The 54,651-nt window shown below is 39.8% G+C and carries 53 protein-coding genes and 1 pseudogene; 27 read left to right on the forward strand and 27 right to left on the reverse strand.

Annotated elements, in window-relative coordinates; translation table 11 throughout:
- Positions 1-297 precede the first annotated feature (297 nt).
- The 4 genes from ACWQ4X_RS13895 to ftsY all read right to left on the reverse strand — a co-directional run bounded on the left by ACWQ4X_RS13895 (position 298) and on the right by ftsY (position 3,907).
- Positions 298-954, reverse strand: coding sequence for a DUF2057 family protein (locus ACWQ4X_RS13895; RefSeq protein WP_457904055.1), 657 nt, complete (start codon positions 952-954; stop codon positions 298-300).
- Positions 955-1,179: 225 nt separating this feature from the next.
- A complete protein-coding gene (locus ACWQ4X_RS13900; RefSeq protein ID WP_457904056.1) occupies positions 1,180-1,773 on the reverse strand; it encodes a nitroreductase family protein in 594 nt (197 codons plus the stop codon).
- A 169-nt stretch (positions 1,774-1,942) separates the two neighbouring features.
- A complete protein-coding gene (locus tag ACWQ4X_RS13905) occupies positions 1,943-2,629 on the reverse strand; it encodes a nitroreductase family protein (RefSeq protein ID WP_457904057.1) in 687 nt (228 codons plus the stop codon).
- Positions 2,630-2,803: 174 nt separating this feature from the next.
- On the reverse strand, positions 2,804-3,907 hold the full coding sequence (ftsY, locus tag ACWQ4X_RS13910; RefSeq protein WP_100241647.1) for a signal recognition particle-docking protein FtsY: 1,104 nt from the start codon (positions 3,905-3,907) through the stop codon (positions 2,804-2,806).
- A 252-nt stretch (positions 3,908-4,159) separates the two neighbouring features.
- On the opposite strand from ftsY, the gene ACWQ4X_RS13915 reads away from it, so the two are divergent.
- Complete coding sequence (locus ACWQ4X_RS13915) at positions 4,160-5,467, forward strand: M16 family metallopeptidase (RefSeq protein WP_457904058.1); 1,308 nt, start codon at positions 4,160-4,162, stop codon at positions 5,465-5,467.
- Positions 5,468-5,479: 12 nt separating this feature from the next.
- A complete protein-coding gene (locus ACWQ4X_RS13920; RefSeq protein ID WP_457904059.1) occupies positions 5,480-7,072 on the forward strand; it encodes a M16 family metallopeptidase in 1,593 nt (530 codons plus the stop codon).
- Positions 7,073-7,405: 333 nt separating this feature from the next.
- Here ACWQ4X_RS13920 and ACWQ4X_RS13925 read toward each other — a convergent pair whose 3' ends face one another.
- Positions 7,406-7,768 (reverse strand): hypothetical protein, encoded by a 363-nt coding sequence (locus ACWQ4X_RS13925; protein WP_100241649.1) that lies wholly within the window; start codon positions 7,766-7,768, stop codon positions 7,406-7,408.
- Between the two features lie 219 nt (positions 7,769-7,987).
- Here ACWQ4X_RS13925 and ACWQ4X_RS13930 point away from each other — a divergent pair, with 219 nt between their 5' ends.
- The 3 genes from ACWQ4X_RS13930 to ACWQ4X_RS13940 all read left to right on the forward strand — a co-directional run bounded on the left by ACWQ4X_RS13930 (position 7,988) and on the right by ACWQ4X_RS13940 (position 9,303).
- Positions 7,988-8,221 carry an SEL1-like repeat protein gene (locus ACWQ4X_RS13930; RefSeq protein ID WP_100241650.1) on the forward strand — a complete coding sequence of 78 codons (234 nt, stop codon included), beginning with the start codon at positions 7,988-7,990 and terminating at the stop codon, positions 8,219-8,221.
- 136 nt (positions 8,222-8,357) lie between these two features.
- Complete coding sequence (locus ACWQ4X_RS13935) at positions 8,358-8,732, forward strand: DUF2750 domain-containing protein (RefSeq protein WP_100241808.1); 375 nt, start codon at positions 8,358-8,360, stop codon at positions 8,730-8,732.
- Between the two features lie 139 nt (positions 8,733-8,871).
- A complete protein-coding gene (locus ACWQ4X_RS13940; RefSeq protein WP_100241651.1) occupies positions 8,872-9,303 on the forward strand; it encodes a CBS domain-containing protein in 432 nt (143 codons plus the stop codon).
- A gap of 58 nt (positions 9,304-9,361) precedes the next feature.
- Here ACWQ4X_RS13940 and trpB read toward each other — a convergent pair whose 3' ends face one another.
- The 9 genes from trpB to ACWQ4X_RS13985 all read right to left on the reverse strand — a co-directional run bounded on the left by trpB (position 9,362) and on the right by ACWQ4X_RS13985 (position 17,138).
- The gene (trpB, locus tag ACWQ4X_RS13945) at positions 9,362-10,570 is read right to left on the reverse strand and encodes a tryptophan synthase subunit beta (protein ID WP_100241652.1); all 1,209 of its coding nucleotides are present in this window, start codon (positions 10,568-10,570) and stop codon (positions 9,362-9,364) included.
- A 75-nt stretch (positions 10,571-10,645) separates the two neighbouring features.
- Positions 10,646-11,833 carry a vWA domain-containing protein gene (locus tag ACWQ4X_RS13950; protein WP_457904060.1) on the reverse strand — a complete coding sequence of 396 codons (1,188 nt, stop codon included), beginning with the start codon at positions 11,831-11,833 and terminating at the stop codon, positions 10,646-10,648.
- 13 nt (positions 11,834-11,846) lie between these two features.
- Positions 11,847-12,698, reverse strand: coding sequence for an AAA family ATPase (locus ACWQ4X_RS13955; RefSeq protein ID WP_142768664.1), 852 nt, complete (start codon positions 12,696-12,698; stop codon positions 11,847-11,849).
- A 20-nt stretch (positions 12,699-12,718) separates the two neighbouring features.
- Positions 12,719-13,102, reverse strand: a complete 384-nt coding sequence (locus tag ACWQ4X_RS13960; protein ID WP_100241655.1) for a hypothetical protein — start codon at positions 13,100-13,102, stop codon at positions 12,719-12,721.
- Positions 13,103-13,122: 20 nt separating this feature from the next.
- Positions 13,123-13,425, reverse strand: a complete 303-nt coding sequence (locus tag ACWQ4X_RS13965; RefSeq protein WP_100241656.1) for a YcgL domain-containing protein — start codon at positions 13,423-13,425, stop codon at positions 13,123-13,125.
- A gap of 132 nt (positions 13,426-13,557) precedes the next feature.
- Positions 13,558-14,700, reverse strand: a complete 1,143-nt coding sequence (locus ACWQ4X_RS13970; protein ID WP_457904061.1) for a ribonuclease D — start codon at positions 14,698-14,700, stop codon at positions 13,558-13,560.
- A gap of 240 nt (positions 14,701-14,940) precedes the next feature.
- Positions 14,941-15,537 (reverse strand): recombination mediator RecR, encoded by a 597-nt coding sequence (gene recR / locus ACWQ4X_RS13975; protein WP_142768662.1) that lies wholly within the window; start codon positions 15,535-15,537, stop codon positions 14,941-14,943.
- Positions 15,538-15,593: 56 nt separating this feature from the next.
- Complete coding sequence (locus ACWQ4X_RS13980) at positions 15,594-15,923, reverse strand: YbaB/EbfC family nucleoid-associated protein (protein ID WP_457904062.1); 330 nt, start codon at positions 15,921-15,923, stop codon at positions 15,594-15,596.
- A gap of 27 nt (positions 15,924-15,950) precedes the next feature.
- Positions 15,951-17,138: an O-succinylhomoserine sulfhydrylase gene (locus ACWQ4X_RS13985; RefSeq protein ID WP_457904063.1), complete on the reverse strand. Its 1,188-nt coding sequence runs from the start codon at positions 17,136-17,138 to the stop codon at positions 15,951-15,953.
- A gap of 133 nt (positions 17,139-17,271) precedes the next feature.
- On the opposite strand from ACWQ4X_RS13985, the pseudogene ACWQ4X_RS13990 reads away from it, so the two are divergent.
- From ACWQ4X_RS13990 to ACWQ4X_RS14010, 5 genes and pseudogenes are all read left to right on the forward strand, one after another.
- Positions 17,272-18,373, forward strand: a pseudogene (locus ACWQ4X_RS13990) (alpha/beta fold hydrolase).
- A 10-nt stretch (positions 18,374-18,383) separates the two neighbouring features.
- Positions 18,384-19,256: an NAD(P)-dependent oxidoreductase gene (locus ACWQ4X_RS13995; RefSeq protein ID WP_457904064.1), complete on the forward strand. Its 873-nt coding sequence runs from the start codon at positions 18,384-18,386 to the stop codon at positions 19,254-19,256.
- An 86-nt stretch (positions 19,257-19,342) separates the two neighbouring features.
- The gene (locus tag ACWQ4X_RS14000; RefSeq protein WP_100241663.1) at positions 19,343-19,612 is read left to right on the forward strand and encodes a YARHG domain-containing protein; all 270 of its coding nucleotides are present in this window, start codon (positions 19,343-19,345) and stop codon (positions 19,610-19,612) included.
- Positions 19,613-19,657: 45 nt separating this feature from the next.
- Positions 19,658-20,077 (forward strand): HIT family protein, encoded by a 420-nt coding sequence (locus ACWQ4X_RS14005; RefSeq protein ID WP_457904065.1) that lies wholly within the window; start codon positions 19,658-19,660, stop codon positions 20,075-20,077.
- A 254-nt stretch (positions 20,078-20,331) separates the two neighbouring features.
- Positions 20,332-21,405 (forward strand): porin, encoded by a 1,074-nt coding sequence (locus ACWQ4X_RS14010; protein ID WP_457904066.1) that lies wholly within the window; start codon positions 20,332-20,334, stop codon positions 21,403-21,405.
- A 38-nt stretch (positions 21,406-21,443) separates the two neighbouring features.
- Here the strand turns inward: ACWQ4X_RS14010 and ACWQ4X_RS14015 are convergent, their stop codons facing one another.
- Together ACWQ4X_RS14015 and ACWQ4X_RS14020 are read right to left on the reverse strand one after the other, a co-directional pair.
- Positions 21,444-22,841 (reverse strand): methylenetetrahydrofolate reductase C-terminal domain-containing protein, encoded by a 1,398-nt coding sequence (locus ACWQ4X_RS14015; protein ID WP_457904082.1) that lies wholly within the window; start codon positions 22,839-22,841, stop codon positions 21,444-21,446.
- A 143-nt stretch (positions 22,842-22,984) separates the two neighbouring features.
- Positions 22,985-23,455, reverse strand: a complete 471-nt coding sequence (locus ACWQ4X_RS14020) for a DUF6231 family protein (RefSeq protein WP_100241666.1) — start codon at positions 23,453-23,455, stop codon at positions 22,985-22,987.
- Between the two features lie 32 nt (positions 23,456-23,487).
- On the opposite strand from ACWQ4X_RS14020, the gene ACWQ4X_RS14025 reads away from it, so the two are divergent.
- Positions 23,488-24,360 carry a DUF2797 domain-containing protein gene (locus tag ACWQ4X_RS14025; RefSeq protein ID WP_161933931.1) on the forward strand — a complete coding sequence of 291 codons (873 nt, stop codon included), beginning with the start codon at positions 23,488-23,490 and terminating at the stop codon, positions 24,358-24,360.
- A gap of 59 nt (positions 24,361-24,419) precedes the next feature.
- Here ACWQ4X_RS14025 and ACWQ4X_RS14030 read toward each other — a convergent pair whose 3' ends face one another.
- The 3 genes from ACWQ4X_RS14030 to ACWQ4X_RS14040 all read right to left on the reverse strand — a co-directional run bounded on the left by ACWQ4X_RS14030 (position 24,420) and on the right by ACWQ4X_RS14040 (position 27,289).
- Positions 24,420-26,288: a SurA N-terminal domain-containing protein gene (locus ACWQ4X_RS14030; RefSeq protein ID WP_457904067.1), complete on the reverse strand. Its 1,869-nt coding sequence runs from the start codon at positions 26,286-26,288 to the stop codon at positions 24,420-24,422.
- Positions 26,289-26,419: 131 nt separating this feature from the next.
- Positions 26,420-26,692, reverse strand: coding sequence for an HU family DNA-binding protein (locus tag ACWQ4X_RS14035; protein WP_004697018.1), 273 nt, complete (start codon positions 26,690-26,692; stop codon positions 26,420-26,422).
- Between the two features lie 168 nt (positions 26,693-26,860).
- Positions 26,861-27,289, reverse strand: a complete 429-nt coding sequence (locus ACWQ4X_RS14040; RefSeq protein ID WP_228715351.1) for a phasin family protein — start codon at positions 27,287-27,289, stop codon at positions 26,861-26,863.
- A 228-nt stretch (positions 27,290-27,517) separates the two neighbouring features.
- On the opposite strand from ACWQ4X_RS14040, the gene ACWQ4X_RS14045 reads away from it, so the two are divergent.
- From ACWQ4X_RS14045 to fdx, 8 genes are all read left to right on the forward strand, one after another.
- Positions 27,518-28,168, forward strand: a complete 651-nt coding sequence (locus tag ACWQ4X_RS14045; RefSeq protein ID WP_457904068.1) for a hypothetical protein — start codon at positions 27,518-27,520, stop codon at positions 28,166-28,168.
- Positions 28,169-28,280: 112 nt separating this feature from the next.
- Positions 28,281-28,757: an Rrf2 family transcriptional regulator gene (locus tag ACWQ4X_RS14050; protein WP_100241671.1), complete on the forward strand. Its 477-nt coding sequence runs from the start codon at positions 28,281-28,283 to the stop codon at positions 28,755-28,757.
- Position 28,758: 1 nt separating this feature from the next.
- Entirely contained in the window at positions 28,759-29,976 is a 1,218-nt protein-coding gene (locus ACWQ4X_RS14055; RefSeq protein ID WP_161933935.1) for an IscS subfamily cysteine desulfurase, read from the forward strand.
- A 101-nt stretch (positions 29,977-30,077) separates the two neighbouring features.
- Entirely contained in the window at positions 30,078-30,464 is a 387-nt protein-coding gene (gene iscU / locus ACWQ4X_RS14060) for a Fe-S cluster assembly scaffold IscU (RefSeq protein WP_016166297.1), read from the forward strand.
- A 36-nt stretch (positions 30,465-30,500) separates the two neighbouring features.
- A complete protein-coding gene (gene iscA / locus ACWQ4X_RS14065) occupies positions 30,501-30,821 on the forward strand; it encodes an iron-sulfur cluster assembly protein IscA (RefSeq protein WP_100241673.1) in 321 nt (106 codons plus the stop codon).
- Positions 30,822-30,911: 90 nt separating this feature from the next.
- Complete coding sequence (gene hscB, locus ACWQ4X_RS14070) at positions 30,912-31,427, forward strand: Fe-S protein assembly co-chaperone HscB (protein WP_457904069.1); 516 nt, start codon at positions 30,912-30,914, stop codon at positions 31,425-31,427.
- Between the two features lie 34 nt (positions 31,428-31,461).
- Positions 31,462-33,321 (forward strand): Fe-S protein assembly chaperone HscA, encoded by a 1,860-nt coding sequence (hscA, locus tag ACWQ4X_RS14075; protein WP_457904070.1) that lies wholly within the window; start codon positions 31,462-31,464, stop codon positions 33,319-33,321.
- 14 nt (positions 33,322-33,335) lie between these two features.
- Positions 33,336-33,674: an ISC system 2Fe-2S type ferredoxin gene (fdx, locus tag ACWQ4X_RS14080; RefSeq protein ID WP_100241676.1), complete on the forward strand. Its 339-nt coding sequence runs from the start codon at positions 33,336-33,338 to the stop codon at positions 33,672-33,674.
- A gap of 91 nt (positions 33,675-33,765) precedes the next feature.
- Here the strand turns inward: fdx and ACWQ4X_RS14085 are convergent, their stop codons facing one another.
- The 4 genes from ACWQ4X_RS14085 to ACWQ4X_RS14100 form a co-directional block, all read right to left on the reverse strand.
- The gene (locus ACWQ4X_RS14085) at positions 33,766-35,172 is read right to left on the reverse strand and encodes an adenylate/guanylate cyclase domain-containing protein (RefSeq protein ID WP_457904083.1); all 1,407 of its coding nucleotides are present in this window, start codon (positions 35,170-35,172) and stop codon (positions 33,766-33,768) included.
- A 120-nt stretch (positions 35,173-35,292) separates the two neighbouring features.
- Positions 35,293-35,727: an HIT domain-containing protein gene (locus ACWQ4X_RS14090; protein WP_142768650.1), complete on the reverse strand. Its 435-nt coding sequence runs from the start codon at positions 35,725-35,727 to the stop codon at positions 35,293-35,295.
- A gap of 223 nt (positions 35,728-35,950) precedes the next feature.
- Positions 35,951-39,409: a transcription-repair coupling factor gene (gene mfd / locus ACWQ4X_RS14095; protein WP_457904071.1), complete on the reverse strand. Its 3,459-nt coding sequence runs from the start codon at positions 39,407-39,409 to the stop codon at positions 35,951-35,953.
- Positions 39,410-39,576: 167 nt separating this feature from the next.
- Complete coding sequence (locus tag ACWQ4X_RS14100; protein WP_457904072.1) at positions 39,577-39,933, reverse strand: hypothetical protein; 357 nt, start codon at positions 39,931-39,933, stop codon at positions 39,577-39,579.
- Positions 39,934-40,694: 761 nt separating this feature from the next.
- On the opposite strand from ACWQ4X_RS14100, the gene putP reads away from it, so the two are divergent.
- Positions 40,695-42,206 carry a sodium/proline symporter PutP gene (putP, locus tag ACWQ4X_RS14105; protein ID WP_457904073.1) on the forward strand — a complete coding sequence of 504 codons (1,512 nt, stop codon included), beginning with the start codon at positions 40,695-40,697 and terminating at the stop codon, positions 42,204-42,206.
- 46 nt (positions 42,207-42,252) lie between these two features.
- Here putP and ACWQ4X_RS14110 read toward each other — a convergent pair whose 3' ends face one another.
- Positions 42,253-42,744, reverse strand: coding sequence for an Lrp/AsnC ligand binding domain-containing protein (locus ACWQ4X_RS14110; RefSeq protein ID WP_457904074.1), 492 nt, complete (start codon positions 42,742-42,744; stop codon positions 42,253-42,255).
- 118 nt (positions 42,745-42,862) lie between these two features.
- On the opposite strand from ACWQ4X_RS14110, the gene putA reads away from it, so the two are divergent.
- From putA to ACWQ4X_RS14125, 3 genes are all read left to right on the forward strand, one after another.
- Complete coding sequence (gene putA / locus ACWQ4X_RS14115; protein ID WP_457904075.1) at positions 42,863-46,612, forward strand: trifunctional transcriptional regulator/proline dehydrogenase/L-glutamate gamma-semialdehyde dehydrogenase; 3,750 nt, start codon at positions 42,863-42,865, stop codon at positions 46,610-46,612.
- A gap of 223 nt (positions 46,613-46,835) precedes the next feature.
- Positions 46,836-47,918 (forward strand): tRNA (uridine(54)-C5)-methyltransferase TrmA, encoded by a 1,083-nt coding sequence (trmA, locus tag ACWQ4X_RS14120; protein WP_457904076.1) that lies wholly within the window; start codon positions 46,836-46,838, stop codon positions 47,916-47,918.
- A 239-nt stretch (positions 47,919-48,157) separates the two neighbouring features.
- Positions 48,158-48,385, forward strand: coding sequence for a hypothetical protein (locus tag ACWQ4X_RS14125; RefSeq protein ID WP_026441170.1), 228 nt, complete (start codon positions 48,158-48,160; stop codon positions 48,383-48,385).
- A 66-nt stretch (positions 48,386-48,451) separates the two neighbouring features.
- Here ACWQ4X_RS14125 and ACWQ4X_RS14130 read toward each other — a convergent pair whose 3' ends face one another.
- Positions 48,452-49,168, reverse strand: a complete 717-nt coding sequence (locus ACWQ4X_RS14130) for a phosphodiester glycosidase family protein (protein ID WP_457904077.1) — start codon at positions 49,166-49,168, stop codon at positions 48,452-48,454.
- Positions 49,169-49,346: 178 nt separating this feature from the next.
- Between ACWQ4X_RS14130 and ACWQ4X_RS14135 the strand changes: the two genes are divergently transcribed.
- Positions 49,347-49,883 carry a lecithin retinol acyltransferase family protein gene (locus tag ACWQ4X_RS14135; RefSeq protein WP_100241685.1) on the forward strand — a complete coding sequence of 179 codons (537 nt, stop codon included), beginning with the start codon at positions 49,347-49,349 and terminating at the stop codon, positions 49,881-49,883.
- Positions 49,884-50,038: 155 nt separating this feature from the next.
- Here ACWQ4X_RS14135 and ACWQ4X_RS14140 read toward each other — a convergent pair whose 3' ends face one another.
- Entirely contained in the window at positions 50,039-51,763 is a 1,725-nt protein-coding gene (locus tag ACWQ4X_RS14140; protein ID WP_457904078.1) for a glutamine--tRNA ligase/YqeY domain fusion protein, read from the reverse strand.
- Between the two features lie 167 nt (positions 51,764-51,930).
- Between ACWQ4X_RS14140 and ACWQ4X_RS14145 the strand changes: the two genes are divergently transcribed.
- On the forward strand, positions 51,931-52,440 hold the full coding sequence (locus tag ACWQ4X_RS14145; RefSeq protein WP_100241687.1) for a peptidylprolyl isomerase: 510 nt from the start codon (positions 51,931-51,933) through the stop codon (positions 52,438-52,440).
- 85 nt (positions 52,441-52,525) lie between these two features.
- On the forward strand, positions 52,526-53,245 hold the full coding sequence (locus ACWQ4X_RS14150) for a UDP-2,3-diacylglucosamine diphosphatase (RefSeq protein ID WP_457904079.1): 720 nt from the start codon (positions 52,526-52,528) through the stop codon (positions 53,243-53,245).
- A gap of 62 nt (positions 53,246-53,307) precedes the next feature.
- Here the strand turns inward: ACWQ4X_RS14150 and hpaI are convergent, their stop codons facing one another.
- Entirely contained in the window at positions 53,308-54,105 is a 798-nt protein-coding gene (hpaI, locus tag ACWQ4X_RS14155; protein ID WP_457904080.1) for a 4-hydroxy-2-oxoheptanedioate aldolase, read from the reverse strand.
- 241 nt (positions 54,106-54,346) lie between these two features.
- Between hpaI and ACWQ4X_RS14160 the strand changes: the two genes are divergently transcribed.
- Positions 54,347-54,651: nitroreductase family protein (locus ACWQ4X_RS14160; RefSeq protein WP_457904081.1), on the forward strand; the 305-nt coding region annotated here is incomplete at its 3' end.

Genomic DNA, 54,651 nt, shown 5'->3' on the forward strand with positions numbered 1-54,651 from the left:
ATCTAATACCTCGTCAATATTAGATGCTGGACTCGATATTTAAAACAACTCAGCACTTCGTGCTTCGTTCGTTTCCGTCTATCTCGTCGGTATGCTGCGTATTCTATACAGTTTTAATTCAAGCGCAAGCGTATTTTATAATTAATTATAAAATACACCTTCAAGCGATCAATATTTAATCTAATCGAATATTTATAGCACTATTTTTTTATTTCACAGACTTTTTTTACACATTGCTACATAGTAAAAAAGCTCGGTAAATTTTCATTTACCGAGCTTTTTACTATTAAAGACAACTTAATTTGCTTGTTCTGCGACCCAGCTCATAAATTTTTGACGCTCCGTTTTATCTGCTTTTTTCCATAACTCAATTAATTGCTTATCAACTGCACTTGCTTGAGTGCTTAATTGAGCCGTTTGGGCGGTTGCTTGTGGCGCTGCATAGACTGCTGGTGGTTGATTTACAGGTGCCTTAACATTTTTTTGAGTTAAGTCGACTGCACCACCAAACATGCTACGACTCAACCACGGTTTCTGCTCTGTATTTGCACCCGTCTGTTGTACAAGTACTTGTTGTTTCTGATCATAAAGCGCAACAGTTGGCTGTTCAGCGTATTTTTTTGCATCTTCAAAAGTTTTTGGAGCATTAACCAATGCTAGCTGGTAAGTTTGATTATCTTGTAAATTTGGTGTTTTCAATGTCACTACACCTGATTTAACAATGTCATGTTCGCCAGACATATGTTCAAAATATTGAATGTAACGAAGGCTTATGCTTGAACTACCTGCATCCAATGTATAGGCATTGTTTTCAGAACGGAATAAACCTGTATTTACTTCTTGATCATTCACAGCAAGAATTTTGATTTCTTCTGGCGCTGTAACTGTTACTGCCGAAAATACCGAACCACTTACCATCAATGCCGCTGCAGCAAAGGTTAAACGTAAAGCCATTTTGCTTTCTCTTCATTCATTGTTAAATTTTAGTTGCACTATGCAAGTTATAAATGACAATTTTATGACAAAGTCATTTTTGAAAGACAACCCTTTTCGGATTTTATTTTTATAAGCTTTTTATAGCAGTTGGAATAGTCATTTGGTCGATACAAAAGAAAATGCGATGATTTTTTATAGAACTCGTCCACAGCCATCTTCTAATAAATGACTGTGGACATATTTTTAATTAAATGTTTTGAAACGTACACTGTCATCCATATAAGTCTTTTCGCCTGCAGGTGCTTCAATCGAGCCTATGACTAATTGTGCACGCAATTTCCAATGATCTGGAATTGAATAAGTAGCTGCAACCTCTGCATCGATGACTGGATTATAATGTTGTAATGATGCTCCAATATTCTGCTCTGCCAATGCAGTCCATACTGCATATTGAGCAATTGCTGATGAATGTTCAGACCAAACTGGGAAATTGTCCGCATAGAGGACAAATTGCTCTTGCAATGATTTCACGACTTCTTGATCTTCATAGAAAAGTACTGTCGCATAACCTGCTGCAAAACCATCTAATTTTTTACTGGTATTTTCGAATGCTTCTGCTGGAACCATTTTACGTAATGTTTCGCGAACGATTTCCCAGAAGTTATGATGAGCCTGGCCAAACAATGAAACCACTCTTGAAGTCTGTGAATTAAAAGCTGATGGACTTTCTCGCACAGCATTTTTAATTATCTGTTCGACTTGGGCTTGCTCAAGATTTATATTTTTACCAATTGAATAAATTGTACGGCGTTTTTTCATATGATCTAAGAATGCCATTTTCATTTCCTCAACATTTTGTTTGTTTAAATAGAGAGTTATATCTCAATTTTCATGATTCTATCTTAAGCACTTTGTAAACTATATGAAGCCCTATCATTGTGACAGTCTGTTTTATATTTAGAACGTTCTCTTATTAATCATACATGCTTTAAACTTAAGTTAGATTTCATTTTAAAACCATGAATTCGGCTTGGTTCTTATTTGAATCACTCTTTACATCATCTTGCTCAATAGAACCAAATACAAGCTGAGTTTGCAGTTTCCATTCCGAGCTTACTTTCAAATACTGTGCAGTCTTGTAATCAATCACGGGATTGTAATAGTTTAGGTTCGCACCCAAACCAACTTCTGTTAAAGCCATCCAAACTGCATATTGAGCCATCCCCGAAGCTTGTTCAGACCAAAAAGGAATTTCCACGGAGTCTAAAGGTACATCCTTTTGTATTTTTCTAATCTGCTCTTGATCTTCAAAAAATAAAACCGTTCCATATGATGCCGATGATTGCTTGATTTTTATTGCGGTGGCTGGAAAGAGATGTTCTGGTGTTTGTTTTTCCAGAATCTCATAAACTAAATTCCAAAAGTCAGCATGTGCCTTAGAAAATAAGACAACAATACGGGTTGTCTGTAAATTCAAAGCAGATGGGCAACTCAATACAGCGGTATGGATTAACTCAGCTAAATACGATTGATCATAGTGAATGCGTTTTCCTAATTTTTGCATAGAATGACGTTGTTTTAATTGTTCTAAATACATTACCTCAGTTGATGCATTTTCATTTTTTCTATTAAAGATTAAGTCTGGTGTAATTTCAGTGGTTAGCACTTGGCTAAGCTTATCGAATAGTGCCATCAATTTCCCCAAGAATGCGAAATACACATATTTTTTTTAAGTGTTTTATTTTATCCTTTTATTAGACAGAAATAACGAGATATTTAAAGCCTACTGTTGTCTTTTAAATCAAACAATTAAGCCAAAAAAGATAAACTCCGCATTTTGCGGAGTTTATGTGAAATATATTACTTTTTACTTTTCAGTTTCAAACAATGCTGCGACAAATGATTTAGCAGAGAATGGACGTAAATCATCAATTTTCTCACCAACCCCAATAAAGCGAATTGGCACATGGGTGCGACTTGCAATATTAAATAGAACGCCACCTTTAGCCGTTCCATCTAATTTCGTAATCGTAATACCCGTAAGACCAACAGCCTCATCAAATAGTTCAACTTGGTTAATCGCGTTTTGCCCTGTGCCAGCATCTACCACCAACATAATTTCATGTGGGGCTGTAGCATCAATTTTTTGCATTACACGCTTAACTTTCGTGAGCTCTTGCATCAAGTTACTTTTGTTATGTAAACGTCCAGCAGTATCCGCAATTAGCACATCCACCCCTTTTGCACGTGCACTTTCAAAAGCATCAAAAATGACAGAAGCACTATCTGCACCATGACCTTGTGAAACAACAGCAATATTGTTGCGCTCGCCCCAAATTTGCAATTGTTCTGTTGCTGCGGCACGGAAAGTATCGCCAGCGGCAAGCATCACTTTTTTACCTTCACCTTGTAAACGTTTCGCAAGTTTACCAATGGTTGTGGTTTTACCAACACCGTTAACACCCACCACTAAAATTACAAATGGATTCTTATTTGGGTCAATATGTAATGGTTTCACACGAGGAGCCAATAAATTCACCAACTCTTCTTGTAAAGCTTTATACAAAGAATGTGAGTAAATCAGATCACCACGCGCTGTACGCTCAGTTAAATTTGCGATAATCGCTTTAGTCGCATCAACACCAATATCTGCAACTAAAAGTTGCTCTTCGACTTCTTCAAGTAACTCATCATCAATTTCTTTGCCACCGATCAGGATATTTACCATTCCATCAGCAAAGTTTTTACGGGTTTTGGTTAAACCCTCTTTCATACGGCTAAAGAAGCCGCCTTTAGATTTTTCTTCAGTTTGCTCATCGGAGGTTTCTGAAACTGAAGCAACGATTTCTTCAGCCTTTGGAGTCTCGATAATTGGAACATTTACCGCAGGTAAACTTGGTAAAGTTACGTCATCATCCCCAATATCAGCATCAATCAAAAATTTATTTTGCCCAGTAGATTGTTGTTGCATGCCGAATCCTTTGAAAAGCAGCGTGTTAAAAGACAATGATTTTAGCATAAAAGATAAGGATTTTCTTTATCTTGCCTGATTGTGTGTATCAGCTACAAAAATCAACAGCCCAACCTTGCATTTATGGGTGAATTTCTTAAAAATAAATTTCAAGACCAAGCTTTGTGAGCCACTCAAGTGTTTGGACAAAATAAGAATAAATACCAAAAATTATTCCATATACATCTCAGTATATTGAGCTTCACATGTCTTATGTTTTGCACTCCAGTCTATGCTAGACCTCAGCAAAATCTCTCGTACCCTACAACAGAAACAACACTCGACAATGGACTAAAAGTCATCATTCGTGAAGATCATCGTTCCCCGATGGTAATGACTCAAATCTGGTATGCCGTAGGGAGTAGCGATGAGCCAGATAATCTTTCAGGTATTTCTCACGCTTTAGAACATATGATGTTTAAGGGAACTACCAAAGTCCCGAATGATGAATTTACCCGCCTCAGTCGCTTATATGGCGGCAGCGTAAATGCAGCCACATTTACCAACTACACCAACTATTATCAACTTTACCAGAAAGATTATTTAGCACTCGCGTTAGAGCTTGAAGCAGATCGCATGAGCAACTTAGTCTTAAGGCAACAAGATTTTGAAACAGAAATGAAAGTCGTCATGGAGGAACGGCGGCAAAGAATAGATGATAATCCTCGCGCACTTGCATTTGAACGCTTTAAATGGATTGCCTACCCCACCAGCCATTATCGCCAACCAGTCATTGGCTATATGAAAAATTTGAAAGCACTTGATCTAGAACATATAAAAAAATGGTATCAAGACTGGTATACCCCCAACAATGCAATTTTAGTGATTGTGGGGGATGTAGAAGCCACAGCCACACTTGAACTCGTTAAACGATATTTTTCTTCGATTCCAGCTCAAAAAACTCCGCAAAGAAATGATGTACTTGAAGTAACCAATTTAGGCTATCGACGACTAGAGGTCGAGTTACCTGTTCAAGTGCCTAATCTCTATTTGGCTTGGAATGTTCACTCTCTCGCTACAGCAACAAATCCACAAGATGCTTACACACTGGTCATCATTAAGAATATTTTAGATAGTGGCATCACTTCTCGACTACAATACAATTTGGTTCGTGAGCAGAAGCTTGCCACATCTGTCAGTGTTTCCTACGAACCCTACAATCGAGGAGACAGTTTATTTAGTATTTCAGCCTTACCTGCGAATGGTGTGCCATTGCAAGATATTGAAAATGCGATACTCAATGAACTAGAGCAATTAAAAAGCACCCCTGTCTCTACTGATGAAATCAATCGCGTGATTACTCGTTATGTTGCAGATTTAATTTATAGTCAGGACGATATTGCTGGGCAAGCCAGAATTATTGGAACCTTAGAAATCAATGGATTGAGCCATCATATTCTTGATCAACTCCCTCAACATTACGCAGAGGTCACACCCGAAGATATTCAACGCGTCGCAAATACCTACTTTAACCGTGACAATAACAGCAGCATGTACATACTGCCAGAACAAGAAAAATAAATGGATAAGGTTATGCAAAACATACCACTATGCCTCATCACAGCACTTTTATTTATTCCAACGAGTTATGCCGAACTTGTCGATAAAACTAAAACCGCTTCAATTGAACAGTTTAGCTCGCTTAGCCAACTAGATAGCCTTCAAAATATTCAGGAAAATTCTAAACTGACAGTACCTCATGTGTACGAACTGAAGAATAAATTTCATGTGCGATCACTCTTTGTAGAATCTCCCTCGCTCCCAATGGTGGATATTCAACTTACTTTTAATGCAGGTTCTGCGCGTGATCAAAGCATCGGTACAAATCTTTATGGTCTATCCAATATGGCTGCTCAACTGCTAGATGAAGGCACTGATCACTATTCAGCTCAGGAAATTATTTCAACTTTTGAAAGTGTAGGTGCGAAGTTCAGTGTCTCAGCACACAGGGATATGCTTATTGTCAAACTCAGAACTTTATCCGATCCAGCAAAACTAGAACCAGCATTAGATATGCTCCTTGAAGTGCTTAATCATTCTACCTTCAAAAATTCGAGTATCGATCTTGTTTTGAGTAATACCGCTGTCGGACAGAAACAATTAAAAGAAAACCCCAGCCGAATGAAAAATATTGTGTTTTATCGTACTTTATATGGTAAGCATCCTTATGCAGAACCGATTACTGGCACGCAAGCCAGCATTAAACGAATTAACCCAGAGAACTTAGTACAATTTCAACAAAAGTATCTTGTTCGTCAAAATTTAAATATTGCGATTACAGGGCAACTAAAAGAGAAAGAAGCACTTAAATTAGCTGAAAAAATAGCAAAACATCTACCCGATGGTGAAAAAGCAACACCATTACCTGCTCCAGCATTACGCTCAGATTTCAATATTCGGCACATCCCTTATAAATCGAGCCAAGCACATATCATTATGGGAGAAATAGTAACAACCCGTGATGATCCTGACTATTTAGCATTACAAGTTGCCAATCGTATTTTTGGCGCAGGCGGATTCAATTCTATTTTAAGCCAAGAACTGCGTGTAAAACGGGGATTAACTTATGGTACTTATAGTAGTTTTAGTTTTATGCAAGCAGCTGGTCCATTTAGCTTAGGCTATTCCACAGAGCAAGATAATCTACTCAAAAGCATTCAAATTGCACATCGTGCTTTGGTCAATTTTATCCGCGAACCAATTGATGAAAAGCTACTAGAACAAACCAAGCTAGGCATGTTAAGGGCTTTTCCAAATAACTACAGTAGTAATGCTGCGATCAATGCTCAACTGGGTTCTATAGGGTTTTATGGTTTGCCCACAGATTATTTGAATCGTTATAACGATGAACTGCACCAGTTGACCACAGCACAAGTGCAGAATGCTATTCGCAAGCATTTACATCCAGATCGACTCACTATCATTATTTTTAGTGAAAAATTAGATAAAGCAGCGTTAAATCAAATTTTACAAGACAATCTCAACATATATAAAAATACAGAAAGATCTAAAACATCAACACCTTCAAATGCTAACGAACCGTATCATCTGCCAAAGGAGGAAGCTCCTTTGCCTGATTCTTTTCAACATGATACGCTCGCATTAATTTCAGATAATGACCTCTAGTCATCTTTTTTTTCTGAATTAATTGTGACGCCATATCTTGTGTGAAAGGATAATAGGCTTGCTGTGCGAGTTGACGAACTTGTAAGTATTGATCAGGCGTCACTGGACGAAAAAGTGCGAAAGTTGCTAAAAAAAGAATTGCAACAATAATAAGTAAGACCAAGAAATAATAAAAATTCTCTAATTTGAAATAACGATAAAATTGAATAATTTTTTGCTTTGCGCTATGCATACACTACCTCGAATGAACTGGTAGTGTAGGTTGGCTCTATTAGAATCTCAAGGTTATTTACCCATTCTCAACCACAGATGGTTAAAAATGGGCAATCCGTGTTAACCACTGGTGATATTACGAACAACTGCAAAATATAGAATAAATGCGATTAAAGCCAATGCCAAAACAATCGCGAACACCCCCACCCCGTGTTCAGCATCTGCAGGATGCAAATCTTCATCATCTGCAATACGGCGTAATTCCCCATCATACATTTTGTAAAACTCAATGCGCTGTTGTGGCTCAAGTGTACGTGTAAAGTCATAAACACGTTTACGCTGTGCTAAACAATAGTCCCCTAAATGAATTTCATTGTGAAAAACAGCTTCATCAAGTTGTTGTCTATGATAGTGTGCCAATTCAATGATTTTCTCGGCATTGAGCGGTAATTCAAAAGCGAAGCCATCTATTGTATTTGTCATATTATTCTCCTTTTAATTACAGTATCCTGTATTTCCATCTTAATAAAAAAACTTTTTGACTATTGTTTAATCATGTAACTTGAAATTATATATATGCACCCCATATCTTATTTGACTTTTCACCTAATCTGTAATATTAGTTTAATAATACTTAGTTAAATTAGTATGAAGACTAAAAAAGTCGAGCTGTGCAATCATAATTACAATAAGGAGTTATCTATGATTCAACAAATTTCTCATCATGAGTTAGAACATGTGTACGCAAATGCAGTAAACACAATTCAATCGCAAAAAAACTTTGTAGATGCTGTTCAACAATTGGAAGAAGTGGCACGTGCAGGCCATGGCAAAGCGGCAATGTTCTTAGCTGAACTTTATTTTCAAGGTTTCCGTGTAGAACGTGATTCGTTAAAAGCGCAGTACTGGCAGAAAATGGCCACAATGCAAGCATAATGAAACGTCACTTAGGTGGCGTTTTTTTTGGCTTAAATATTACAAACATATTTATTTACGATTTATCGCAAAGCTTACACTGAAATTTAATCTAATTTTTTTAAAATAACTCATGACTTCACAATGTCTGTCCAATATGAAACAAATTAGTCAATTACAACCGATAGCAAAAGACTTGTTTTTTAAAATTACTATTCTGAAATCCATGATGTACTGCGGTGTGTTATGGGGACTCTACGATCAAGGTTGGGCGATCATGTCCGACCAAGATGATTTTATTTTTCCGTTCTGGATGAACAGTGTACAAGCGCATAAATATGCAAAACTACATTGGCCAAGTTATACCCCGCGTAAAATCACACCTGCTGATTTTCAGAAGTCTCTTTTGCCAACCCTGACTCGCTTAAAAGTCATTCCGGCACTCTGCAATTCATCTAGTCAAAAATTCAAATTGACCACCCAGCAAATGCGTCACTTTTTCTTTGCTGATGTGCAATTGCAGCCTGCTTAAAGCAAATTAAATTAGGTGTTAACCTTTAACACCTAATTTTCTTAATTTTATGCAATTTATGACTGCCTAGGTATTTGCATTTTGCATATTTCAAGTTAAGTTAAAAGTCAAACAATAAACAACAATAGAGATGTACAATATGACCAAAGTAGCACAAGTCCTTCAAGATAAATCAGAACAGACCATTTTCACAATTCGTCCAGATTCAACCGTATTTGAAGCAATTACGCTTATGGCAGATAAGGGCATTGGTGCTTTAGTGGTCACAGAAGATGAACGCGTAGTCGGCATTGTCTCTGAACGTGATTACACGCGTAAAGTCGCCTTAATGGAACGTACTTCATTTACCACCAATGTCAGTGAAATTATGACAGCGACTGTTCTCACTGTTACAACGGGCACCAGTGTAGAAGATTGTCTTGAGTTAATGACGGTTCGCCACCTCCGCCACTTGCCAGTGGTTGAAAATGAGCGACTGATTGGCTTAATTTCAATTGGTGACTTAGTTAAGGCCGCCATGGCAGATCAAAAAAACTTAATCGATCAGTTACAGCAGTATATTTCGGGTTAAACCAGAAATTGATGCATAAAAAAGGTCAGCTGATTGCTGACCTTTTTACATTCATGACTTAATTCAAACCGAGCTTATCTGCAACATAGTCAGAGTCTTTGTCGCCGCGACCTGACAAGTTCACCACGATTTTCACATCTTTTGCCAATTTTGGCGCTTCACGCAAAGCCCACGCCACAGCGTGTGAGCTTTCTAAAGCAGGTACAATCCCCTCCACACGAGATAAGGTCATGAACGCATCCAAACACTCTTGATCGGTTGCTGTTGTATATTCAACGCGACCTAAATCTTTCAGGAAACTGTGTTGAGGACCAACACCTGGGTAATCCAGTCCTGATGCAATCGAATGAACCGGTAATGGCTCCCCGTGCTCATCTTCCAACACATAACACGCCATACCGTGAATTTGGCTTGGCTTACCTAAAGTTAAGGTAGCCGAATGCATCGTCGTATCTAAACCATGACCAGCAGGTTCCACACCTACCAATTTCACATCTGCATCATTCAAGAAAGCAGTAAAGGCACCAATAGCATTAGACCCCCCGCCCACACATGCAACCACATAGTCAGGGTTTTGACCAAAGCGGTCATGGGTCTGTACTTTTATTTCCTTGCCGATAATGCTTTGGAAGTCCCGTACCATTTTCGGGAATGGATGTGGACCAACCACTGAACCAATCGCATAGATATAGTTCTTCGGATCTTTCAAATATTCTTCAAAAGCACTATCCACCGCATCTTTTAAAGTTGCGGTGCCACGAGTCACAGAAATTAATTTGGCACCGAGAATCTTCATTTTGACGACATTAGGATGCTCTTTTTCGATATCCACTTGTCCCATATGAATTTCACATGGAATTCCCACCAATGCGCACGCTGTTGCCAATGCTACGCCATGTTGCCCTGCGCCTGTTTCAGCAATGACTTTGCTTTTACCCATATACTTCGCAAGCAAAGCTTCGCCTAAACAGTGATTGATCTTATGCGCGCCAGTATGATTCAGGTCTTCACGCTTTAAATAAATCTGTGCGCCACCCAATTGCTCAGATAAACGCTTGGCATGAAATAAAGGGCTTGGACGTCCGACATAGTTTGCAAATAAATCTGCAAGTTCATTTTGAAATTCGGGCGTATGACGAATTTCTTCATACGCCACATTAATCTCATCCATGGCTTCTTTTAAGTGTGGGGGAATATATTGGCCACCATAGGGTCCAAAAAAGCCTTCTGTGTTTGGTAAATCAATCCCGTTAATTTGGTGATTCATCTCTTATTCCCCCTTCTCTACATTTATTATGACTTACTCTTAAAAGCACAAATTCACTGAGTTAAACCCATGAACTTAGCGTGCCAAATATTTTGTTAAATCTTCTACGCCTTTTAAAGTCATTGGATACATATGCTGATCAAAAATCTGCTTAATAGAGCCAATGGTTTGCGTGTAATGCCAGTAACTTTCTTGTTCTGGATTCAGCCAAGCGGTTTTCTCAAAATGCTGACGTAGGCGATGTAGCCAAACCTGCCCAGATTCATCATTCATATATTCCACTGAGCCACCCACAGAATTCAGCTCATAAGGTGCCATACTAGCATCCCCTACGACAATGACACGATAGTCGCGGCCATAGGTATGGAATAGATCCCACGTATTCATACGCGTGTTTGAACGGCGAACATTGTCCTTCCAGACATAATCATATAAACAATTATGAAAATAGAAATATTCCAGCGTTTTAAATTCTGTTTTTGCAGCACTGAACAATTTTTCACATTGTGCAATATGAGAGTCCATTGATCCTCCCACATCAAACAACATTAATACTTTGACGCGGTTTCGGCGCTCTGGCACCAATTGCACATCCAAAATGCCTTGTTTTGCAGTTTCTTTAATGGTGCCATCAATATCTAGTTCTTCAGCAGCCCCTTGTCGCGCAAACTTACGTAAACGGCGTAATGCCATTTGCATTTGACGCGTGCCTAGAATCTGCTCATCATCCAGATTGCGGTATTTACGCTGTTCCCAAACTTTGACTGCGGAACGCTTTCGTCCAGGACCACCAATGCGCACACCTTCAGGATGATCACCATAAGCACCAAAGGGCGAAGTTCCGCCTGTGCCAATCATACGATTGCCACCTTGATGCTTTTTATGTTGTTCGCGTAACCGCTCTTCCAACATTTTCATCAGCTCTTCAAGAGAACCTGCTTTTTTCAATTCTTCACGTTGTTCTGGAGTGAGATGTTTTTCTAAAAGCTCCAGATCAAACCAGTCTTTTGGCAATTGCTGAACTTGGTTTAACAACTCGTCCAAATTGAAGGTCGAAATGCCATCAAAATAGTCTTTCATGCCACGGTCAAATTTATCAAAGAAGCGTTCATCTTTGACCATAATGGTTTTGGCAAGCTGATAGAACTCTTCCTGATCGGCAAAGACCAAGCCTGACGCGACCGCCTCATTCAGATCTATAAGCTCACGCGTGGAGACAGGTACACCATATTTGCGTAAAGTATAAAACAAGCGCACGAACATGCGTGTTTCTCCTTTAGCGACGTGACATAAAGGCTAAACGTTCAAGCAACTGTACATCTTGCTCGTTTTTTATTAAGGCACCATAGAGTGGTGGAATGGCTTTAGATTTATCATGATTGCGTAAAACATCATCAGGCATATCATCTGCCATCAATAAACTCAGCCAATCAATCAATTCTGAAGTTGAGGGTGGTTTTTTAAGACCCGGCACCTGACGCAATTTAAAGAATACTTGCAGCGCTTCGTTCACTAGCGCGGTTGAAACTTGCGGGAAATGCACATCAATAATTTCGCGCATGGTCGCTTCATCAGGAAACTCAATATAATGGAAGAAACAGCGACGCAAAAAGGCATCTGGCAGCTCTTTTTCGTTATTTGAGGTAATGATTACGATTGGGCGCTGTGTAGCCGTAATCGTTTCACCTGTTTCATACACAAAGAATGACATTTTATCAAGTTCGTGTAATAAATCGTTAGGAAACTCGATATCTGCCTTGTCAATTTCATCAATCAACAACACACAGCGTTCTTCACTGGTAAATGCTTCCCACAACTTACCTGGCTTAATATAGTTCTTAATGTCGTAGACACGGTCATCACCCAACTGGCTATCGCGAAGGCGCGAAACAGCATCATACTCATACAACCCTTGCTGAGCTTTGGTCGTCGATTTGATGTGCCATGTGATCAGTTTTAAACCCAGACTTTGCGCAACCTGCTCAGCCAATAGGGTTTTACCTGTTCCAGGTTCACCTTTGACCAAAAGCGGTTTTTGTAAAGCACGTGCAGCTTTCACTGCCAATTTTAAACTATCAGTCGCGATGTACTGGCTTGTACCAGTAAATTGTTGAGTATCAACAGACATAAGATGACCTTATTTTTTATTTAAAGTGGTGAACTTTTCTTGTTAATTACAGAAATTTCGCGTTTATCGCTATATTTAGACCAGCAATATCCCACGATCAACCCCAAACCAAGAACACATAAAATTGCAGATAAATTAAACCAGATCAGTGAATGTTCTTTGGTGAGAACACCAAACATTAACCCAAAGAAGGCCGGAGCAATTGAAGCATTTGTCCCTTCAGAAACCGTTGGGGTCAGCATGACGGCAAAAACAAACACCCAACTGATGCCACCGAACGGTTTAGGTAAACGCTTTGCGATTGCATACCAGCACCATAAAATAATGATGCTGCCAAGCAAATACACACTGATTGCAATCGTATCTTCAGGAATTGTGTCTAAAATTGAAAGAAGATTATCCATAGTACAACTCCTGAAAATGATTAAGCACCACGCAAGCCTTCTGGGGCTACTGCATTCGGATTAATTAACCCTTCTGGTGGCATTTGAATAAAGAAACCTTTGGTTTCAATCGAATCCATTACATGCAACACATTGGCGCGCGCCAACTTACGCGTTTCAGTTAACTCAATGTGCATAACAAAAGTTGCACGACCAAAAGCATTACGTAATACTTCTGGAACAACTTCTAATGGATTTGATGCTTCTGCATCATTTTCAGCAGGACGAGCAACATAGAGATACATCTCATCTTTTTTGCTCGATTTATAGATAGAACAATGCATGCTTAGAACATTACTTCACTTAGAAAATACAGCGTCAAGCATACAACAAAAAATAATCTGATTCAGTAGTGATTATTAACGCAGCAGTCGTCAATTTGTCTAAGTGTCAATTCTTTAGACAAATAGCTCCGACTATTGCGCAACTTGCATTTGTGTCGACAAGTATTGCTGATCTTCGTGCAGGACTCGAATAAGAGGCTTGGTCAAAAGCTCATAGCGCCAGCCCAGTAAATAATTCGGCAAATCCTGCTCATCAGTGCCTGACACAATATGTTGATACAGCGCATTGAGCCATTTTTTACGCAGCAAGACTTCTTTGGGTACTGTCGTTTCACTGACTACGCTTTGAATGACAGTATCAACTTTTTGACCAATTTCTTTGGATGAATGACGAATTGGACGTGCTAAGCGTAATGGCCACTCTTCCTGAGCAGGTATAAATTTCAATAAATCCAAAATGGTTTTGCCATGCTCACGCAGTACATTCTGACGAATATCCTTGATACTGCTCAACTGAAAATGGTTTTTAGGATTTTTCTCAACCAAATCAATGATGGACGAGTTTCTAAGAATAAAGCTGCGCGGCTGATTCAGTGCTTTCACCATTTGTTCACGCCAAACGGCCAATTGCTGAATCTGCATTAACTGACGACGAGAATGACGGTAATTGCCAATATCTTGATATAGCATCGCCAAAGGTGTTTCTTGACCAATTTCATAAGTCAGATTGCGGCAGTCTTCCTGTGCAAAATCCAATAACTGCTTTTGATTTAGCTCGGATCTGACTTTTTCTGCCAACGCCATAATGTACAGTACATCATTGGCTGCATAATTCAATTGTTCAGGAGACAGTGGGCGCGCTAACCAGTCTGAACGTGTCTGATCTTTATCAATATCCACATTCAACATGTTTTTTAGCGCATTTTGATAACTGACCTGCAAACCATGTCCTAAAAATGACATCCCGATTTGCGTATCAAATACATTATTCAGTGACTTATCTTGAGCATAATGATAAATCAGATCGATATCTTCCCCGCAAGCATGGAAGACATTCAGTTGAGCAGCAAAAATCTTTTTCCAGAACAGCGTTAAATCTAGAGTAGTGCCATCCAGCAAATACACCTGATCAGCAACATTTATTTGGAATACCCCTAGTTTAGGCCATAAGGTATCCACTTTAATAAACTCTGTATCAAGTCCATAAATGGAGTTTTGGTCCATGATGGACAAAAAGTTTTCTAAATCTGTCTGATGCTGAATAAACTGAAACATACTGCCGAGTCTAGGAATAGATTCTCTAAAAAGCTATCTTACCTGATATATAACAATTAGCTATAAAAATTTTCAATTTAGACTAAAGAATTACTTAGTTTTTAGTATATAAGCTCTATTTGTCTGTTTATTTATACATTTTTTATATTATGGATTTTTTAAAAATATACCAATCGTTAAAATAAAAATTAAAAAAGACCCATTCTATCGTGACTAAATCTACATGAAACAAGCCGAAACTTATTTCATGCGCATACGGTTATGTACAGCCTGACTCAGTGTATGACTATCAACATATTCCAACTCACCGCCTTGTGGTACACCTTGAGCAATTCTGGTCATATGTACGGGCAAGTGTTTACATGCTTCGACCAGATAATGTGCGGTAGCTTGTCCTTCTACAGTTGCATTGGTCGCCAGAATAACTTCATTAATCTTCCCATCCGTTAAGCGTTGCACCAAATGTGGAATTCCGATTTCATCAGGTCCAATCCCATCAAGTGGTGACAGATGCCCACCGAGCACATGATATTTACCACGAAAACTGCCACTCTGCTCAATCGCCATCACATCAGCTGGTGACTCAACCACACATAAAAGCTGGTCATCACGCTCTGTAGAAAGACAAATATCGCAAACTTCATCTTCAGTTAACGAATGGCAGACACAACATTCGTGAATATGATTGGTTGCTTCATTCAAGGCGTGTGCCAAACCCACCGCACCTTCCCGATTTTTCATAATCAGATGCAGTGCCATACGCTGTGCAGATTTCGGACCCACACTCGGTAAAATTCTTAAAGCTTGAACCAACTGTTCAAATCGATCACTAAACACTTAATTTTCTCAATAAAAATACCTCCCTAATAAGGGAGGTAAGACACCACAAGGGATTAGAACATGCTAGCTAGGCCTGGTGGCAAGCCCATACCTGAACTTGCACCTTTCAATCGCTCTTCAGAAATGACTTCCGCTTGACGTGCAGCATCATTCATTGCAGCAGCAATTAAGTCTTCAATCATGTCTGGATCATCTTGTAACAATTCAGGATTAATCTCGATACGCTTTACCACATTACGGCAAGTCATGGTAACTTTAACTAAGCCGCCACCCGCTTCTGCGTGAACTTCAGTTTGAGCAAGCTCTTCTTTGGCTTTTTTAAGATTCGCTTCCATATCTTTTTGCATGCGTTGTGCTTGCTGCATCAGCATATTAATGTTCATTAAAATCTCCGAACATAAAATTAAAAATTAGATTAAGTCTAAACCACGTGCGATATCACGAATAATATCATCAATATCTTCTAAACCAACAGAAACGCGAATTAAACCTTCGCTAATCCCCGCTGCCTGTTTTGCTTCAGCTGACATTCTGCCATGTGATGTCGTCGCAGGATGGGTAATCGTTGACTTCACATCCCCCAAATTACTGGTAATTGATAAGAAGCGCGTGTTGTCAATGACCGTCCAAGCTCCTGCACGCTCACCTTGCACCACAAAAGAAACCACGCCACCAAAACCAGATTGCTGTTTCTTCGCCAACGCATGTCCTTCGTGGTTTGGCAAACCCGCGTAATAGACTTTTTCAACTTTAGGATGCGCATCGAGCCATTCTGCTAATTTTTGCGCACTGGCACAATGTGCTTTCATACGTAAACTTAACGTCTCTAAACCCTTTAAGAAGATCCACGCATTAAATGGGCTCATCGAATTACCGAGTGTACGAATAACACCGTTAATTTCTTCAACCAAATTATCTTTACCTACAACCGCACCACCTAAAGCACGACCTTGACCATCAATATATTTCGTTGAAGAATAGATAATCAGGTCAGCACCAAACTTAATTGGCTGCTGTAAGATTGGGGTACAGAAAGTATTATCAACAGCGAATAAAGCGTCATGTGCATGCGCAATATCAGCAATCGCTTGCATATCACCCACTTGAGCCAATGGGTTCGACGGTGTTTCAATAAATAAAAGACGCGTATTTGGACGAATCGCCGCTTTCCAAGCGTCTAAATCTTCCAAGTCTACAAACGTAACATCGACACCAAATTTGATGACATATTTCTCAAACAGCGAAATGATCGAACCAAATACAGCGCGTGAACACACCACATGATCGCCCGCTTTTAAGTAAGCCAAAGTTACAGCATGCACTGCTGCCATACCTGAACTGGTCGCAACTGCACGTTCAGCACCATCTAATACGGCTAAACGTTTTTCAAATGCTTGTACAGTTGGATTGGTATAACGTGAGTAAGTATTTCCTTCAATTTGTCCTGAAAATTTAGCTGCTGCATCTGCTGCATTTTCACAAACGAAAGAAGATGTTAAGAAAATTGGCTCACTATGCTCACCTTCAAAAGTTCGTGTGTGTCCGGTACGAATCGCTAAAGTGTCTAATTGATATTCGATGTCGTCGTATTGGCTCATTTCTACGATTCAGTTCTCAGAACTGCCTTTGTGAATAATTGCCAACATTTTGAGCGCCTACGGCATTTCAGGTCAAGGTAAAATATAAAATTATCGTTTAGACTTCGAGCAAATCTTTTGGTAGGTCAATAAAATGCCCATAACAACAAAACTAAAACACAAGATCAGTCGTCACAAAGTTCAGCTTAACAACTTATCCACCCGGTTCTTTAAGCAACATTCGCTTATTCTTTCTGAAAGTACGCCTTATGAAATTGTGGCATACAACGATTATGCCAAAGTCCGTTATTATCCAGCGTCTGTGAGACACTTTCTTGAACCTCTCGTTCTAGTCGCCCCATTTGCGATTAATATGGCAATCTATGACTTATTTCCTTACCGATCATTAGTTCACCATTTTCAAAATCAGGGTTTTGATGTGTATTTAGTGGAATGGAAACATTTTCGCTTTCGCGACCATCATATTCATTTTTTTAACCATTATTGACTATGCCTTGCCAGACTGCATACAAAAAATACGTCAACATGCGGGTTCCGAGCAAATTTCACTGCATGGTTGGAGCATGGCAGGTATATTTGTCTTACTTTATAGTGCCTTGCAACAACCTAATTTTGTAAAAAACTTAATTGTTTTAGGCAGCCCCATCGACAGCTATGCCTCTGGAATCATTGGTAAGCTGAATCAAGGCATGTATCAATTCATTCAACATCATCAAACTTTGAATCAACTCTTATTCTCCAAGCAAATACCTAAAAGATATACCCATACACCAGGACGCTTAAATTCGATTGGCTTCAAAATACTCGACCCTAAAGGATGGTATGCAAGCTATAAAACTTTATTCAGTAATTTGGGTGACCTAGAAACTGTTCGAGAAAATGCGACCATTGGCCACTTTCTAAATAATATGATTGATTATCCTGGTGGCATCAACCAAGACATGATTTTTAGGGTTTGGCTTAAAAATGAACTAAAACATGGTGTTATTCAACTCGAAGATAAGCAAATCAATTTAAATTCAATCACCTCATCGCTGTTGATTGGCGCAGGTCAAAGCGATCAGCTGGTTACAGCAGATGCAATAAAACCATTAACTGAATTGACAAACAGCCAAGATGTCACGTTTACTCTTATCCCTGGAGGACATTTGGGTTTAATGTCAAGCAAAGCCAGTGCTGAACAATTTTGGCCCGAATTAACCTCATGGCTAGAACAAAGATCGACAAAGATATAAAGGAAAGACCATGATTCATTCAGTTGCATTTATTGGCTTAGGCGCGATGGGCTATCGTATGGCGGCTCATCTCCCTAAGCATTTTGAAACCGTTTTTGTGTGGAATCGAAATTTCGCTAAAGCAGAACAACATGCAACTGAATACGGCACCCTCGCAGTAGCTTTACAGGATGCCGTACAAGCCGATGTGATTTTCTCTTGCCTACCCACAAGTCAAGACGTTGAAGCATTAATTTCAGGTCTAGAACTAAAGGCTGGTAGTATTTGGATTGACTGTACCAGTGGTGTACCTGAATCTGCAAAGAATTTAGCTGAAGTATTAGGTACGCAACAGGTGTCATTTTTAGATGCGCCAGTGAGCGGGCAAACCATCGGTGCAGAAAATGCAACTTTAACCGTGATGGTTGGCGGGCAAACTGAAGCATTTGAAAAAGCGTTACCAGCCTTACAGGCGGTTGGCAAGCTGATTAAACATGTAGGTGATTCTGGTGCGGGATTTGCCGTTAAAGCGGTAAACAATATGCTGCTTGCTGTGAACCTATGCTCAGTTGCGGAAGGATTTACTACTCTAAAAGCACATGGCGTCAATCTTGGCGAAGCATTGGATTGTATCAATGCCTCGAGTGGTAAAAGTGGCGTCACTGAAACAGTTTTACCTCAACGCGTATTAAATCGTAGCTTTCCACTGACCTTTGCGTTACCTTTATTGGCGAAAGATACTGGTATCGCATTAGATTTAGTTCGGGATGCCAAACTTTCTGCGCCAGTCATTGCCCTGACCCAAAGTCTCATTCAAGCCGCAAGTGATCTTTCGCCAGCCGAAAGTGATTTTTCTACTGCCGTTAAACTATATGAGTCTTGGAGTAAAATTACCCTAGAGTAATAAATTGCCATTGAAGATGACAAATTAAACCCAATATTGTAATAAGGTGTTTAAAACATACTGTTACAAACCATGAGGAAACTCTTATGAGTAAGTTGCTTATTGCTTGTCTTGCAGGTCTATCAACTTTTATTGGTGCCAATACGTTCGCTGCAACACCAGAACAAGAGTGCCAAAAACTGAAAAACGATCATGATGTCATTTATGCATCTAAAGGTTTCTGTTTCAAAGACCCTGAAGCAAAAGCAAAGTTTGGTAATGACAACTGCTATACAACCAAGCCAAAGTTTTCTGACAAAGAACAACAACGCCTTGATGAAATCAAAGCGCGTCAAAAAGAGCTGAACTGTAAATAATCACTCAGTCTCCTTATTTTAAGGAGACCATTTAAAGGAATAATGATGGCTTACGACGATCAAAATATTTTTGCAAGAATTTTGCGCGGTGAACTTCCAGCAATTAAGGTCTATGAAGATGATCAAGTTCTTGCATTTATGGATATCATGCCACAAGCAGATGGTCACACCTTAGTCATTCCAAAAACACCCGCGATCAACCTGCTAGATCTTCCTGCTGAAGCAGCTGCTTATACTATTCAAGTGACACAAAAAGTGGCACGTGCAATGGAAAAAGCCCTAGGTGTAGATGGCATTATTTTAATGCAACTTAGTGGCGCTCCAGCGGGACAAACCGTTCCACATGTCCACTTCCATCTTATTCCTACCAATGTGCATCAACTTGGAAAACATGCTGCACAAATGGGTGATCAAGAAAAGATTAAAGCGCAAGCCGAAAAGATTAAAGCAGCTTTAGAAGCATAATGTATTGATTCGAACATTAAAATGGAGCCATAAGGCTCCATTTTTTTACTGCATAAAAGTAAAATGCCATAAATCCGATAGTTATCCAAACACGTATCGTCATCAAACTGTCATTTAGCTTTCACCTTGCTGTCATATAGTTTGCAGATACTGCATAGCAAGTTGGTGAGCTATGTAACGAATTGTACAGAAGCGAGCTAAAAATAAGAGTTTGTAGGCACTTGCCATAAAAATCGTGTTTTGGAGAAATCTCAATGAAAAAATTGCTACTTGCTGCAGCAGTGACAACTTTAAGCTTAAACGCAGCGCAAGCAGCGCCAACACTGTACGGTAAACTCAATGTTTCTATTGACAATATTGACAATACTGACTTTGCTGGAAATGATGCAACAGAATTAAACTCAAATTCATCACGTATTGGTATTAAAGGTGAAGAAAGCTTAACTGACAAGATTTCTGCGATTTACTTAGCTGAATGGCAAGTTAACGCTGATGGTGATGGTACTGACCTTGGTATGCGTAACCGCTATTTAGGTATTAAAGCTGCTGGTGTTGGTACCTTAAAAGCAGGTCAATTTGACTCTTACTTCAAAACTTCTGCGGGTAAATATCAAGATATCTTTAACGATCACAACTACCTTGATATTACAAAAACCATGCATGGTGAAGAGCGTTTAAAAAATGCGATTGGTTTTGAATCAGATCCTAAGCTTTTAGGTGGCTTTAGCTTCAATGCAATGGCGTTATTTGGTGAAAACGGTGAAACTGGCTACACCACTGAAAAACGTGATGGCATTGGCGATGGTATTTCTACATCACTTAACTACGACAACAAAAATATCGGTTTAGCGTTAGCTGTTGCAGGTAACTTTGCTGTACCAGGTGACTATAATGCACTTAGCTTAAGCAATGTTGAATCTGATGCTTACCGAGTAACAGGCTCTTATGATTTCAGCAAAATCGGTCTAAATGGCTTTGTACTTGGCGGTTTATGGCAACATGCTGAATTATCAGACTCGCCTTCTGCTGCACAACTTGAAGCAGATGGTTTGAACAAATACGCGGCTTCAGCAGAAGAAGAATCTTGGGTAGTCGCTACGACTTATGCGATTCCAAACACCAAAGTTGCTTTAAAAGCACAATATCAATCAGCAGTTACAACAGCTGATGCAATGGAAGATCTCACAATTGATCAATATGGTATTGGCTTAGACTACAACATTAACAAACAAACTCGCGTTTACGGTGTAGTAGCACAACAGAAACGTGATTGGAAAGAAGATGACAAACGTACCGTAATTGGTGCTGGTATGGAATTTAACTTCTAATCCAACCTTGTTTAAAAAACACGCTTCGGCGTGTTTTTTCATTTAGGCTTAGACCAATTCACCCAAGAGCTTGTACCACGCGATTCTATCGGTACGGTATCAATCAAGCGATCTTTTAAAATATCAGTTAGATTCGTCTGCTCTGCTAAACGCGCTTTGACTGAATGAATACATTCCCGATCACCAAATTCACACCGATCCAACGTGGTACCACCACAAGGACCATTTGCTAAACCTTTTGGACACGTTTCTGGGCAAATATATAATGTATCTGCAAGGCGACACTGACCACAGCTCTCACAGCCGACTACCCCATGTTTAGAGAAGTATTCAGACTTAATCAGCAATTGATTCGCAAAATGCCCCGACCAAAGCTTAGCATTAAAAAATTTACGTCCAACATTGCGTGCAATCCTGGAATCAAACATTGAATCATGCATCAACTGCATGGTTTTAAACTTTAATACTTGTTCAGAGGACACTGATTTTTTAAATACTTCGACCTTAGGCTTTAGCTCATACCCAGATATTAAGCGATTTAATATCTTCCATTCATGTAAACACTGTTCCAGACTAAGATTTTTAAATCGTTCTAAAGCACCTTCTAGTTTTCTTTGTTCCTCAACCTTATGACAAGCAGACAAATGCACACCTGCATACCCCCAATGACGGCAAATTAAAATCTGTAGGGCGCAACGTGCATAAACATTTTGCTCTGCAACTACAAGATTTGACTCTTGTTCTTGCTTAAGGAGTTGAAGTATGTGTGGTGTTAAAACAATGCCCGCAACTTTATGTTTATCCATAAATTCTGCACGTGACAAGGTTAAGGGCATCACACAAGCATACAGATCAACACCAATATGATGTTCATCTAAATACTGTTTAGCCTGCTTTAAAGCCTCCAAATCAAATCCAAGCTGGGTAATGACATAATCTGCCCCTGCATGAACTTTCTTGTCTAATTTATAGTATTGAGCAGCAAGCTCAGAATGAGCATATTTAAAAGGATTAAGTGCCACACCCACTTTTATTTCTGGTGCCAGCTTTTTCGACTGCATTACAGCATTGACTGATTCTAAATAGCGTGTCCGTGGTGTATTACCTTGACCATTCTGATGCTGCTTTAACTTATCCCCTGTCAGCAACAAAACATTTGAATATCCCTGATTTTGAGCCGCTTGAATAAAGCAGTCGAAATCTTTGATATCCCGACCTTTGCCCGAAAAATGCAAAATTTTAGGAATTTCGGCTGCATAATTCTGCGCTATCACTAATGGTTCAGGATCGTTATCAGTTCGTACACGATCTGCTAAGGTCATCATGACAGGATAACCCGCTATCTGAGATGGCACAGGTTGAACATGTTTGGTTGGCAAGAATTCTAGAAAAATAGAAAAAGGCTGAAACGAGGAAGAATCAGGATGTAAAGGCATAATATCAGGAAGATAAGAGACAAATGTCAAAAATGAGCGCTTTATTATAAAAGATGAAAATGCTCATATGCAAAACAAATAAGTGCCTTATGAAAATTGAATTCTACAAGGCACTCAAAAGAAGCCATTGGGCTATCAAATAATTACCAGCGGAATTTGTTCCAGTTTTCAGGATTCGCCCAATATTTAGAATTAAACCAATCTGGTACATGCTTATAGTTCAAAATATTAAATTGCCAGATCGCCAAACCGCCACACTGCTCTGTTTTTTCAATTAGCTGAGTGAAACCCAGTGCACGCATCAGCTTTTCATCCTGCTCACCTGTCACCACGACCAGCTTTTTGGCCATTAGATCACGCAACTTGACCAAGAACTGTGATTTCACTACATCAGATAGGCTATGCATTTCAGGATTATCCAATAATACAAAGCCCAAATCATATCGCTGCGTAAAAGGCAGACTTAAAAACTCAGTTACGTTAAAATAAGTCCAACGAATTGATTGATTCTGGTCATATTGTTCTAAATTTTGACCAATACACAATGCAGTTTGAATAGGCTGTTCCTGAGATAAATCGTCTAGCATAGAAGTGATGACATTCTGTTCAGCCATAACTGCATCCTTATTATTTGAGTGAGCTTTTCATGGAACTACAAGGCATTTGTCATAAAATGCATGCAGGTCTCAAGGACCTTAGTGTAACTGATCAACAGACTCGCAAGGCAAATGTTGAATACAAATTTATCCTAGATCGCGCAGAAATTGAGCTCCCATTCAGTCTAGGTCAAGAAATCGAGTTAGAATGGACAGGTAACATCTACTGTGTATCTTGCGGTAGTAAAACCCCTAAGTCTTATTCACAAGGGCATTGTTTTAAATGTTTTAAAACCAAAGCTTCTTGCGACATGTGCATTATGAAACCTGAAACTTGTCATTATCATCTCGGAACTTGCCGTGAAGATAGTTTCGCACATGAGGTTTGCTTTCAACCCCATATTGTTTACTTAGCCAATTCCAGCGCTTTAAAAGTCGGTATTACTCGCCTAGGTCAAATGCCGACTCGCTGGTTAGACCAAGGTGCAACCCAAGCCCTGCCGATTATGAAAGTAGGTTCTCGACGCCTTTCAGGGCAACTAGAAATCATGTTTGGCACGCAAGTAGCGGATAAAACCGACTGGCGCAAACTTCTAAAAGGTGAAGCTGAACCCTTAGATTTACTCGAAGTACGTGAACAGTTGATTGAAGAGTTTGCACCAAAAATTCAAACCATTCGAGATGAGTTTAGTCAAAACCTAGAATTCAATGAAACGGTTGAGTTACTGGAAGATGAACTACCACGTGAGTTTATTTATCCTGTAGAGCATTATCCGGAAAAAATTAAGTCACACAATTTAGATAAGACCCCCACTATTCGCGGTAAATTGCAAGGCATTAAAGGTCAATACTTACTGCTTGATACAGGGGTAATTAACATTCGTAAATACACTGGTTATGAAATTATTCTTCGAGCTGAATGATTTCATCAGGTGACAAGCATAAAAAAACCAGCCTAGGCTGGTTTTTTTATTATCGTATTTTATTTAATCTTCGCTTGGCTTTTTAAATATTGAGTATAATCATCAAGCTCTTGCTGACCACGGAGTTGCTGATAAAGTTTAGTCAACTCTGTCAATTGTTCAGGCGTCAATGCATTTGCAGCAGTTTTATTTACATTCGAAATTGCAACCACAACAAATTCATTTGGTAAAGACGCAGTCGAAACAGACCACATGCCTGCTTTAGGTGCAGGAACACTGAAAGCTGCTCGCTCAATCTGACGTTTTAAACCTTGTGAACGTGTAAATACACCCGCATCTTCAAAACTTAATTGATTTTTAGCAACAACTGTTGCCGCTGGTTGAGTCTTAAACTCATCCAATGCTTTTTGAATTTTCGCTTTAGCCGCAGCCGCAGCTTTAACTTCAATAATTTTTGCTTTCACACGTGCATTGGCTTCTGCTAAAGATTGCTCACCCGCAGCATAGTAATCACGTACTTTCACCCAAACTACATCACCATTTGCCAATTGAATGTTGCTTGAAACATTACGATCACCATTCTTCACATCCTCATTAAACAGTTTAGCCTTAACATTTGCTTCACTTAAAACAGGATGCTGCATGCCCAACGTTAAACCTTTAACAGATTGAACCTGAACACCTTTCACTTCTTGTGCAACTGTATCCAATGCATCACTACCAACAACCATTTCATTCAAGTTGTTAACAGTATCTGAAAATGCATTCGCAGATTTAGCTTTTTGCACTTCAGCGATAAGACGTGGCTTTTCCATCTCAAACGCTGGTAATTTAACTGCTGGCGCTTCTGCTGAAATGATGTGATAACCATATTGCGTTTTTACTGGTGCAGAAATCTGACCCGATTTTAACGCCGCTACAGCTGAGTCGAATGCATTACCAAAAAAGCCTTTTTCATAGGCTGCAATAACACCACCATTACTTTTAGAGGCAGTATCATCTGAATATTTCTGCGCCGCTTCAGCAAAACTCATACCTGCTTTAATTTTTGCCGACACTTCATCAGCCAATTTTTTTGCTTCAGCATCTGAACGTGAATCCGCAGCAATCAAAATATGTTTAACCTGAGGTTGAACTTTTGCTTTTTCAGCTTCTACAAACTTAGCATAAGCCTGTTGTAATTCAGCGTCTGATATCTGTACATTCGCAGCTGGAAGATTTGATGGGCTAAGGACCACAAAATCGACATCTACACTGGCAACTTGTCTAAATTGATTTTTGTGCTTGTTATAGTAATCAGTAATTTCTTGCTGGCTGACCTGAATACCTTTCTTATAATCATCCAACTTAATACTTGCCAAATGAATTGTACGCTGTTCCGTTTGTAGATTCGCAATTTGCTGAATATCGACTTTGCTGACCAATGCATAATCCATGAACGTGGCTGTCATCATTTTTAATGCATGATCTTGACGTAAGTTTTCAATTAAAGCCTGGCTGGTTAAACCCGCCGATTTTAAATAATTAGCATAAAGCGCTTCAGAAAATTTGCCATTTTCTTGCAAGCTCGGTTGTTGCGCAATCATTTGCTCAATTTGAGCATCGCTCAATGAAATACCCAACTTTTCTGCTTGTTGTAATAATAAGTTACGTGCAATGAGCGACTCTAAAGCCTTTTCCTTAATGAACGATTGATTCAATAAAGTTTCATCACCATTCACATAAGATAAATATTGCTGGCTATAAGATTTAGTCGCATTATCCAGTTCTTTATTGCTGATTTCTTGCCCGTTTACTGTCTTGGCAGCATCTTTTGATTTACCACTACTAAAATATCCTTCAATACCTACAAGTGCTAAAGGGGTCAAAAACAAAATGAGCAAAACTTTGCCCAACCAGCCCTTAATAACTTTACGAAAAGATTCCATAAGTATTCCAATATTTTATTTGTGCCGCATTTTACCCGAAAAGCTGATATGAATGAATGCATATAGACATCAAATCAGCATTATTAATAAAAAACGCGCCGAAAAGGCGCGTTTGGTAAATGATTAAAAGATTATGCTACAGAATCTTTTAAACCTTTACCTGCTTTAAAGCTAGGAACTTTGCTTGCTTTAATTTCAAGAGTCGCACCAGTTTGTGGGTTACGACCAGTACGAGCAGCACGTTCTTTCACATTGAAAGTACCGAAGCCAACAAGTGTAACTGTATCACCTGATTTAAGCGCTTCAGTGATTGAAGCAATTGTCGCGTCTAAGGCTTTACCTGCGTCAGTCTTAGACAATCCCCCTTTTTCTGCAATTGCATCAATTAATTCTGATTTATTCATGAAGATGAAGTCCTCTAATATCGTTTATTTAAGGTTCAAGGATATAGTTTAAATTACCATAACGCCTTTATAGCAATGCTTTAGGGGAGAACGCAATACTCCTCTTGAGCTTTTCTACAAATTTAATCGCAAATTAACTCGGAAAAAATAGCAAAGTTCCGAAAACTGTCATTTTTTATCAATTTTTGCTTTCAGTTGATCATTTTCTATGATCAAAGCATCCACCTTACTATGTAGTTGTAAAATCAAGCTTTCCAAATGTTGAATATCTTTTGCTGTCACCAGACCAATGCGATTTAAAGAGTGATGCACACTGTGATCAATCAACTTCTCCACCTTGTCTTTAGTATCAACGACCGACTCTTTGGCTTTTTCTGAAACTTTTTCGACCGTTTGGTCTGCAATTTCTGTAGTTTTTGATTCAAGTTCTTCACCCACTTTAACCAAAGAGTCAAATAATTTATTGCCTTCTTCTTCCGCACGCGAAAAAGCACCCAAACCAGCAAGCCAAATTTGCTTGGTGTATTTTCTAAAATCTAGCCCTGATTTTGATCGATGACGGATACGAACCTTTTGCTCATCATCCAACACAGACATTTCATCATCATTATGCTCTGTTTTTGTCGTTTTATTCATTTGAGCTACTCCAGCTTATTTTCTGTCCCATTCATGCAACAACCGTATAAATAAACTCATAATAGCAAACTTAACACTTGATCGATTTGCAAAACTGTTCTACAAAGCAGGTTTAATACGCAATTTATTTCAGTCCTCAAACACATACAATGAGATAGGACAGTTTGTTTACCGCAAGGATTAGGTTTTATGAGCGATTCGCAACAAAGACAAAATCAACCACATTTGTTGCTGACAACATCCATGATTGTTTTAGAAACAATTTTTACTTTTATTGTTAAACGCGATCCCGTTGTTGCACTACAAGCCAAAAAATTTATTGAACAAAAAATTGCGATTAAAATTAATAGCTATGTTCCTTATTTCGACTTTTATGTGCAGTTTAATGAACATGGCGTTTTATTTGACACCAAAGCCCCCGAGAAGCCTGTAGATCTGGATGTCAGAACTACGCTCATGGATCTGGTCAAAATTTTCGTATTTGCGAATCGACGCAGCATTAAAACCATGCGTATCGATGGTGATATTGTTCTAAAAGATGAATTCCGTGATTTGGTGTTGCTATTTAGCGCCCCGAAAATCCTTGCCGATTGGAAACAGTGGTTCTTACAACCTGACGATGATGAGCAGAACATCACCTCTTCTAATAAACGTGTTGCGCCACTTTTAGAGAAGATTGACCAACAACGCTCTAAAATTAATTCGCTTCAAGTTGAGGTAAAACAATATAAAAATCGCATTCGCCGCCTAGAACAAAAGCAAAAGCGCATTAATACTGCCTTTTTTGTAACCACAGTACTTCTTATTGCTTTATTTGTGTATAATGTTTGGCTTTCATAAATCACTATTTTTATTATTAATTAAAACAAAATAAATGGTCTTAAAAAAACTTGACTATTTTAGTCAGGATTCATAGAATCTACACATCTAGTCTAAACATGTGTATCGAATCATGCGCTTAACAACTCGCGGTCGCTACGCGGTGACTGCTCTACTTGATCTAGCTTTGCAGCCTACTGAACAAACGATCACACTAGCCGAAATTGCAGCTCGCCAAACTATTTCCGTTGCGTATCTTGAGCAACTTTTTGCCAAGCTCAAACGTCATGGTCTAGTTTCTAGTGTTCGCGGTGCAAATGGTGGTTATCACCTTGCGCGCAATGCTGAAGACATCACTGTGTTAGAAATTATTGAAGCTGTAAATGAAACTGTAGATGCAACTCGTTGTGACCATAAAGGCAACTGTCAAAATGGTGCAATGTGTCTCACTCATGATTTATGGCAAGAACTCTCTCACCACATTGCCGATTATCTCGCTAAAATCACTCTTGCTGATCTTGTAGCTCGCGACAACGTACAAACCGTTGCCATTCGTCAAAACACAGCATCATTTGATTCAGCCCTTTTATCGGTTACAGGTAGTATTTGAAATGAAACGTCCGATTTATCTTGATTATGCAGCAACCACCCCTGTAGACCCTCAAGTTGCAGAACGCATGATGGAATGTTTAACTTTCGAAGGTACTTTTGGTAACCCAGCTTCTCGCTCGCATGCATATGGTTGGCAAGCTGAAGAGAAAGTTGAATACGCACGCGAACAAGTTGCGAATTTAATTAAAGCAGACCCGCGCGAAATCGTGTGGACTTCTGGTGCAACTGAGTCTGACAACCTAGCATTAAAAGGTGTAGCTCAATTTTATGCTTCTAAAGGTAAGCATATCATCACCAGTAAAATCGAACATAAAGCAATTTTAGATACTTGCCGCGAATTAGAGTCGGAAGGTTTTGAAATTACTTACCTTGAGCCTTTACCGCAAACAGGTTTAATTACACCTGAAATGGTTCAAGCTGCCATTCGCCCAGACACTATTCTTGTTTCCCTCATGATGGTAAACAATGAAATTGGTACAGTAACTGATGTTGCTGCAATTGGCGAAATCACGCGTGCAAACAAAATTTTCTTCCATGTTGATGCTGCACAAGCTGCGGGTAAAGTTGAAATTGATCTTTCTACTTTAAAAGTAGACTTAATGAGTTTCTCTGCTCACAAAATCTATGGCCCTAAAGGTATTGGTGCATTATTTGTGCGTCGTAGCCCACGTGTGCGCTTAAAAGCACAAATGCACGGTGGTGGTCATGAGCGTGGCATGCGTTCTGGTACCTTACCAACGCATCAAATCGTGGGTATGGGTGAAGCATTTGAACTCGCAGGCAAAAACCTGGTTGCTGAACAAACTCGCTTACGCGGACTACGCGACAAACTTTGGAACGGTTTACAAGATCTTGAGCAGGTATTCCTTAACGGTCACCCGACTCAAAACGTTGCCAACTACCTGAATGTCAGCTTCAACTTTGTTGAGGGTGAATCATTAATGATGTCACTTAAAGATGCAGCTGTTTCTTCAGGTTCTGCATGTACATCTGCAACTTTAGAACCATCTTATGTACTTCGTGCATTAGGTCTTTCTGACGAATTGGCACACAGTTCAATCCGCTTCAGCTTTGGTAAATACACTACTGAAGAAGATATTGATCATGTGTTAAGCGTGACCCGAGCTGCCGTTGATAAGTTACGTGAACTTTCTCCGCTTTGGGATATGTATAAAGAAGGTATCGACCTTTCTACAGTCGAATGGGCTGAACACTAATTCTTTTCTTTCAATGAGATCATGACCAGTGATCTCATTGATAAAACCGAATTTAACCCCATATTAATATTAACGCTGACCCCGAGGTTTGGAGAAGCATCATGGCATATAGTGAAAAAGTAATTGATCATTACGAAAACCCTCGTAATGTAGGTGTTTTAGACAAAAACGCTGAAAATGTTGGTACTGGTATGGTTGGCGCGCCAGCTTGTGGCGATGTAATGCGCCTCCAAATCCAAGTTAACGACGAAGGTGTAATTGAAGAAGCTCGCTTCAAAACTTATGGTTGCGGTTCTGCAATTGCATCAAGCTCTTTAGTAACTGAGTGGTTAAAAGGTAAAACTTTAGACCAAGCTCAAGCGATTAAAAACATTGATATTGCAACTGAACTTGCACTTCCACCTGTAAAAGTTCACTGCTCTGTACTTGCAGAAGATGCAATTAAAGCTGCTGTTGAAGACTATCGCAACAAGCAAACTAAAGCTTAATTGTTTCAAGATTAGTGAAGAAATAACGGAGTTTTCATGATCAATTTAACTGAAAATGCTGCAACTCATATCAGCAATTACTTAAAGAATCGCGGTAAGGGTGAAGGTATTCGCGTTGGTGTGAAAACTTCTGGCTGTTCAGGCTTGGCATATGTACTCGAATTCGTTGATGAAGTTGATACCCATGACCAAATGTTTGAACAGTTCGGTGTTAAAGTCTTTGTTGACCCGAAAAGCTTAGTCTATCTCGATGGTATGGAAATGGACTATGTTAAAAATGGTTTGAATGAAGGCTTCGAGTTTAACAACCCGAACAAAAAAGGCGAATGTGGTTGCGGTGAATCTTTCACTGTTTAATCTTCCCATTGCCTGCATCTATTAAAACAGTGTCTTTACACTGTTTTAATTCTATATATTTACATGAAATAATTGCGGATCCCATCTTCCATGAATCATTTTGAGTTGTTTAACCTTCCAGTAGCGCTCGATATTGATTTAGCAAGTTTAAAAAGTGAATTTTTAAAACTGCAGCAACAATATCACCCCGATAAAGCCGAAGATAAAGATCAAGCCCTGATTAAATCCAGTGAAATTAATCAAGCATTCAAAGTTTTATCGCATGTGGATAGTCGTGCTGGATATTTGTTAGCACTCAAAAAGCAAGATTATCATTTAGACCAGTCAATTAGTGATTTTGAGTTTCTACAATCTGCACTCGAAATACGTGAACAACTCGATGACGCTGCTTCAACAGATGATCTTCTTTCACTCAAAAAAGAAGTGTCGCAATGGATTGATGGCTTGGTTCGCGAATTCAAGATTGATTATGCTGACGAAGATTGGTCTGAAGCACGTGACACCGTAAGGAAATTACGTTTCTTTCAAAAAGTCATGCTCGATATTGATAAGGCTGAAGATCGTTTTCTGGATGACGACAGCTTCGATCTTGATGATGATTTCTAATTTTTTAAATTTTGCTGCTCAAAGGATGTAACGCATGGCACTTTTGCAAATTGCAGAACCGGGGCAATCAAGTGCACCTCATGAACACCGTATCGCGATTGGAATTGACTTAGGCACAACCCACTCTTTAGTCGCAACTGTGCTTTCAGGGAAAGCCAAAGTTCTTAACGATGAACAAGGTCGAGTGTTACTTCCTTCTATCGTTCATTACACTAGCAATCAGACCCATTATGGTGATGATGCAAAACCATTTATTACAGCCGATCCTAAAAATACGATTGTTTCCGTAAAACGATTCATGGGACGCTCCAAGGCTGACATCAAATTCCAACACCCCTACACACTTGTGGGTGAAGATCATCAAATGCCTGCATTTGAAATAGCTCAAGGTCGTAAAACCCCTGTTGAAATCTCTGCAGAAATTTTAAAGCAACTGAAAGATCGTGCTGAAGAAAGTCTAAAAAATCCAGTCAATGGCGCAGTCATTACTGTACCTGCATATTTTGATGAAGCTCAACGCCAAGCAACGCGTGATGCCGCTCAACTTGCTGGGTTAAATGTGCTTCGCTTATTGAATGAGCCAACAGCAGCAGCCGTGGCTTATGGCTTAGACCAAGAAACCAATTTAGAGACTGATCGCAACTATGTCATTTACGATTTAGGTGGCGGCACTTTCGACGTTTCTATTCTTCGTTTCTCACAAGGCGTATTCGAAGTTCTTGCAACAGGTGGTCATACCGCACTCGGTGGTGATGATCTTGATCGACTCATTGTAAAATGGGCAAAAAAACAACTGAACATTGAACATCTTGATGATGCAGAATATGCACACTTTGTTGTTGCAGCACGTAAGGCCAAAGAAGCTTTAACAGATCAGACTGAAGTTGAACTCAAACTACTAGAGCAATCAGTTCAGCTTGACCGCCCGACTTTTGAATCTATTATCCAAGTAGCACTCGATAAAACCATTAGTGTTTGTAAACGTGTCATGCGCGATGCAAAACTCGAACTTGATGACATTCAAAATGTAGTGTTGGTTGGTGGTTCTACCCGTTCGTATGCGGTACAAAAAGCAGTACAAACCGTATTCAATCAAGAACCCCTGTGCACCATCAACCCAGATGAAGTTGTTGCAATTGGCGCATCGATTACTGCAAATCAACTGATTGGCAATTCCAAAGATGGTTCATTGCTTCTTGATGTGACGCCACTTTCACTTGGACTTGAAACCATGGGTGGCTTGGTTGAACGTCTGATTTCTCGTAATACTGCAATCCCTGTAGCTCGTCGCCAAGAATTTACCACCTATCAAGATGGTCAGACAGCGATGCTGATTCATGTAGTTCAAGGTGAACGTGATTTGGTTGAACATTGTCGTAGCTTAGGTCGTTTTGTCCTACATGGTATTCCGCCAATGACGGCTGGTCAGGCACGTATTGAAGTCACGTTCCAAGTCGATGCAGATGGTTTACTGACGGTTGCTGCCAAAGAAACTACTTCTGGTGTGCATGCACAAATTGACATTAAACCATCTTATGGTTTATCTGAATCAGATACTGAACGCCTGCTTCTTGATGGTTTTAAATATGCTGAAGAAGACAAAAACCTTCGTCACTTGCAAGAAACCAAAGTAGAAGCGCAGCGCGAACTCGAAGCGTTGGTTCAAGCTTTAAAGGTTGATACTCACCTTCTCAACCCTGAGCAACAGGATCAACTCAATACTGCTAAAGCTCATCTTGAGACTCAGCTGCAAGGTGATGATCTAAAAGCTATTGAACAAGCCGTAGAACAGCTTAAAATACACAGTGACAATTTTGCTGCATTACGTATGAATCAACATATTGATGCTGCATTAAAAGGCACTAAACTCGAAGACTGGTCAAACTCAAACTAATTAAGGTAAAGATTATGCCACGTATTAAAGTACTTCCACATGCGCAATTCTGTCCAGAAGGTGCTGAGTTTGAAGTTGAGAAAAATGCAAACTTATGTGAAAGCTTATTGAAAAATAAAATCAAAATTGAACATGCTTGTGATATGTCTTGTGCGTGTACGACTTGTCACGTGATCGTACGCAAAGGTTTTGACAGCCTTGAAGAAATGAACGATGTTGAAGCTGATTTGTTAGATCGTGCTTGGGGTCTAGAACCCGACTCACGCCTTTCATGCCAAGTTGCAATTGTAGATGAAGATCTTGAAATCGAGATTCCAAAATACACCATCAACCATGCTTCAGAAAGTCACTAAGCAGAGACTATAAAAAACCACGCAATGGCGTGGTTTTTTTTACAACTAAAATTAGCTCAGCGATTAACCATCAGTTTTTGTATTATCTAATTTAATGCGTATGGGTATTTTCAACAGACTGAATGACTTCATCTTCCAGTTTAAGCTTCACAATACCCTGCGAGTTGGTAAGCTTCTGCTGGGTTTGAATCCGCTTAATCATCTTGTCTAGTACAGTAATGAGTTCTGGATATTCAAAATTCTGGACTTCATCTAGATTTAACAATAGATGGAAACCTTTGTATTCATAATCAAACCAACGCTGATAATCCGTTTTCTGCGAGGTATATTTCTCCATCACCTGCCAAGTTCTTACAGGACCTTGAATCCCTTTAAGATAAATTGGAGATTTTGGGGCACACAAATAATCACTTTTAATTAAATTATAAGTATCGTCAGAAATTAAAATTTCATCTACCGCTGCTGCACTTTGTAAGCGTGCTGCTAAATTCGCATCACGCCCTACGATGGTATATGCCATTCGGTGTGCTGCGCCATAGTTTCCAACGTGGCAATACCCTGTACTGATTCCCATACGAATATGTAAAGGTGGATAACCCATTTTAATCCAGCGTTCACGTAACAATTTCATTTGCTGGCGCATGACCATCGCCATTTCTACACAGGTTTTTGCATCTTGCTCTACACCCTGCGTATTTGGATCACCAAAGAAAATCAGGATGGCATCCCCCATGAACTTATCAACTGTACCTTCATATTGTTTGGCAATTTCGGTCATATGACTTAAATAGTCATTCAGTAAATAAGCAAGATCATCAGGAATCAGCGTTTCAGACAGTTCAGTAAAACCCTGAATATCTGAGAAAAAAACGGTCATTTTTTTACGTTTATATTCAATCTTGGCTTCAGACTCACCCTTCATGATTGACTGCCAAAGCTGCAAAGGCGCATAACGACTAAGCTGATTAGCAAACTCCATATAGCGATTCATTTGATTATAATAATATTCGCGCTTGGAGTGGATATAACGGATTCGACGACTTTGATAAATAATGCCCACACCAAAATAGGTAATTAAGCACAAAAAAGAAAGTACCGTCAGCTCTGCTGAGGTATGTTCAAAATACTCACCAAAACCAAAAATGAAAATATTGCTGAAATAGAAAACAGTAACCCCAAACACACAGGTGAGCATGGCTGAGAAAAATGAAACTTTGGTGTTGATTGAGGAAAAAAGTATTGCGAATATTGCTGTAAAGGTCAGCACAAGACTTAAATGCACTGCCGATAACATTACTGCAATGACGATGACATCTATTGCAAATAATGTATTCCGCTTTGCGTGATAACCAAACTTAAATTCCAACCAACCAGAAAGCTTTGGCAAAATTAATGCCACACTCGCAAATAATATTGGAACATAAATCTGATACTTGGTTTCTGGCGATGTGTAGTGATAAACAACTAAAAGTAAAGATAGCATTGCATATCCCATCATCCGATGAAGATATTCAAAATGCTTAGGGTCTCTATCTATCCAATTGCTTAATGAAAGCACTACCTACTCCAGAACCCGAATCTAATCACAATTCATCCATAAACAAATGATTTACTGGGATTAATCCATGCGCCAGTCAAATGGCATATCACCTTGACCACGTAAAGCAAGCATTAATGTCTGACGCATATGCGCTAGAACTTCATTGGTATATGGAACTGCTGGTGTGCCCCAAACTGGTTTAGGCCATGCCACATCGTTTTGATAACGAACTACATGATGAAAATGTAACTGAGGTACCATATTACCTAGAGCAGCAACATTCATTTTGTCCGCACGGAATACACGTGCCAACTGGCTAGACAACCAACTTGATTCACGTAAAAACTGTTCCTGATCTGCCTGACTTAATTCATATAATTCAGTCACACCTGGAACACGTGGAATAAGAATGAGCCAAGGAAACTGCATATCATTCATTAAACGACATGTAGAAAGCGGAAAATCGCCTACAAAAAACGTATCTTGAGCAAGTTGTGGATGCAAACTAAACATATCTTTATAAATGATGCAAAATTAGAATGATGGTTAATACTATCACATCAAACTAGAGCTGAGTATTCTCTAAAAGGTGTTTCATTACAAATAAAATACTATTTGACTTGAACTCGATCACATTTAGCACTTTAATAATTTTTCTAAATAAATCAATTGCTTCTTTGGCTATCATTCCAATCTAACTTTTTGAAAGTCAAGCCAAAGAAGTGACTTTACTGGCCTAATTCAACTCTTTGATCAAGTTTTCCAGTAAATCATTGATAAATTGTATTCTTTTTTGAAAATCTTCCAACATGACCATGACTTTCAACCGCTGCCCACCTTCCATACGGAAGAAGGTCGGGTGCTTTTGCATCATGTTAATGATGCTCATGGCTTGGACAGGCGTGTCTTGAGAAAATTCGATATAGCCGCCATTGGTATTAATATCAATTTTGGTAATTCCCAACATCTCTGCCTTTAGGCGTAACTGATGCACTGCAAATAATTGCTTCACTGGTTGCGGTGGAATACCAAAACGATCAATCAATTCCATGCGAATATTGTCTAGCTTCTCTTGAGTATCGGTATTACTGATACGTTTATAAAACAACAAACGCTGATGCACATCCCCCAAATATTCATCTGGAATTAAAGCCGGCATGTGTAAGTTGATTTCGGCCGTTAAGGACAATGGTGCATCAAAGTTAGGTGTTTTGCCTTTTTGAATGGCTTTGGTGGCTTTTTCCAGCATCTCCATATACAAGCTATAACCAATCGCCTGCATGGAACCGCTTTGCTGTTCACCCAACAACTCTCCCGCTCCGCGAATCTCCAAATCTTCGGTTGCCAACATAAAGCCCGCACCCAAAGTCGCGGCACGCTGAATCGCATCAAGACGTTTTTCCGCATCACCCTTCAGCCCTTTTAATGAAGGGACTAGTAAATACGCATAAGCCTGATGATGAGAACGCCCAACACGACCACGTAACTGATGCAGTTGTGCTAAACCCAGTTTATCAGCACGTTCAATTAAAATGGTATTGGCGTTTGGCACATCAATCCCTGTTTCAATAATGGTTGAGCACACCAAGACGTTGTATTCCTTATGGTAGAACTGTTGCATGACCTGTTCCAGTTCACGTTCACGCATTTGCCCATGCGCAACAGCGACACGTGCTTCTGGCACCAGTTCACGAAGACTTTCCGCAGCTCTTTCAATGGTTTCGACTTCATTGTGCAGAAAGTAAACTTGTCCGCCACGTAGCAACTCACGCAGAATCGCCTCTTTAACCGACTCTGCCGTATGTTCTTGGACAAAGGTTTTTACTGCTAAACGTCGTGCTGGCGGCGTCGCGATAATCGAAAGATCACGCATACCACTAAATGCCATATTCAGTGTTCGTGGAATTGGTGTCGCGGTCAAAGTCAGCATATCCACATCTGCACGCATAGCCTTAATACGTTCTTTGTCGCGCACACCAAAACGATGTTCTTCATCTACAATCATTAAACCCAGATTTTTGAATTGCACGTTTTCTTGCAGAATTTTATGCGTACCGACCACAATGTCGACCTTACCATCAGCCAAATCTTCGATAGTTTTAAGATGGGTTTTACTTGAACCAAAACGTGATAAAACTTCAATTCGAACAGGCCAATCGGCAAAACGGTCTTTGAATGATTCATAATGTTGTTGCGCCAATAGCGTGGTTGGCACTAAGACTGCGACTTGCTTGTTATTTTGTACGGCAACAAAAGCGGCACGCATCGCCACTTCAGTTTTACCAAAGCCTACATCACCACAGACCAGACGATCCATAGGTTTTGCTAATTGCATATCATGCAAAGTCGCTTCAATTGCATTGGCTTGATCCAGCGTTTCCTCATAAGCAAAGCCACTGGCAAACTGCATATATAAGCTATGATCCAATTCAAAACTGATGCCGGGTTTAGATTGGCGTCGTGCCTGTATATGCAACAACTCCGCCGCGACATCATGGATTTGTTCCAAGGCCTTACGTTTGGCTTTATTCCAAGCATCAGTCCCGAGTTTATGTAATGGCGCAAGATCGGGATCACCACCGCTGTAGCGACTGATTAAATGCAGATTGGTCACTGGTACATAAACTTTTGCCGCATCTGCATAGTCTAATTGCAAAAACTCATGCTCTTGATCATCAATACTGAGCGTGATTAAGCCTGCATAGCGCCCAACACCTTGATCAATATGTACCACAGGTGCACCAATACTCAGTTCAGTCAAACTCTTAATAAGAAATTCTTCTGAAACCTCCTGCTGGCGTTTACGACGTCGCTGCACAACACGATGTTCATATAACTGATTTTCTGAAATTACACTTAATTGATCACGGATAACCAAGCCACGGTCAAGTGGTGCATTGGTAATGGCAATTGCCTGCAAAGACTGCTGAAAATCAGCAAAGCTTTCTACGCTTGGAATATCACCTAAAAATGGGCGTAAAGCATCTTTTAAAGTTTCGCGTCGACCTGCACTTTCAGCAACCAGTAGTACTGGATGATTGACCTCATCCAAATACTTTTTAACAGCTGCAAAAGGCTTTTCTTGCTTAGGATCGACCGCCAAACGTGGAGGAATTTCAGCATCTAGATTTATGGCACCCGCACGCTCTTCAGCCTCTTCCGATGAAGCAATTACACGTGCAAACTTATTAATCTGTTCCAATACTAAATTTGGCGCGAGGAACAAGTCATCGGGCGGCAAAATTGGATGATCTACATTATGCCGACGGTCTTCATAACGACGCATTACTTCTTTCCAGAAGTTTTCCAACCCTTCATCCAGTCCATTGTCTGTAATGACAATGCCATTCGCTGGTAAATACGCCATCAAGGTACTTTGGCTTTGCATCAGTGCTTTTTCAAAAAACAATGGCAAATAAAACTCAATCCCTGGCGAAGCAATCCCTTCTAATACATCTTGATAAATTGGATTCTTTTTCGGATTGGCTGTTGGAAAACTTTCTGCGTAGCGATCTCTAAATACAGAACGCCCTTCTTTTAATGGAAACTCCTTTGCAGGAAGTACACTAAATTTTTCTAGATTTTGTGTGGTACGCTGCGTTTCTTGATCAAAGAACTTCAGACTTTCAATTTCATCATCGAAAAGGTCAATTCGTATTGGTGCATTTTGTCCTGAAGCAAAAATATCCATGATGCTGCCGCGAACAGCAAACTCACCATGATCATAAACCGTATCGACTAAATGATAGCCTGCCTGAATCAGTCGCAGTTTTTGCTTCTCGATATCATATTTTTGTCCGACGTGAATATCAAAATGCTCACCAAGTACCCACGAAGTTGGTGCAACACGTTGTGCTAATGTAGAAGCTGAAACCAACAATACACCTTGCTGTGGCATATTGGATAAAATTGCTAATCGCTCTGAGACAATATCTTGATGAGGTGATAAGCGATCATAAGGTAAGATTTCCCAATCTGGGAAAATAGTCGGCTTTACGCCATAAAACTCAAGCTCACTTTCTAATTGAGCCAAATGCTGACTATTGCGAGCAACCAATATAAATAGTTGTTGATGTTGTTTTGAAATTTCTTTAAATAATAGTGCAGCAGCTGAACCTTGTAATTGTCCGATCCAGCGTTTGTCACCTGCTTTCAATTTAGACAGATTAAGTTGAGCAATTTCTTGTTGGAACATGTAGATCGCTTTTAGAGATAAGTCACTTGCTTACAATCTTAACATGAGGCTAAAAGCCAAGAAAATTTTTATACTGCTGCTAAGCCTAGAATAAGTGAAAGTCTCTTTAATCGATTACTAAAATTATTGCAGTTGAGCACACTATAAATAGCTATATATAGTTAACCCTATTTTTCTCGAATAAAGTTGCGGTAATAGTCATTCAGCTTTTGGACAATTCGCTTAAACTGCACAAGATTCTCTTCGGTATTGCCTAAACTTGCAACAAATTTCTGTTGGGCAATTTCCAAATCTATTTTTTCATTGATCAGCATGGCGGCATAGTAAAGTGCTTGTAGGTCATCAAACTTCTTTAAGCGTCGATTGGAATAAAACTCCAAACGTTCGGAAAGCTCCTGATTCAGAATTACACCATCGACAATATAGCCCTGCTCTGGATCAAACTGGATCGCATGCTCCAGCAAATAAGCTTCTTCCTCTTTCGCTTTAGAGCTTTTAAATACATTTTTAAGCTTATTCAGCATCAGCAGGCTTTCCTAAAGAATTAAAGCAGCATTATATAATGAAATCAGCACAAACCTGTCTACTTATGTGTCATTTGAAAATTAGCTGTTCTGACAGATTTATTGAGTGAGTATTCAGTACGCCATTTCTTTATTCTTTGATTCTAGGCGTAGTCATTTACATAAAATGTATGTAGCACTGACTTATATTGCGCGCATAATTAAGAAAGTAATTTCATCACTCCAAGATATTCTTGATCTATCAATACAATAAAAAAAGGAGAATTGAGACTTCGGCAGCCAAATTTAGAGTAATAATCCAGCAATTAAAACAAACACCTTAATATCCAGTAAATAGGTGACTTTTGAACTGATTTTTTAATAACTTTTTTTTCCGGAGACCTCCCACCCACATCAAATTGAAATATATAGATTTATTTTAATTTACCTGAGCTTTAAATTGTTAACTTATGTAAACAATAATTTAAAGTTTTGGAATCAACTATTAATTTGAGTATTTTTTATTCATTTTGATAGAAAGTTCACATTATAAATGGAAATATATAGGCAAACTTCGTACATTACTTAAACTGACTTATCTCTTTTGTCATTTTTAGTTTTGTAAACAAAATTACATTTCGCTACACAAGATCACTGCAAACACCCTAGAAATGTAACAGTAAGTAATTTTGCTTTTATGTTTGAATCAGCTCCTCGCTATTGCAGCTCAAAAAATCATCTCAGATAGATGGATAGATGGTTTTAGGACAAAGGATGGGCATATGAGTCAAGTGAACCCTACATTAATCACCTTTATTTTTTACATTATCGCAATGGTCGGTATTGGCCTATATGCCTATAAGGCAACTTCAGATTTCTCTGACTACATTTTGGGTGGACGTAGTCTTGGAAGCGTTGTAACTGCTCTTTCAGCAGGTGCATCTGATATGAGTGGCTGGTTGCTTATGGGTTTACCAGGAGCAATTTATCTCTCTGGTCTCTCTGAAGCATGGATTGCCATTGGTCTAATTATCGGCGCATGGTTAAACTGGCTTTTGGTTGCAGGACGTTTACGTGTTCATACTGAATTCCAAAATAACGCGCTCACATTACCAGATTATTTCACTGGTCGTTTTGGCGATAAAAAACGTATTTTACGAATCATCTCCGCATTCGTAATTCTTATCTTCTTTGCTATTTACTGTGCATCAGGCATGGTGGCTGGCGCTCGTTTATTCGAAAGCTTATTCGGCTGGGACTACTCTACTGCACTTTGGATTGGCGCTCTTGCAACAATTTCTTATGTATGTATCGGTGGCTTCCTTGCAGTAAGTTGGACTGACACTTTCCAAGCAGGCTTAATGATTTTTGCCTTATTGTTAATGCCAGTGATCACTTACCTTGCAATTGATGACCATAGCCAACAGTTTGGTGTATTGCTCGAAGCGGCTCGCCCACAAGCAATGAACATGCTTGAAGGTTTAAGTACTGTTGCTATTTTATCTTCAATGGCATGGGGCTTAGGCTATTTTGGTCAACCACATATTTTAGTGCGCTTCATGGCGGCTGATTCTGTAAGAACTATCCCTGCTGCACGCCGCATTGGTATGGCTTGGATGATTTTATGTTTAGGTGGTGCAGTTGGTGCTGGTTTTGTCGGTATCGCTTACTTCCAACAACATCCAGAATTTGCGGCTGTTGTGACTAAAAACCCTGAAACTATTTTCATGGAATTAAATAAAATCTTATTTAACCCATGGGTCGCAGGTATCATTCTTGCAGCAATTCTTTCAGCGGTAATGAGTACGTTAAGCTGCCAGCTTTTAGTTTGTTCAAGTACGCTTACTGAAGATTTGTACAAATCATTCATCCGTAAAAATGCATCTCAAAAAGAGTTGGTTTGGATCGGTCGTTTGATGGTTGTGTCTATTGCTATTCTTGCAATTACGATTGCACAAAACCCAGACAGTAAAGTATTAGGCTTAGTTGCATATGCTTGGGCTGGTTTTGGTGCTGCATTTGGTCCATTAATTATCTTGTCTTTGTTCTGGAAGCGTATGACGCTCAACGGTGCAATTGTAGGTATTCTGGTTGGTGCAGTAACTGTAATCGCATGGAAAAACATCATGGGCTACACTGGCGTGTACGAAATTATCCCTGGCTTTATCTTGTCATTCATCAGCATTGTCGTGGTGAGCTTACTTGGCAAAGAACCAGAGAAAGATGTCGTAGAGCGTTTTGAAAAAGCTGATGCTTTCTATAAGAGTGAAATGGCTGAGTTAAAGAACAAATAATTGGGCTTTGCTTGAATCAATAAAGGGGCTTCATGCCCCTTTATTGTTATCTACCCTTTTTAATCTTTAAATTTAGCTTCGCGCTTTCTTTAATGACTTCCATCACCGGATAGCTTCGGGTTTCTTTAATACCCGGTAACTGCCACAGTACCTGCCCCGAAATTTTACGAAACTCTTCCATATTCGCGCAGCGAATCTTCACCACAAAATCAAAACCACCGCTGGTCATATGACATTCAACAATTTCTGGATACTGCATCACAGCCTCGCAGAACTCATCTAATACATTTGGCGTCGTTTTATCGAGTAAAATCTCTACAAAGACCACAAAATTTGAATTCAGCATCGCTGCATTCAATTTGGCCTCGTAACCAAGAATAAATCCATCTTTGCTTAGCTTCTGTACCCTTGCAAGCACAGCCGTAGGAGATAGATTCACCTCTTCAGCCAATTTAATATTCGATATTCGTCCATCGTTCTGCAGAATATCTAAAATTTTAATATCCGTTCGATCAAGCGATAAAATTTGGCCAGACATCTGAATTAATCTCTAAAAATAAGGTAAAGTATAGTGAGTTATTCGGGTTTATTTCTGTGATGATTAATTATATACGGCAATTTGCTTAACTCAATCTTTTCAGTCACAGGAAGTTGGCATGAATACGATCATCTCCTCTATTGATGAAAATAAACCTCATCAAGACTATATTACACTTTTCAAAGAAAAGACCGCTTACGAAACAGAGATCAACACCGCTTGGCGCCGTGCCGAATCTGAATGTGTTGAAAATCTACTTGAGCATAGCAAAATTTCAGATGAATTGAATACACGTATTCAAGATCTAGCATTTAACCTTGCACACACTTTACGTGAGCGTAAAAGTTCTGCAGGTAAAGCAGGTATCGTACAAGGCCTATTACAAGAATTCTCTTTATCTTCTCAAGAAGGTATTGCGCTCATGTGCCTTGCTGAAGCGTTATTACGTATTCCTGATACTGCCACACGTGATTTATTAATCCGTGACAAAATTAACCAAGGTAACTGGAAAGATCACGTTGGTCAAAGCAACCTGATGTTCGTTAATGCCGCTGCGTGGGGCTTAATGTTAACAGGCATGCTCATGGATACACCAAAGCAAGCAAGCCTTTCTAGCATGTTAACTGGTTTAATCGCTCGTAGTGGCCGTGGCATCATTCGTAAAGCCGTTGACGTTGCAATGCGCATGATGGGTGAACAGTTCGTTACTGGCGAAACCATTAAAGAAGCATTAAGCAATGCTGAACGTCTTGAAGACAAAGGTTTCCGCTATTCATACGATATGTTGGGTGAAGCAGCGTTAACTGATCATGATGCTGAGCGTTATTATGATGACTACACCAATGCGATTCATGCAATTGGTCAAGCATCTAAAGACAAAGACGTTTATAGCGGTCCTGGTATCTCGATCAAACTTTCTGCGTTACACCCGCGTTACCAACGTTCTCAAACTGAACGTGTACACAACGAACTTTATAGCAAAGTTCTTGAACTCGCACGTTTGGCGAAAGGCTACAACATTGGTTTAAACATTGATGCGGAAGAATCTGAGCGTTTAGAACTTTCTCTAGAGCTTTTAGAGCGTCTTTGCTTTGAGCCTGAATTGGCAGATTGGAAAGGTATCGGCTTTGTTATTCAAGCGTACCAAAAACGTTGTTTCTACGTTGTAGATTATATTGTTGACCTAGCGAAACGCAGTAACAAACGCCTAATGATCCGATTGGTGAAAGGTGCATACTGGGATAGCGAAATCAAGAAAGCACAAATTGAAGGTATGACGGACTACCCTGTATTTACTCGTAAAGTACATACAGACTTGTCTTATATCGCATGTGCACGAAAATTATTGGCTGCTCCAGAGCAAATTTACCCTCAGTTTGCGACACATAATGCTCAAACTGTAGCGACAATTTACGAATTGGCTGATCCTGCGAAATATTACGTTGGTCAATACGAATTCCAATGCTTACACGGCATGGGTGAGCCTTTATACGAACAAGTGGTTGGTCCAAAATCTGAAAATAAATTGGATATCCCTTGCCGTATTTATGCACCAGTAGGTACGCATGAAACTTTATTGGCATACTTAGTACGTCGTTTACTTGAAAATGGTGCAAACACATCATTTGTAAACCGTATTGCTGATAAGAGCTTGAAAATTCAAGACCTGATCGAAAACCCACGTGAATCGATCTTAACTTCTGCGAAACAAGAAAAAGCAGTTGGCTTAAAACACCCTGCTATTCCATTACCACAGAATTTATATGGCGTATTACGTCAAAACTCTTCTGGTGTAGATTTAGCAAATGATAGCGAATTATTAAGCTTGGACAAAAAAGTTCAAAGCCTGATGTCGCAACAATGGGCTGCTGAATCAATGGGTCCTGGTTTAGCTGAAATTACGGCTGCAGCCGAAGTTGCTGTGATCAACCCTGCTGTACATAGCGACAAAGTTGGTTCTGTTAAAGAAGCTTCCGCTGAACACGTAAACCTAGCATTAACAAATGCTGCAAATGCTCAAGCAGCTTGGGTCAATACACCGAAAAATGAACGTGCTGCATGTTTAAACCGTGCTGCCGACATTATGGAAAGCCGTATCCAAGAGTTGATGGTGTTGTTATGCCGTGAAAGTGGTAAGACTTATGCCAATGCGATTGCGGAAGTACGTGAAGCAGTAGATTTCCTTCGTTACTACGCTGCACAATGCGCAAACTTAGCGACTAATGCTCAAATTGAGTCATTAGGTACAGTATTGTGTATTAGCCCATGGAACTTCCCATTGGCAATCTTCAGCGGTCAGATTTCTGCTGCACTTGTTGCAGGTAACACCGTTATTGCAAAACCAGCTGAACAAACTCCGCTTATTGCATCTTTAGCGATCCAAATGCTTTGGGAAGCAGGTGTACCAGAAGCAGTTGTGCAGTTAATTCCAGGTCGTGGTGAAACTGTTGGTGCGCAATTAAGTGCTGACCCACGCATCCAAGGCATTATGTTCACAGGTTCTACTGAAGTTGCAAAAATTCTTCAGAAGACTGTTGCTAAACGCTTAGGTACCAATGGTCAACCTATTCCGTTAATTGCGGAAACTGGTGGTCAAAATGCCATGATCGTTGACTCATCTGCATTAACTGAACAAGTTATTCTAGATGTTGTGAACTCGGCTTATGACAGTGCTGGTCAACGTTGTTCTGCACTTCGTATCCTTTGCGTACAAGAAGACAATGCTGAAAGCGTAATCCGCATGTTGAAAGGCGCGATGCAACAGTTAAATGTAGGTAACCCTGCATTGTTAAAAACTGACATCGGTCCAGTCATTGATGCTGAAGCACAAACCAATATCCAAAACCACATTCAAAAAATGCGTGGTAAAGGCTATGCAGTGCACCAGTTCATGCGTAACGATGCTGCTGATGCAAGCTTGACTCAAGGTACATTCATTCCACCGACATTGATTGAATTACCAAACTTAAACGACCTTGAGCGTGAAGTCTTTGGTCCTGTATTACACGTGATCCGTTACCCGCAAGGTAATGTGAAATCTGTAGTGGATCAAATCAATGCGAAAGGCTACGGCTTAACCATGGGTCTACATACACGTATTGATGAAACCATCAACACGGTAATGAACACCTCTGAAGTGGGTAACTTATACATCAACCGTAACATCGTTGGTGCTGTGGTTGGCGTACAACCTTTTGGTGGTGAAGGCTTGTCTGGTACTGGTCCGAAAGCGGGTGGTCCGTTATACCTTTACCGTTTAATGCAAGAATGCAGCGCGAAACAATTAAGTACGCCATTTGCGGTAGGTAAAGTATTACAAGCTGCGCCGAAAAATGAAGTGTACGCACAGTTCAGCGCTTGGGTGAAAAAACAGTTCCCACAAGTGAAATTACCTCAAGTTCCTGCGCTTGCTTCTGGTCAAGTGTATGAATTAAATGGTCCTACTGGTGAAAGCAACCAATATACAATTGTTGCACGTCACTGCGTATTGTCTCTTGCTGAGCAAGAACAAGACCAATTGGTTCAATTGAACGCAATTTTTGCTGTAGGTAGCAAAGCGGCCGTACTTGCTGACAATGTATTTGCATTGAAACACATGTCGACTATGCCAAAAGCAGTTGCACAACAATTCAAAGTGATCCAAAGCATTGCAACTGGTGATTTTGATGCGATTCTGCACCATGGTACAACGACTCAAGTACTTGAATTGCAAAGCACTGTCGCACAGCGTCCAGGTGCAATTGTCGGTATCACTCATTTACAACCTGCTGAACAAGAAATTCCTGTTGAGCGTCTTGTGATTGAGCGTGCAATCAGTATTAACACTGCTGCTGCAGGTGGTAATGCCAGCTTGATGACCTTGAACTAAGATTTAAAAGCATCCTGTTAGGGGTATAAATTTCCCTTACCAAGCCATTACTGGTCTAATGGCTTGGTTTCTTTTTATTTAAGAGAAGCAAATTTTCTCTGTATTGTTCCAACTGTAACCCAGTTCTCTAGATTTTCATTCGAAGTTGCTGAATTCGCTTAGTCTTCTTCAGTAAACTTTGTTACCATCCCTGTTTTCTACGTTTTATAATTTTTGACTGCATATGACTTCATCTTATCAGCAACAACTTGATGCCAAAGTTGAACGTATTTCTGCGCAATTTGCCGAATTCAATCCCCCATCTCTTGCGGTGTTCGCATCTCCAGAACAACATTTTCGTATGCGTGCAGAATTTCGAATTTGGCATACTGATGACGATATGTTCTATGCCATGTTTGAACGCGATGAACAACAACAAAAACAAGTGATTCGTATTGATGAGTTTCCAATTGCTGATGCCAGCATTAATCAACTCATGCCTGTACTCTTGGCAGAACTAAAAAGTGATGAAGCATTATCGAAACGCTTATTTGAAGTTCACTTTTTGGCGACCTTAAAAGGTGAAATGCTGGTTTCACTGATTTATCGCTGCCCTCTTGATGAACAATGGCAAGCCTTAGCCAAACAGTTGGCTGCAAAACTCAAGATCAAAATTATTGGTCGTAGTCGCGGACAAAAAGTTGTGCTGTCTGATGAGTTTGTGGTTGAAGAACTGCAAGTTTTTGAGCGTAAATATCAGTACAAACAAATTGAAAGCAGCTTTACCCAACCCAATGCACAAGTCTGCCAAAAAATGCTGGAATGGGCTTGCGATGCCGCAGAGCAATCTTCTAAAGATTTATTAGAACTCTATTGTGGAAATGGTAACTTTACCCTGCCATTGTCTACCCGCTTCAATCGTGTACTAGCCACAGAATTAGCAAAATCATCTGTTTACGCTGCACAATGGAATATTGAACAAAATAACATTGATAACATTCAGGTGGCGCGACTGTCTGCGGAAGAGTTTACTCAAGCCTATAATGCTGAACGTGAATTTAGACGCTTGCAAGAAGCACAGATTGAGATCAGCAGTTATGATTTTGATACCGTATTTGTCGATCCACCGCGTGCAGGTATTGATGATGAAACGCTGAAACTATTGCAACGCTTTGAACGCATCATCTATATTTCATGTAATCCAGATACCTTACATGACAATTTGAAGCTGCTGACGCAAACCCACAAAGCCACACGTTTTGCTTTATTCGATCAATTCCCTTATACCCATCATGTTGAATCTGGTGTGTTACTGGAAAAATTGTAAGAATTTTTTATTCGTCTAAACTTTATCCTCAAGCTATTTAAAACAATAACTTGAGGATTTTTATTTGAAATAAAGCATTTAAATTCACCTTAATTTCATCCTTGTCATAAAACCGTTCATTTAACCGCTTATGATTGAAAATTTGCGTGTTTAACTGCTGCTTTTATCACTCATGATGTCTTGCATTATTTACAGAATTGACTATATTTCGTTCTATGTTATTCATGAATGAAGGCTCTATGAGTTTTTGGCAAAAATTGTTTGCTGCACCGCAGCAGTTGAATGAGCATAAAAATCAAATCGCGTGTGTCGAGAACGATTGCTCATGCAAAACAGATGAACAACTGTTAAAGGCTCTTGCTCAAGCCACAGATGACGATGTCATTATTGGTATTAAACGTGTTTTAGCCTCTCGAGGTTATAGCCGCAAAGAGCTGAATGAAATCACTCGCTCACCATTACAGTGATGCCGATTTCGACTTTAAGAAGCATTGGGAGAACCAGTGCTTTTTTATTGCCGTGTATTTCTGTTTTTAATCACAATTCTGATCTTCAATATACGCCAGCATCGGTCCAAAGGGACTGCTTTGGGTATTGATACTCTTTTCTGCCAGATAAACCGCAGAAATAGAGCCATCCAAATATAAAGCCTGCTCTACACCTAAATCAGACTGCATAAAACTCGCCAATTCATAAAAATTTACAGCCTGCTCAGTAATGACAAAATACAGCACTTGATCTTTTATCCCTACGGCGTTCCGTATTTTCAAAGATGTGCTTTCCGCCATGAAAATGGGATTGATTTGCCGATTACGCACTAACATCGGACCCGACTGAGTTGCATAATCTGCCTTGAATTTACGTTTCGCATATTCAGCCGTACTTATAATTACCGCCTGTTTAGCGTTCCAAGCCAACACCCCATTCGGCTCTAAATAGAAATTCCCCCAACCACGCAGACGATTCAGTGGGAATAGCTTTTTTCTCCTTTCAATATATAAACCGACAGGGCGATAAGTGTAGTGAAACATGCCTGCATTCATGGCGAATGTCATCTGCTCACATGTTTTTAATTGCGTTGGGATTTGACTGAAGTAATTCAGCGGCGTTGAACTCCCTTTTTGGTTTAACAATAAACGGAGCTTGGTTAAATCACGCATTTCAACTACGGTATAGTTAACCTCATTGTATTGCCGAGTATAGCTTGTGACTTGTGCCCATAAATTTACAGGCACTAAACTCATCAGCATAACGATCAGTTGCAGCCGGCGCCTTAATCTTATGTCCATGTGCACCTTCACACTTTAACCACTTAGCTTCTATTTTATGGCTTTTTGTAGCATTCGCATGCAACTAATCGCCTATCTCCATAATTCCAAGTACACTACATGCTAATATACGGTTGTAGTTTATTCGTTTAGCATAGCGATGCATCAACAGAAAAAACGCTTCCCGATTGGGGCTCATCTGGTTGTCAAACACTTCGCCTACTCCCATCATGGGATTTATATCGGGCGTGGTCGTGTTATCCATTATTCAGGCTTTGCCCACTTCTTCAAAAAAAGACCGATCGAAATCACCACACTGGCAGAATTCTGTCATGGCAAAAAAATTAAGGTGATTGAATATCAGCATCCCAAATATTATGGGCGTAAAGTCGTACGTCGCATGCGTTCACGCATGAAAGAAAACCACTATCATCTGATTATTAATAATTGTGAACATCTATGTACTTGGGCAATTACGGGCGTAGAGAGTAGCCCTCAAGTGGTTCGTATGATGAATCGTTTGACGACTATTGGTTATGTCAGCTCGATTATGAGCTATATGAACAGTATGCTGCTCACCATTACCACCACCTGCTTTGCGCTTGCGCTATACATTAAAAAGAAACTTCGTGATAAAGCCAAAATGCAGAGACAAACCTATTTGTTCTTCAAAGATCAGGAACATAAAAATCGTTAAGCTGATTCTGACTAAACTCTGTTTTGTCGCTTTAAGTCCCCCTCAAATATATTTGATTCTTGAATAATCTCAATGTCCAGAAGCATAAATATGGATAGACATTAAAAAAGCCCCTTAACTTGACGTTAAGAGGCTTTTGCATTTCAAATCAGGTTTTATTTACCTGGTTTAAAACTGTCTTTTAAATCCAAAATACGGTTAAACACAGGTTTTTCTGCAGTATGGTCATAACGATCTGCTACAAAATAACCTTCACGTTCAAATTGGAAACGTTGTTCCGGCTCTGCTTGTGCCAATGCAGGCTCAATAACCGCTTGTACCACCGTTAACGATTCTGGATTTAACGTTGTCAAGAAATCATCGGTTGCATCTGGTGCAGATTCAGTGAATAAACGGTCATAAATACGGACTTCAGCAGGAATACCTTTGCTTGCAGATACCCAGTGAATCACGCCTTTCACTTTACGACCTTCAGGGTTCTTACCTAAAGTTTCTGGATCGATCGAACATTTCAGCTCAACCACTTCACCGTTTTCATCCTTAATGATTTCATCACACTTGATCACATAAGCATGACGTAAACGTACTTCACCTTCAGGCACCAAACGCTTGAAGCCTTTTGGTGGAATTTCTTCAAAATCTTTACGGTCAATATAGATTTCAGACGTTAAAGGAATAACACGCTCGCCCATATCTACGTTTGGATGACGCGCATGCACCAAGTCCAAAGCTTCAGGTAAGTTGGTTAACGTTACTTTTAGTGGATTCAAAACTGCCATACCACGACCAGCCGCATTTTCTAGCGATTGACGGATACAGAACTCAAGCATTGCGACATCCACAATACCATCGGTCTTAGACACGCCCACACGCTTACAGAAATCACGTAAACCTTCAGGTGTGAAACCACGACGGCGCATACCAACAACTGTTGGCATACGTGGATCATCCCAGCCCTGAACATGACCACCTTCAACCAATTTACGCAATTTACGCTTAGAGGTAATAGTGTAGTCAATGTTTAAACGGCTAGATTCGTACTGACGTGGCACTGCCGCTGAATGAACTTTCTCAATGACCCAGTCATAGAAAGGACGGTGGTCTTGGAATTCCAAAGTACATAGAGAGTGCGTAATCCCTTCAATTGCATCAGACAATGGATGAGCATAGTCATACATTGGATACATTTTCCATTTGTCACCCGTTTGATGGTGCTCAGAATGTAAAACGCGGTAAAGAATTGGATCACGCATATGTACATTTGGAGATGCCATGTCAATTTTGGCACGTAAAACCGCTTCGCCTTCTTTGGTTTCACCATTACGCATTTTTTCAAAGCGCTCTAGGTTCTCCGCAACGCTTGCATCACGGTAAGGTGAGTTTTTACCAGGCTCTACAAAGTTACCACGGTTTAATTTAATTTCTTCTGGTGACTGCAAATCCACATAAGCATCACCCTGTTCAATCAACTGTACTGCCCATGCATACAGTTGGTCGAAATAGCCTGATGCATAACGTGGTTCATCTTTCCAGTTAAAGCCTAACCATTTTACATCGTTAGCAATACCGTCTACATATTCTTGTTCTTCGGCATCTGGATTGGTGTCGTCAAAACGCAGGTTGCAATAACCATCAAATTCTTCTGCAACACCGAAATTCAAGCAAATTGCTTTAACATGGCCAATATGTAAATAACCATTCGGCTCTGGCGGGAAACGCGTTACTACCGTTTGCGTACGTCCTGATGCTAAATCATCCGTAATGACTTGACGCACAAAATCCAAGCCAGGCTGTTGTTCTTGCTGCGCAGCATCGACAGAGGCATGATTACTTGGTGTCGGGTTATTTGGCAGAGATGCAACAACATCATTTGGCTTCATAGTAGATAGATCACTTCTAAAAATAAAAAACAGGATATTTTAAACGCAATTTCAGTATTTTTAACAAAGAAATGTACGTTTTTACTTGCCTTGTAGTTTACAGTTTGCTTATGCTTCTCTCAACCAAAAACCCATGGCTTTTATGTCCATGTTAAGGAGATTACACAATGAGTTTTCCTCAAGTCGAATTAAACACCAATAAAGGTCGTATTGTTCTTGAGCTTAACGCTGAAAAAGCACCTAAAACAGTGGCTAACTTTTTAGAATATGTTCGTGACGGTTTCTATGACGGCGTAATTTTCCACCGCGTGATTGATGGTTTCATGATCCAAGGTGGCGGCATGGATGAAAACTTCAAAGAAAAAGCAACACGTGACTCAATCGAAAACGAAGCTGATAACGGTTTGAGCAACGATGTTGGTACGATTGCAATGGCGCGTACTCAAGCTCCTCACTCTGCATCTGCTCAGTTCTTCATTAACGTGAAAAACAACTCTTTCCTTAACCACACTGGTAAAACAGCACAAGGTTGGGGCTATGCAGTATTTGGTAAAGTAACTGAAGGTCTTGACGTTGTAGATGCAATCAAAGGCGTTCGTACTGGTAACCGTGGTTACCACGCTGACGTTCCTTTAGAGAACGTTGTCATCGAATCTGCAAAAATCATTTCTGAGTAATAATCCCTCCTAGCGTCCCTTTATTAAGGGAGGAAAGTCCCTCTTTTTAAAGAGGGATTTAGGGAGATTAAAAAAGGATAAAAGCGTGACCTATCTGTTTATATCAGATTTACATTTGTCACCCGATCACCCTCGACTTGTTCGAGGGTTTTTCGCTTTGCTAAAAGAATATCAACACCAGCAGACCCAGCTCTATATCTTAGGTGATTGGTTTAATGCTTGGATTGGCGATGACTATACTGCACCGTGGCTAGATGAAATTGTTTCTGCATTGCAGCAGTTCCACAATGCTGGAAATCAAGTCTATTTTCAGGTCGGTAATCGAGATTTTGCCTTAGGTCAAAAATTTCTGGATCAGTTTCATGGCATTTTATTGCCTGACGACTATGTCCTAAACATCAATCAACACACGTTCCGCCTAGAACATGGTGATGCGCTTTGTACCGATGATGTTGGTTATCAACGCTTTAAAAAGATTATCCGCAATCCGCTCATCCTTGGATTCTTACGTAAAACCCCTTTAAGTTTCCGCACCAAACTCGCCAACGGTTTCCGTAAAAAAAGTCACGCTGCGCAGCAGTTTAAAAGCTATGAAGTCATGGATGTGAACCAGCACGCTGTCGAACAAGCACTGGCAGATGTCGATGTCCTGATTCATGGTCACACTCATCGTGCAGCCATTCATGAGCTACAAGGCAAAAAGCGTATTGTCTTGGGTGACTGGAAGGAAGACTCAGCTCAAATCTTGGTTATTGATCCGACACAACCCAATTTGGATCTAAAGTTAAGTACCTTTGACTATTAAACCTCAAAGTTCTCACCTTTAGATTTTTCCATCATTAACGCTTTTACGACTCCTGTTCCGATTTAATAACCGCCCTGCACCTTTACAACTTCATTTGACTGTTTGTACTTTGACAATAAGCTTCTTAAGCCATTCATTAACACACTGGTATCCACGCCCACAGCAACAAACTCGGTTCCTAACTCAACATACTTTTGCGTGACTTCATCTGTAGTCGACAGAATCCCTGCTGCTTTTCCTGCTGCACGTATTTTCTTAATGGCTGCAATCACGGCTTTTTGCACTTCTGGATGATTCGGATCGCCTTGATAACCCATGGTTGCAGATAAATCGACCGCACCAATAAAGACCCCATCAATACCTTCAATTTGCAGTATGTCATCCAAATTTGTTAAGCCTTGGACTGACTCAATTTGAATCAATAAGCATATCTGCCCATGCGCTTGCGCATAATAGTCAGGAATGCTATTCCAACGTGTTGCACGCGCCAATGCAGCACCTACGCCACGGACTCCCTCTGGTGGATAACGCACCGCTTTCACCATAAGTGTTGCCTGCTCTACCGTTTCCACCATTGGAATCAATAAAGTTTGTGCACCAATATCTAACAATTGCTTGATTAATTGCACGCTACCTATAGGCGGACGCACGACTGCTTGTGAAGGATAAGCCGCCATACTCTGCAGTTGAAGCAATGTGGTTCTTAAATCACTTGGTGCATGTTCGCCATCAATCAACAACCAGTCATACCCAGCATTCGCCACAATTTCGGTGGCATAGGCATCTGCCAAACCCACCCAGAGCCCTATTTGCTGCTGGGTTTTCAATTTTTGCTTAAAATGATTAATTGTATTGCTCATTGCTAATGGTATTTCAACTGCATTGCTTAGATGCAGTAAACCCTCATTACCCGCGAAAGACCAATATTGATTTTCGATCTTATGATCGTATTCAACACTTAATCCTGCATTATCTCCCTCTAATCTGATGATCGAACAAGCTTTGGTAGAACAATTATCAACGATGCTTGAATCTGCCCCATGAAACGATTAATGTGAATATTCCGCTAAAAACAGCATTTCTTGAACTTGGAGTTATTTCATGGATCTTTTGAATATTTCAAAAACTCGTTATACCACTAAGGCTTACGATCCTTCCAAGAAAATCCCACAAGAACAGTTTGAACGCTTACTGGAAATTTTACGTTTAACCCCATCTTCTATAAACATCCAGCCATGGCACTTTTTTATTGCAGATAACGATGCTGCCAAAGAACGCATAGCGAAAGCCTTGGTTGGGAAATACGCCTACAATGCACCAAAGGTGTTAGATTCCTCTCATACCATCTTGTTTTGCACCAAAGCCGATATTACTGAACAGCATTTAGATAATTTATTAAATCAGGA

It is taken from the genome of Acinetobacter sp. NigerLNRRAM0016 (genome assembly GCF_054112845.1).

Coding starts and splice junctions, on each gene's coding strand:
- ACWQ4X_RS13895 (WP_457904055.1), bottom strand. CDS start 954: ATGGCTTTACGTTTAACCTTTGCTGCAGCGGCATTGATGGTAAGTGGT.
- ACWQ4X_RS13900 (WP_457904056.1), bottom strand. CDS start 1,773: ATGGCATTCTTAGATCATATGAAAAAACGCCGTACAATTTATTCAATT.
- ACWQ4X_RS13905 (WP_457904057.1), bottom strand. CDS start 2,629: ATGGCACTATTCGATAAGCTTAGCCAAGTGCTAACCACTGAAATTACA.
- ftsY (WP_100241647.1), bottom strand. CDS start 3,907: ATGCAACAACAATCTACTGGGCAAAATAAATTTTTGATTGATGCTGAT.
- ACWQ4X_RS13915 (WP_457904058.1), top strand. CDS start 4,160: ATGTTTTGCACTCCAGTCTATGCTAGACCTCAGCAAAATCTCTCGTAC.
- ACWQ4X_RS13920 (WP_457904059.1), top strand. CDS start 5,480: ATGCAAAACATACCACTATGCCTCATCACAGCACTTTTATTTATTCCA.
- ACWQ4X_RS13925 (WP_100241649.1), bottom strand. CDS start 7,768: ATGACAAATACAATAGATGGCTTCGCTTTTGAATTACCGCTCAATGCC.
- ACWQ4X_RS13930 (WP_100241650.1), top strand. CDS start 7,988: ATGATTCAACAAATTTCTCATCATGAGTTAGAACATGTGTACGCAAAT.
- ACWQ4X_RS13935 (WP_100241808.1), top strand. CDS start 8,358: ATGAAACAAATTAGTCAATTACAACCGATAGCAAAAGACTTGTTTTTT.
- ACWQ4X_RS13940 (WP_100241651.1), top strand. CDS start 8,872: ATGACCAAAGTAGCACAAGTCCTTCAAGATAAATCAGAACAGACCATT.
- trpB (WP_100241652.1), bottom strand. CDS start 10,570: ATGAATCACCAAATTAACGGGATTGATTTACCAAACACAGAAGGCTTT.
- ACWQ4X_RS13950 (WP_457904060.1), bottom strand. CDS start 11,833: ATGTTCGTGCGCTTGTTTTATACTTTACGCAAATATGGTGTACCTGTC.
- ACWQ4X_RS13955 (WP_142768664.1), bottom strand. CDS start 12,698: ATGTCTGTTGATACTCAACAATTTACTGGTACAAGCCAGTACATCGCG.
- ACWQ4X_RS13960 (WP_100241655.1), bottom strand. CDS start 13,102: ATGGATAATCTTCTTTCAATTTTAGACACAATTCCTGAAGATACGATT.
- ACWQ4X_RS13965 (WP_100241656.1), bottom strand. CDS start 13,425: ATGCATTGTTCTATCTATAAATCGAGCAAAAAAGATGAGATGTATCTC.
- ACWQ4X_RS13970 (WP_457904061.1), bottom strand. CDS start 14,700: ATGTTTCAGTTTATTCAGCATCAGACAGATTTAGAAAACTTTTTGTCC.
- ACWQ4X_RS13980 (WP_457904062.1), bottom strand. CDS start 15,923: ATGAACATTAATATGCTGATGCAGCAAGCACAACGCATGCAAAAAGAT.
- ACWQ4X_RS13985 (WP_457904063.1), bottom strand. CDS start 17,138: ATGAGCCAATACGACGACATCGAATATCAATTAGACACTTTAGCGATT.
- ACWQ4X_RS13995 (WP_457904064.1), top strand. CDS start 18,384: ATGATTCATTCAGTTGCATTTATTGGCTTAGGCGCGATGGGCTATCGT.
- ACWQ4X_RS14000 (WP_100241663.1), top strand. CDS start 19,343: ATGAGTAAGTTGCTTATTGCTTGTCTTGCAGGTCTATCAACTTTTATT.
- ACWQ4X_RS14005 (WP_457904065.1), top strand. CDS start 19,658: ATGGCTTACGACGATCAAAATATTTTTGCAAGAATTTTGCGCGGTGAA.
- ACWQ4X_RS14010 (WP_457904066.1), top strand. CDS start 20,332: ATGAAAAAATTGCTACTTGCTGCAGCAGTGACAACTTTAAGCTTAAAC.
- ACWQ4X_RS14015 (WP_457904082.1), bottom strand. CDS start 22,841: ATGCCTTTACATCCTGATTCTTCCTCGTTTCAGCCTTTTTCTATTTTT.
- ACWQ4X_RS14020 (WP_100241666.1), bottom strand. CDS start 23,455: ATGGCTGAACAGAATGTCATCACTTCTATGCTAGACGATTTATCTCAG.
- ACWQ4X_RS14025 (WP_161933931.1), top strand. CDS start 23,488: ATGGAACTACAAGGCATTTGTCATAAAATGCATGCAGGTCTCAAGGAC.
- ACWQ4X_RS14030 (WP_457904067.1), bottom strand. CDS start 26,288: ATGGAATCTTTTCGTAAAGTTATTAAGGGCTGGTTGGGCAAAGTTTTG.
- ACWQ4X_RS14035 (WP_004697018.1), bottom strand. CDS start 26,692: ATGAATAAATCAGAATTAATTGATGCAATTGCAGAAAAAGGGGGATTG.
- ACWQ4X_RS14040 (WP_228715351.1), bottom strand. CDS start 27,289: ATGTCTGTGTTGGATGATGAGCAAAAGGTTCGTATCCGTCATCGATCA.
- ACWQ4X_RS14045 (WP_457904068.1), top strand. CDS start 27,518: ATGAGCGATTCGCAACAAAGACAAAATCAACCACATTTGTTGCTGACA.
- ACWQ4X_RS14050 (WP_100241671.1), top strand. CDS start 28,281: ATGCGCTTAACAACTCGCGGTCGCTACGCGGTGACTGCTCTACTTGAT.
- ACWQ4X_RS14055 (WP_161933935.1), top strand. CDS start 28,759: ATGAAACGTCCGATTTATCTTGATTATGCAGCAACCACCCCTGTAGAC.
- iscU (WP_016166297.1), top strand. CDS start 30,078: ATGGCATATAGTGAAAAAGTAATTGATCATTACGAAAACCCTCGTAAT.
- iscA (WP_100241673.1), top strand. CDS start 30,501: ATGATCAATTTAACTGAAAATGCTGCAACTCATATCAGCAATTACTTA.
- hscB (WP_457904069.1), top strand. CDS start 30,912: ATGAATCATTTTGAGTTGTTTAACCTTCCAGTAGCGCTCGATATTGAT.
- hscA (WP_457904070.1), top strand. CDS start 31,462: ATGGCACTTTTGCAAATTGCAGAACCGGGGCAATCAAGTGCACCTCAT.
- fdx (WP_100241676.1), top strand. CDS start 33,336: ATGCCACGTATTAAAGTACTTCCACATGCGCAATTCTGTCCAGAAGGT.
- ACWQ4X_RS14085 (WP_457904083.1), bottom strand. CDS start 35,172: ATGATGGGATATGCAATGCTATCTTTACTTTTAGTTGTTTATCACTAC.
- ACWQ4X_RS14090 (WP_142768650.1), bottom strand. CDS start 35,727: ATGTTTAGTTTGCATCCACAACTTGCTCAAGATACGTTTTTTGTAGGC.
- mfd (WP_457904071.1), bottom strand. CDS start 39,409: ATGTTCCAACAAGAAATTGCTCAACTTAATCTGTCTAAATTGAAAGCA.
- ACWQ4X_RS14100 (WP_457904072.1), bottom strand. CDS start 39,933: ATGCTGAATAAGCTTAAAAATGTATTTAAAAGCTCTAAAGCGAAAGAG.
- putP (WP_457904073.1), top strand. CDS start 40,695: ATGAGTCAAGTGAACCCTACATTAATCACCTTTATTTTTTACATTATC.
- ACWQ4X_RS14110 (WP_457904074.1), bottom strand. CDS start 42,744: ATGTCTGGCCAAATTTTATCGCTTGATCGAACGGATATTAAAATTTTA.
- putA (WP_457904075.1), top strand. CDS start 42,863: ATGAATACGATCATCTCCTCTATTGATGAAAATAAACCTCATCAAGAC.
- trmA (WP_457904076.1), top strand. CDS start 46,836: ATGACTTCATCTTATCAGCAACAACTTGATGCCAAAGTTGAACGTATT.
- ACWQ4X_RS14125 (WP_026441170.1), top strand. CDS start 48,158: ATGAGTTTTTGGCAAAAATTGTTTGCTGCACCGCAGCAGTTGAATGAG.
- ACWQ4X_RS14130 (WP_457904077.1), bottom strand. CDS start 49,168: ATGCTGATGAGTTTAGTGCCTGTAAATTTATGGGCACAAGTCACAAGC.
- ACWQ4X_RS14135 (WP_100241685.1), top strand. CDS start 49,347: ATGCATCAACAGAAAAAACGCTTCCCGATTGGGGCTCATCTGGTTGTC.
- ACWQ4X_RS14140 (WP_457904078.1), bottom strand. CDS start 51,763: ATGAAGCCAAATGATGTTGTTGCATCTCTGCCAAATAACCCGACACCA.
- ACWQ4X_RS14145 (WP_100241687.1), top strand. CDS start 51,931: ATGAGTTTTCCTCAAGTCGAATTAAACACCAATAAAGGTCGTATTGTT.
- hpaI (WP_457904080.1), bottom strand. CDS start 54,105: ATGAGCAATACAATTAATCATTTTAAGCAAAAATTGAAAACCCAGCAG.